We start from the raw sequence: 54,403 nt of genomic DNA, 5'->3' as shown, positions 1-54,403 counted from the left end.
CAGTGATCCGTTCGACATCGTCGGGCGCCTCGACCGGATGGACCCCGCGATTGAGGACCGCGACCTGATAGCCCCGCGCGCGCAGCCCCTCGACGATGAACGGGCCGGTCGGCCCGGCTCCGCCGACGACGAGTGCCTTCACAGGCCCAATGCCCAATGCGCGATCCGATCGAACAGGTGTGTGCGGCTGGGATAGACGAAATGGTTGTGCCGGGTTTCGGGTAGTTCGATCAGCGTGATGTCGCGCGCCTTTGGAAAATGCCGGATCGCCTCGCGCGGCTCGCCGTGCAGATCCTTGTCGCCTAGGCCGATCAGCAGCGGCACGCCGATCGTGTCGGCTTCGGGCTTGAAGGTGTAGGGCAGGACGGTCGCATAGGCCGACGTCGCGAGCAGCCGATCATTAGCCTGCGTCAGCATCGCCCCGCGCGGCCCGCCCATATGCTCGATCGTGAGGTAGGGCGTCTTGAAGCGGCCCGCCGCGAACTCGGCGAAGCGGGCGCGGGCCTCCTCGATCGGCAGGTCGGCCTCGGCGGGCATCGTGAGCCGCGCGAGCGGCGCGACCCCGAAACCGAGGAGCGCCAGCCCCGCATGCGGCGACGCATGCGCCTGGATCGCCACGTTGAGTCCCGCGCCGAAGCTGTGGCCGACGCCCACGGTGCGCAGCCCGGTCTGCGCCTGCAGCGCGCGGGTCGCATGCGCCAGCGCCTGCGCGTGGAGATCGGGGGTCAGCAGGAAGGGATCGGCAGGCTCGTCGCTGTCGCCGATGCCAAGGAAGTCGAGCGTCGCGACCGCGAAGCCCTTTGCCAGCATCGCCCGGACGAAACTCGCCTCATCCTCGCCCGGCGGGGTCGGCAGGTCGAAATAGTGCCGGTTCATCCCGCCGCCGGCGATGCAGACCATCAGTAGGGTTGGCGTGCCTTCGGGCAGGAAGAGTTCGCCCCGGATCGTCGCGGGCTCGCCCAATGTCGCCGCCACATCCGGCCCCGTATCGAACGCAAGCGCCTGGCGTTGAGCCATGATCGCCGAACCTCCCCGTTATAACGCATTTTACCCGTTTGTTGCGGGCGCGCGGGCGGCTGTCAATCGGTGCGGAACGCTATCCGACAGCGCGGAGGTGGGTGGTGCGGTCGGCGGGGGGAATGACGCATTCTTCGGCGCCGGCGACGACCGCGCAGCCGCGCCCGGCGGCCTTGGCGCGATAGAGGGCGGCATCGGCGCGGGCCATCAGCGCGCTGCGGTTCTCGCCCGCAATCAGGCGAGCCGCGCCGATCGTGGCGCCGGTGTGGATCGATCCGCCCGCGTCGCGCATGCGGTGGTGCAGATTGCCCAGCAGCCGGGCGAGCAGATGATCGAGATTGTCCAGCGCCTCGGGCGCGGTCAGCACCATCACGAACTCGTCACCGCCCAGCCGCGCCGCGAAGCTGCCGGCCAGATAGGGCGCCTGCAACCGCGATGCCATCAGCCGCAGCAGATCATCGCCCGCCGCATGGCCGCAGCGATCGTTGACCGTCTTGAAATTGTCGAGGTCGATCAGGAGCAGCGCCAGCGGCCCGTCATGGCCGATCTGATCGTCGATATAGGTGTTGAAGGCCGATCGGCTGGCGAGCCGGGTCAGCTCGTCCGTGTTCGCCAATTGGCGAAGCTGCTGCTCCATCATCCAGCGTTCGGTCACGTCCTGGATCACGCCGACCAGCGCCACCGGCTCGTCGTCGCGCATCTCAAGCTCGCCAAGGCACCGGACCCGCTTCGCCTTGCCGGTGGCATCGGTGAAGTCGAGTTCCAGATCGTAGGGCGTGCCGTCTTCGATCGCGCGTTCGAGCGCGCCGGCGATCTTGTGGCGCTCATAGGGCGCGTAGAATTCGATCGCGCGCTCGACGGACTCGCTGTCCGCCGGCGTGAGCGCGTGGATCGCATAGGTCTCGGCCGACCATTGCACCCGGCGGGTGGAGAGCGGCAGGCGCCACGATCCCAGCTTCGCCATACGTTCGGCCTGCCGGAACAGGCGCTGCATGACGTCGAGCGAGTCGAGCGCGCGGCGCTGCGCCTCGCCCAGTTTGCGCGCCGCCTGTTCGGCCAGCCGCACGTCGAGCAATGCCTCGATCACGCCCGCCAGCTCGGAAAGCTGCGCGAGCTGTTCGCTGCCGAAATCGTGCTGCTTGTCGTCGATGATGCAGAGCGTGCCGACCGGATAGCGCGCGCCATTGTTGTCGGGGCGCACGACGCGCAGCGGGATGCCGGCGTAGAAACGGATCTTCGGCCCGTCGGTGACGAGCGGGTTCATCGCGAAGCGGACGTCCTTCGTCGCATCGGGGACGACCAGCGGGCGATCGAGCGCGATCACATGCTGGCAGAAGGCGACGTCGCGGCCGGTTTCGCTCGTATCGAGCCCACAGCGCGACTTGAACCATTGCCGATCGCGATCGACCAGCGAGACCAAGGCGATCTTGCAACCGAACAGCCGGGCCGCCGCATTGGTGATCGCGTCGAACTCACGATCCGGGGGCGTGTCGAGGATCGCCAGCGCGTCCAAAGTCGCCTGGCGCGCATCTTCCTGCGGGTGCAGGGGGACAGTAGGGATCTCGACCAAATCCATAGGTCCGCAATCGGACTGAACTGGTTAACGAAATCTTAAAATGGCGGAAATGTACGACGAATTGACGTTGTGTTACCTTTGGAAACGTCAGCCTTTAGTCGAACAATATTGTCCTCGCGAGATCCCACATCTCGGGCGTCGACGCGGCGATTGCGCCAGTGCCGGGCACGTCGAGCCGATAGGGCGATCCGTCGTGCCGCGCGATCTTGCCGCCGGCTTCCTCCAGCATCAGCGCGCCGGCCGCATGATCCCAGGGGTGGGTGCGTTCGAACAAGGCGATGTCGTTCGCGCCCAGGAACAGGCGCGGATATTGCTCGCCCGCGCAGCGCGGGATGGCGACGATCTCCATCTTCCCCTCGGCGCGGCGACGGACATCCTCCTGCCGGTCGGGCGGCATGAAATAGGTCGCGATCGCCGCCTTGGGCAGTGCGCCGGACTGGCGGGATCGCACCCGTTCGCCGTCGACGAGGCAGCCTTCGCCGCGCACCGCGTGGCACATCCGGCCCGTGACGGGATCGAGGATCCACCCCGCCTCGCGCGCGCCGTCGATCGTCAGGCCGATCATGATCGCGAACGGGCTCTTGCCCTCGGTGAAGTTGTTGGTGCCGTCGAGCGGATCGATGATCCAGCAGGTGCCCTGGCCGATCCGGTCGACGACGGTGGGATCGATCGAGGCCGCTTCTTCACCGACCACCCGCGATCCGGGCAGCAGCTTCGCCAGCGCCTCGGTCAGCAAAGCCTCGGATTCCTTGTCGACGATCGTGACGAAATCGCCGGGGGTCTTCTCGCTCACCTGATCGGTCGCCAGTTTCCGGTAGCGCGGCATCATGATGTCGCGGGCGACCGTGCGCATGAGGGCGCCGACGGGTTCGTAAAGGCTGTGCATGGCGCGCTCCCTCAGGTCAGCGGGATCATGACATTGGCGGCGTAGCCGGGGCGCGTCTTCAGCCGGCCATACCATTCCTCGACACGCGGCAGCGCGGGGCGGGGGATGTCGAGCGTGAAAAAGGTGTGGGCATAGACGCCCATCGGCACGTCGCCGATCCCGAACCGCTCGCCCGACAGCCACGGCGCGTCGCTCAGCGCATCCTCGATGATCGCCATCGCCTTGGCCGAGGCGGCGGCCGATTTCGCGATCGCATCGGCATTGCGATCCTCGGGCTTGCGGCGGACGAGGTGGACGAAGGCGTCTCGTTGCGCGTCGGCGAAGCTGAATTGCCAGTCCATCCACTTGTCGGCCCGCGCGCGGACGCGCGCATCATCAGGCCAGAAGATTTCTGGCGCATGTTCGGCGGCCATGTAGCGCAGGATCGCGTTCGATTCCCACAGCACCAGGCCCCGATCCTCGATCGTGGGGATCAGCTTGTTGGGGTTCATCGCGACATAAGCGTCGGTAAAGCCGAACTGCCCGCCAATATCGCGGCGCTCATAGTCCAGCCCGATCTCCTCGGCGAGCCAGGCGACCTTCTTGACGTTGTGCGAGTTGAGCCGTCCCCAGATGATCAAAGCGGGTCTCCATCCGATCGAAGTTTGGCGTAGCGCGGCAGATCGTCGGCCGCACCCGCCCAGGCGATGTGGCTCGCATAGAAGATATGATAGCCGGGCGTAACCGTTTCGGGTGCGTCGAGCGTGGCGATCGAGAAAGCGATGCTCTCTTCCTCCTCCGCCTTGAAATAGAGCGGGGTGCCGCACGCGGTGCAAAAGGCGCGGTGGCCGATCTCGCTCGACTGGTAACGGCCGACCAGCGTGTCGCCCGCGATGAAGGCGAAATCCGCGACCGGCACATTGGCGAAGGCCATTGCCGGGCTGCCCGAATTAAGCTGACAGTTGCGGCAATGGCACCAGCCGGCGTCGGTCGGCTCCGCGCTGATGCGATAGCGGACCTTGCCGCACAAATAGCCGCCTTCGCTCATCGTCATCGCACGATCCCTTCTGGCTTTCCGTATGGCTGTAAAGCGCGGGGCCGGTCGTGCAATCGTCATGTTGCTCGATCAGGTTGAGCGGAAAGAAATCGTCAGGAGAGTGACAATGTCCGCCGATCCGATCGCCGTCGCCAAGACCTTCCTCGATCACTGGAACGCCCAGCGCGTCGACGCCGCGATCGACATGTTGTCGGCCGATGTCCTCTACGACAACGTGCCCTTTCCCGACATTACGGGCCGTGAGAATGTGCGCCAGTTCCACAAGGATTTCGGCGCGGGAACGGCCTTCACGGTCGATTGGGTAACGGTCCACATCGCGGCGGCCGGTAACGTCGTTCTGAACGAGCGGGTCGATGCGTTCACGCACACCAGCGGCGTGCGGATCTCGGTGCCGGTGATGGGCACCTTGACGGTCGAAAATGGCGAGATCACCGTGTGGCGCGACTATTTCGATTCGGCCGATTTCGCCAAGCAGATGGAACAGCTTCAGGGCTGATCGGATGACGCATATTCTCGTCACCGGCGCGACCGGCGGGCAGGGAAGCGCCACGGCGCGCGCCTGCCTGAAACGCGGCATGCGCGTCCGCGCGCTGGTGCGCGATGCGGGGAAGCCGGTCGCACGCGATCTGGCCGCGCTGGGCGCCGAACTGGTCGTCGGCGACTATGCCGATCCCACCTCGATCGCTCGCGCGGTGGAGGGCGTGGATGCTGTGTTCTCGCTCCAGCTCGACAATGCGCCGGTCGAGCATGTCGAGACGTTGCTGAACGCCGCGCTCGCCGCCGGGGTCGAGCATGTCGTCCAGTCGACCGTCTCCGCGACCGGCCTCCACGAAAGCTTTCCGGGCTGGACCGATCCGTCGATCTGGCCCGATTATTGGGAAGGCCGCCACGCATATTGGGAGCTGAAGGCGGCCGAGGAGCGGCTGGTCCGCGCGGCGGGCTTCAAGCGATGGACGATCGTGCGGCCGCCGATGATCGTCGATAACGCCATCGCCTTCGCGCGGGTGTTGTTCCCGCGCCTCGCGACGCATGGCGAGTTGCTGACGGCGGTGCCCGAGGGGGTGAAGGTCCCCTACATCTCCTACGAGAGCATCGGCGAGGCGGCGGCGAGCGCGATCGCCGATCCCGATCGCTTCGCGGGCGTTATCCTCGAAATCGCCGATGACGAACTGACCGACGAGGCGATGGCCGATGCGCTGGCGGCGGCCTCGGGCAAGCCGGTGAAGGTGGTCCGCGCCTCGCCCGAACGCGCGGCAGAGCTGGGGCTGCACCCGCGGATTGTCACCCAGCATGTCTGGCTGGGCGACATCGGCTATCCGGCGAGAGCCGCAGCCGCACGCCGATATGGCCTTACGCCATTGCCGATCACCGAGTGGGCGAAGCGCAATGCGGCGCGGATCGAGGTCGGGCCTGCTCAAAGCTGATCCCCGGCGAAGGCCGGGGCCCAGTTGGGTGGCCTTGAGGTCAGATCACCACCTAAGCGTCGTCGATACTGGGCCCCGGCCTTCGCCGGGGATCAGTCATGTGATCAGCTTCTGTAGTCGGCGTTGATCGCGATATAGCCGTGGGTGAGGTCGCAGGTCCAAACCGTCGCCCGGCCTTCGCCCAGCCCGAGTTCGACCCCGATGTCGATCTCCTGCCCCTTCAGGTGCGCGGCGACCGGCGCCTCGTCATAGCCTTCGACCGCCAGCCCCTCTCGCGCCACCTGGGTCGCGCCGAAGCGGATCGAGAGCTTGTCGCGCTCGGCGGGTTCGCCCGCCTTGCCAACCGCCATCACGACGCGGCCCCAATTGGCGTCCTCGCCCGCAATCGCGGTTTTGACGAGCGGCGAATTGGCGATCGACAGCGCGATTGTATGTGCGCTCTCGTTGCTGACCGCGCCTTCGACCGTGATCGCGATGAACTTCGACGCGCCCTCGCCGTCGCGGACGACGAGGTGCGCGAGCTCCGTGCAAAGCTCGGTCAGCGCCGACTGGAAGGCGTCCGCGCCCGCGTCATCGAAGCTGCGCAGGACGTCATTCCCCGCCTTGCCCGTCGCGAAGGCGAGCACGGTGTCGCTGGTCGAGGTATCGCCATCGACCGTGATCGAGGAGAAGCTGGCGACATTCGCGGTATCGAGCATCGTCTGCAGGAAGGCCGGTTCGACCGCCGCGTCGGTGAAGACGTAGCCGAGCATCGTCGCCATGTCGGGCGCGATCATCCCCGAACCCTTGATGATGCCGACCAGGCTCACCGTCTTGCCGCCGATCGCCGCGCGGGTGACAGCGCCCTTGGCGAAGGTGTCGGTCGTCATAATCGTGGCGGCGGCTTCTTCCCACGTCGCCTCGGGAGCTCCGAGCACGGCGTCCAGCCCCGCCTCCGCCTTGTCGATCGGCAGCGGCACGCCGATCACGCCGGTCGAGGAGACGAACACGTCCGACGGCTGGCAGCCGACCGAGCCGGCCACCTTCGCCGCAATCGCCTCGACCGCCGCGCGGCCGCGATGGCCGGTGAAGGCGTTCGAGTTTCCGGCATTGACCACCAGCGCGCGGGCGCGGCCCAGCGGCAGCGCGGCGCGGCACCACTCGACCTCGGGCGACGGGCATTTGCTCTTGGTCGTCACCCCCGCGACCGCGGTGCCCTCATCGAAGGCCACATAGGTCAGGTCGCACCGATCCCAATTCTTGTAGCGCGCGCGGGCGACTGCGGCGCGGACGCCGGGGATCGCGGGCAGTGCGGGGAAGGGACGGGCGAGGGGGGATGTCTGGTCGCTCATGGCATCGCCCATAGGCCGGACATGCGACGGTTTGAAGCGCCGAAGCACAAGGCGATATCGCTGCCTCAGTTAGTTGGACCAATTGTCGGGGGGTTAGAGAAGCCAGGCTATGCGGCGCGCGAGAGGCGCGTACGGCGCGCAGCCAGTGTCCCACAGCTTATCAAACAGCGTTCGGTTCACAGAAAGCGAAGCGTTGCCGACAAGATCACCAACCCACAACTCATGATACTCGACCTGGCCATAACCGGCCGTGAAATCGTAATAAAATCGCAAAGAAGGACGCTTGCCGTTAAGCGCCGCAGGTGGTTCTATCTCACCACACCCGACGCTCGAGGCGTTCGCATTAGCATGCCAGAGCGCCAGAATTTTGGGAGATAGCGGTGTCTGGTCCTCCCGAATGAACTTCTCCGCAATCGCTAGTTCTTGATCCGAAGCGGGAAGATGTTTCGCACACCCTGAAAGCGCGGCAACGAAAGCGAGAGTGAAGCCGCGGAGAAGCATATCGCACGATGTCGTTTCGGCGAAAGGAGGTCAACGCCTCTGCTGACGGCTTACGGAACACGCTGATATTGGCAAATTAATTCAGATGAATTAAAACGAGTCGCATAAGAGGAGAGGACCGCTATGACCATCAGCTATGACAACCAGCCCGATCCATCGTCGCCGCTCGACATCGCCCCCGTCACCGGCCGGATCGGCGGCGAGGTGCGCGGGATCAAGCTTGGGCCGGATATCAGCGACGCCGATATCGCCGCGATCGAAGCGGCGCTGGCGCGGCACAAGGTATTGTTCTTCCGCGATCAGGATCATCTGACCGACGAGAGCCAGGAAGCGTTCGCTAACCGGCTGGGCAAGCCGGTCGCGCATCCCACGCTCAAGGTCGCGCCGGGATCGTCCTACATCCTCGAACTCGCGACCGCCGAGAACCGGGTTGCATCGGTCTGGCACACTGATGTCACCTTCACCGCCGATTATCCGCGCGCGTCGATCCTGCGCGGGGTCGATATGCCGCCGGCGGGGGGCGACACGATGTGGATCAACACCGTCACCGCCTACAAATATCTGCCGGACACGCTCAAGACGCTCGCCGAGAGCCTGCGCGTCATCCACACCAATATGTTCGATTATCTCGCGCCCTCGCCGGTGCAGAATGCCAAGAGCAGCGATTTCAGCGCCTTCACCGCGACCCGCTTCGAAACCGAGCATCCGATGGTGCGCGTCCACCCGGTGACGGGCGAGAAACTGCTCCTGCTTGGCGGCTTCGCGCGCGAGATCGTCGGGCTGCCCAAGGCGGATTCGGACGCCCTGCTCGCGATGTTCACCCGCCATGTCGAGGCGACCGAGAATATCGTGCGCTGGCACTGGCGCACCGGCGACCTCGTGATCTGGGACAATCGCGCGACCCAGCACAAGGTGGTCGCCGATCTGGGCAACCAGACCCGCGTCGTGCGCCGCGTGACGCTGGCGGGCGAAGTCCCGGTCGGCCCCGATGGTCGCGAAAGCATCGTGATCCATCCGCAGCCGATGGCGGTCGCGGCCGAGTGACCAAGACCAAACGCCGCAGCGCGACCGCGCCGGGACTGATCGAGGCGGGCGAGCGTCTGTTCGCCCGCCACGGCATTCACGGCGTCGCGCTGCGCCAGATCGCGGCGGAGGCGGGATCGGCCAACAGTTCGGCGGTCCACTATCATTTCGGCGACGCCCACGGCTTCGTCCGCGCCATCTTCGCGCACCGCCTGCCCGCGCTGGAAGCGGCGCGCGTCGATCTGATGCGCGCCGCTGAGGCGCGGGGCGAGCCGGATGTGGGCGCGTTGCTCGATATGCTGTTCCGTCCGTTCGTGGCGGGATCAGACAACGAAGGTTACGCCTCCTACGCGGCCTTCCTCCTCGAAGTTCGCAAGGCCGGCTGGCTCTCCGACTGGGACGAAATGGCCGGCCCCGTCACCAAATCCCTCCCGCGCCGCATCCTCGCGCAGATGGGCGCGCAAGGCGTGCCCGACGCGCAATGGCGCCTGGAGACGATCACGATGATGATCATCGCCGCCATCGCCGCCGGTCAGGCCGACCGCTATGACGCGCTGGTTCAGATCGGAACGGCCGCGCTGCTGGCTTGACCAAGTGGGGTTGGCCAAGCATATTCAGGGCATGACGATCCACGTGAACATCGGTGAAGCCAAGACCCGGCTGTCGGAGCTGGTGGCCGCTGCCGTGCGTGGTGAGGAGGTCATTCTGGCTAAGGCTGGCGAGCCGCAGGTTCGTCTCGTCGCTATTCCCGATGCGCGGGATGAGGAGCGCGAGAAGGTCAAGGCAAAGCGCCGCGCGGCTTTCGGCATGTTTCGCGAAGAACTGGCCGGTTACGATCTCAGTCTCGAAAATCTGAAAGCCGATCGCGATCCGGAACGGCGGGAGCGCAAGCTGCTTGGCCCTGATCTTTGATACGCATGTCCTGATCTGGATCGCTTATGACGGTTCGCAGATCGGGCCGGCCGTGCGCGAAGCCATACTATCGACCGATGCACCATTGTTCGTCAGCGCGGTGACGGCCTGGGAACTGACCGATCTTGCCGGTCGGGGCCGCATCAATCCCGCCATAAATTTCGCAGCGATCCGCGACATGCTCTCGCTGGTTGTGATCGATCTGCCCGCGGAATTGTGGCGCCTGGCGGCCGATTTGCCCAATATCCACGGCGATCCTGTCGATCGGATGCTGATCGCTCACGCGATCCATGCCGACTTGACCCTCGTCACGGCGGACAGGGCCATGCAGCGTTATCCAGTGCGGACACTCTGGTAATCCTCACGCGCCCGAATTGACGTAGCCCCACCCGCCACCTATCTGCCGACGATCCCGGCGCGGCGGCCCGAAAGGCGGCCCGTTGGCCCATGTTTTCAAGGAATGCCCATGCTCGGCGGCCTCGCCAAAGCCATTTTCGGTTCGTCGAACGACCGCTACGTCAAGTCGCTCCGTCCGATCGTCAATCAGATCAACGGATTCGAGCCGACCATTTCGGCGATGAGCGACGATGAACTGGCGGGCCAGACCGCCAAGTTCCGCGCCCGGCTCGATGCGGGCGAAACGCTCGATTCCCTGCTGCCCGAAGCCTTCGCCACGGTGCGCGAAGCGGCGAAGCGCGTGCTGGGGCAGCGCCATTACGACGTTCAGATGATCGGCGGCATCGTCCTCCATCGCGGCGAAATCGCCGAGATGCGGACGGGCGAGGGCAAGACGCTGGTCGCAACGCTCGGCGTCTATCTGAATGCGCTGCCGGGGCTCGGTGTCCACGTCGTCACCGTCAACGATTATCTGGCGACCCGCGATTCCGACTGGATGGGCCGCGTCTATCGCTTCCTGGGTCTGACCGTGGGCGTGATCGTGCCCAACCTGACCGATCAGGAGCGGCGCGACGCTTATGCCGCCGACATCACCTACGGCACGAACAACGAATTCGGCTTCGATTATCTGCGCGATAATATGAAGTATGAGCGCCACCTGATGGTGCAGCGCCCCTTCGCCTTCGCCGTCGTCGACGAAGTCGATTCGGTCCTGATCGACGAAGCGCGCACCCCGCTGATCATCTCCGGCCCCACCGACGACAAGTCTGAACTGTACAAGCAGATCGACGCGATCGTGCGGAATGTGCAGCCCGAGGATTATGAGCTGGACGAGAAGCAGCGTTCGGTCGTCCTGACCGAGGACGGCACCGAGCGGCTGGAGCGCCTGCTTGAGACCGCCGGTCTGCTCGAAGGCTCGAACCTCTACGATTTCGAGAACACTCAGGTCGTCCACCACGTCAATCAGGCGATGCGCGCGAACATCGTGTTCAAGCGCGACGTCGATTATCTGGTGAAGGACGGCAAGGTCATCATCATCGACGAATTCACCGGTCGCATGATGGACGGGCGCCGTTGGTCGGACGGCCTGCACCAGGCGGTCGAGGCCAAGGAAGGCGTCAAGATCGAGCCGGAGAACCAGACGCTCGCTTCGATCACCTTCCAGAATTATTTCCGCATGTACCCCAAGCTGGGCGGCATGACGGGCACGGCGGCGACCGAGGCCCAGGAATTTTTCCAGATCTACAAGATGAACGTCGTCACCATCCCGACGAACCTCGCGATCCAGCGCGTCGACGAGGATGATGAGTTCTACAAGAATCTGAACGACAAGTTCGCCGCGATCACCCAGGCGATCCGCGACAAGGCGCAGACCGGGCAGCCCGTGCTGGTCGGCACCGTCTCGATCGAAAAGTCGGAGCTGCTGAGCGAATTCCTCCAGAAGGAGGGCGTCGCGCACAAGGTTCTGAACGCGCGCTATCACGAGCAGGAAGCGCATATCGTGGCGCAGGCCGGCCGTCTGGGTGCGGTCACGATCGCGACCAACATGGCGGGCCGCGGCACCGACATTCAGCTGGGTGGCAACCTTGAGTTCCGCATGCTCGACGAGCATCCCGATCTCGTCGAGGGCACGCCCGAATATGAGGAAAAGGCGGTCGCCATCCGCGCCGAGATTTCGGCCGAGAAGGAAAAGGTGCTCGCTGCCGGCGGCCTGTTCGTTCTCGGTACCGAGCGCCACGAAAGCCGCCGCATCGACAATCAGCTGCGCGGCCGTTCGGGCCGTCAGGGCGATCCGGGCCTAAGCCGTTTCTATCTGTCGCTCGACGACGATCTGCTGCGCATCTTCGGCCCGCAGACGATGTTCGCCAAGATGATGAACAAGAATCTGGCGGATGGTGAGGCGATCATCAGCCCCTGGATCTCCAAGGCGATCGAGACCGCGCAGAAGAAGGTCGAGGCGCGCAACTACGACATCCGCAAGCAGGTCGTCGAATATGACGACGTGATGAACGATCAGCGCAAGGTGATCTACGAGCAGCGCGCGGACATCATGGATGCCGATACGGTCGACGACGTCGTCACCGATATGCGTGCGGAGACCGCGAACAGCATCGTCGGCGAATGCTGCCCGCCCAATTCCTATCCCGAACAGTGGGATGTCGAAGGGCTGAAGGCGCGCACCTTCGATACGCTGGGCTTCGAACTGCCGATCGACGAATGGCTTGCGCAGGACGGCATCGACGCCGAAATGGTGGCCGAGCGCGTGCTGGAAATGGCCGACGCGCTGATCGCCGAGAAGAAGACCCAGATCGACGAAGTCAGCTGGCACGGTGTCGAAAAGAGCATCCTGCTCCAGTCGCTCGACCATCACTGGAAGGAGCATCTGGCGACTCTCGACGCGCTGCGTCAGGTCATCCACCTGCGCGCTTATGCGCAGAAGACCCCGATCAACGAATATAAGCAGGAAGCCTTCGCTCTGTTCGAGCGGATGCTGATCGCGATCCGCGAAGAAGTGACCCGCATCCTCGCCCATGCGCAGTTCGGGGCGATGCCGCCGGAAATGACCGAGCTGCCGCCAATGCCCGATTTCATCACCAGCCATATCGATCCGCTGACCGGTGAGGACGATACGCGCGATCTCGATGCCGGTGCGCGGGGCCTGATCACCGCGCGCCCGCCGCAGGCACCGGGATCGGATTTCGTGCTGACGCAGGAGATGGTCGCAGGCCTCAGCCGCAATTCGCCCTGTCCGTGCGGATCGGGGCAGAAGTTCAAGCACTGCCACGGGCAGCTCTGATCCGGCGCACGGCGCAGGGCCGGGCCGGCGCATGACGCGCTGGGCCTGGTTCGCGCTCGGCTGGATCATGGTCGGGCTTGGGATCATCGGCGCGCTGCTGCCGGTGATGCCGACCACCATCTTCCTGATATTGGCGGCAGGTTGCTTCGGCCGATCGAGCCCGCGCTTCGAAGCGTGGCTGCTCAACCATCGCTGGATGGGGCCGCCGATTCTTCGGTGGCGCGAGAACGGGGCGATTCCCCTCAAGGCGAAGATCATCGCGATCACCAGCATGGCCGGCGGCTTCATCATGCTGCTGCTGGCGCATCCGCCCTTATGGGTTTCGGTGGTTTGCGGGCTGTTTTTGTCGGCTTGTGCAACTTTCGTCGGAACCCGTCCGTCGTAACGATATTTTACAGTCGTTTGCGTGCATTCGAGCGCGTATTATATTAACGTCTTGGGGCTTCGTGGCGGCCAATGCTTCTTGAGGAGGAAGCATAGGCTCTGATCGCCCTGTGATGGGTGATGTCATGGGTGAGTATATGTCCTTTGCTTATCGGAACGCGCGGGGAGGGAAGCGTCATTCCAAACGATAGGCTTAGCGAGGCCAATCGCCTGCTTCTGATGGCCGAGACCCTGGCGGGTTTCGGGCACTGGCGCGCGAATCTCGCCGAAGGCACGATCATCGTCTCGCCGCAGATGAGCGAAATCTGCGGGTTGGAACGCGGTGCGCGCCTGACCACCGGCTATTTTACCGAACGCGTCCATCCGGATGATCGTGAGCGCCTGTCGGCCGTGATGGCCGAGGCGCGCGAAACCGGCGAACTCAACGATTTCCGCCTGCGCTGGATGCGCCCCGACGGCCCGACCATCTATATGACGGTCAGCTGCCGGATGGACGGCGCCGATGCGATGTTCGGCATCATCCACGATTCGACCGAAGAGGTTGAACGTGAGCGTGCCTTGATCGTCGCGCGCGATCAGGCCCGCGCCGCCGAACGTGCGCGCGGCGATTTCCTGACCGTGATGAGCGAGGAGATCCGCACCCCGATGCAGGGCGTGATCGGTACGATCGACCTGCTGCGCGAGGATCCGCCCGAACAGCAGCGGCTGCGCCTGTTCGAAAGCCTCGCCCAATCGGCCTGCACGCTGATGACAGTGGTCGACGATCTGGTCGATCAGTCGCGGATCGACGTGGGCCGCATCGTCCTCGAATCGCGCGAGTTCGATCTCAAGGTTCTCGTCCGCAACACCGCCGATCTCTATCAGGGCAGCGCCAGCGCCAAGGGGCTGACGCTGGAAGCCAACGGTATCGAGGGCGATGCGGCGATCGTGCGCGGCGATCCGGCGCGCGTGCAGCAGATCCTGTCCAACCTGCTGTCGAACGCGATCAAGTTCACCGATCAAGGCAAGATTTCGATCACCGCATCGATTTCGCGCCGCACGCCCGAATCCGATTATTGGATGGTGACGGTGCAGGATAGCGGCATCGGCATCGGCGAAGAGGCGCTGGGCCGTATCTTCTCTCGCTTCGAACAGGTCGATGCCGCGCGCAACCGGCTGCAGGGCGGGGCGGGCCTGGGCCTGTCGATCAGCCAGCAACTGGCCGAGGCGATGGGCGGATCGATCGCGGTGTCGAGCGAGGCGGGGCAGGGGAGCATCTTCTCGGTCGAACTGCCCTTCGCCACGCAGGTCGGCGCGCCCAAGGTGGCCGATGAGGGCGATGACGAGGCCCGGCCGCTGCGCGTTCTGCTGGCCGAGGATAATCCGATCAACCGCCGCCTGATGAAGGCGCTGCTCGTCCGCCACGGCCATGATGTCGTCGCGGTCGAGGATGGGCGCAAAGCTTTGTCGGCGATGACGACGCAGCGTTTCGATCTGGTCCTGATGGACATGCAGATGCCCGAACTCGACGGCATCGGCGCGACCCGCGCGATCCGCGCGCTCGATCCGCCCGCGGCCGAAACCACGATCGTCGCGATTTCGGCCGATGCGATGCCCGAACGCCGCCGGCTCTATTTCGAAGCGGGCGTGGACAGCTTCCTGCCCAAGCCGATCGTGTCGCGCCAGTTGATCGAGATGATCGACAAGATGCGCCGCAGCGCCGAGCCGGTAAAGGCAGCGCCCGCTGATCATTTCCACCGCGAACGGCTCAGCTGGCTGGTCGAGGAAGCAGGCGAGCAGGACGCCGCGACCCTGATCCGCATGCTGATGTTCGACGTCAGCGATCGGCCCAAGCGCATCGCCGCCGCCGTGCGCGCCCGCGCGTGGGAGGTTGCGGCGACCGAAGCGGAATCGCTGCGCGCTTTGCTCGACAATTTCGGTCAGTTCGGGCTGTCGCAGCTGCTCGGTTCGATCGCGCGGCAATGTGCGCGCCACGCGCTGCCGCCGGCCTTGATCGAGGAACTGGAAACCCAGGCGGCGACGCTCGCCTTGTTCTTCCGCAGCGAACTGGGCGGCCTGCCGACCCCGCTCGAACGCGCGGTCGACAATGTGGTCGAGCCGCAATTCCCGGTCATCCCGCAGCCCAATCTGCGGCAGGGCTGATTTCGCGAGGCGTGGGGGCTATCGCCGCCACGCCAGCAGCGACACGCCGAACCCCACGAACAGCGCGCCGGTCACGCGGTTGAAGCGGCGTTGCCAGCGCATCTCGCGCAGCAGCCCGCTCAGCGATCGGCCGCCCAGCGCATAGGTGAAATACCATCCGGTCTCGATCACCGCGAAGGTCGCCAGCAGGATCGCGAATTGGGGTGCCTTGGGCAGGCTTGCGTCGATGAACTGCGGGAAGAAGGCCGCGCAGAAGATCAGCGCCTTGGGGTTGGCGATGCTGATCAGGTAGCCGCCGCGGAATAGCTGGCCGGCGCTCGCGTGCGGATCGATCGTGCCGCTACCTACATCCACCGGCGCGCCCTTATCGCGCCACGCCTTGATCCCGACCCAGATCAGATAGGCCGCGCCGCCCACCTTGATGATCCCCAGCAACTCGGGCAGCGCGGAGAGCAGCGCGCTCATCCCCGCCGCCGACAGGCCGAACAATGTCAGCAGCGCCAGCATGCACCCCGCCATCGCAAAGGTCGCGCGGGCGACGCCATGGCGCATCGCGCGCGTCATGATGTGGAGCATGTTCGGCCCCGGCATCGCCGAGACGAGGAAGGTCGCGCAGACGAAGACCCACCAATGGCCAAAACTCATATCAACGCATCCAGCAGGCCGATCAGCGGCTTGTCCGCCGGCGGCATCGGCAGGTTGTGAAGGTCCACCGGGCGCACCCATTTGAGCGCCTGCGCTTCGACGGCCTGCGGAATCCCGCGCCACTTGCGGCAGATGTAGAGCAGCAACAGCAGATGCCGCTCGCCCAGCGCTTCGCTGGCGAAGGCGGCGGGGGCGAGGCACGATGTCTGCGTCTCGATCCCAAGTTCCTCGCGCAATTCGCGGATCAATGCGGCCTCGGGCGTTTCGCCCGGCTCGATCTTGCCGCCGGGGAACTCCCAGAGGCCCGCCATCGGCTTTCCTTCGGGGCGCTGCTGCACCAGCACGCGCCCGTCGGCGTCGATCAACGCCACCGCCGTGACCATAAGCATTGGATTTTGGTTCAAAACCGCCACGCCCCTTATCTCTTCCTTAAACAGAACATCGTAAGGAAAATGCAATCTTATCCCTTAGTCGAAAGATCGCTCTTGTCTCGTTCGCCTCTTATCCGCCGTCTGCTTCGATCGGAAGATGGCGCGACGGCCGTCGAATATGGCCTGATCCTCGCGCTGGTGGTTCTGGCGCTCGTCGTGGGCGTCACCACGCTGGGCAGCCAGGTCGGCGCGACGTGGAACGGCCTTGCGACCAAAGTCGCATCGGTGATCTGATAAACGGCGATACTGTCCCTGCTGTTAACGCTTTCAAAGGGAATCTCCCGCTAGATCGCAATCGTTGGCCGTAGGCGGGCCATCCGGGCCGGACCCGTAAGTGTCCAAGCGGGAGTTAGAGTTATGAAGTTCGTTGCGAAGCTGCTTAAGAACAACAAGGGTGCGACTGCGATCGAATATGGTCTGATCGCCGCCCTCATCGCGGTTGCCGCGATCACTGCGATGACCAGCCTGGGCAACCAGCTGCAGAAGACGTTCAACAACGTCGCCAACAACATGAAGGCTTCGTAATCGGTTCTTGAAACCGGATACGGCTAACGGATCGGGCGGCGAACCTTCGGGTTCGCCGCCCTTTTCGTTTTGGAGCGCTTTTATCCTCCCCCGCCAGGGGGAGGTGGCGCCGGAGGCGACGGAGGGGGAGGGCGACGACCAACTCTGGATCATCGCATCCTCCCCCTCCGTCAGCTGCGCTGACACAGTGCGAGGTCGGATCATCCCCCGGATGATCCTTGAACATGCTGGGAGCATGTTCAACCTCGCGCTCCCTGGCGGGGGAGGACAAGTTTTTCGGAAAAATCCGCACCCATGTCACACGGCCGCACGCCGTCCCGTCTTGTCTTCGAGCGCGCATGGTGCACGCTGGTGAAGGAGACGACCATGAAGCCCCGTATCGCAAATCCGATCGCTCTCGCCCCCGAACAGGTCAAGGCGATGATGGCGCTGGAAAACAGCTTTGCCGCCACCGGCCTCGATCCGGTGCTGCTCGAACTCGTGCGGCTGCGCGTGTCGCAGATCAATCACTGCGCCTTCTGCATCCACATGCACACCGGCCTGCTGCGCAAGGACGGGCAGAGCGAGATGCGCCTCTACATGCTCGATGCCTGGCGCGAATCCTCGCTCTACACCCCGCGTGAACGCGCGGCGCTGGGCTGGGCAGAGGCGCTGACCCGCCTGTCGGAAACCCACGCGCCCGACGCGGATTACGAGGATTTCGCGTTCGAGTTCAGCGAGGCCGAACAGGTCCAGCTGACCTTCGCGATCGGCGCGATCAACACATGGAACCGGGTTCAGGTCGGCTTCCGCGCCGCGCATCCCGTGTCGGCCGAAGATCGCGCGCGTGTCGCGGCCTGACGGTCATCTCGCGGCGTTCGAGGCGCAGCGGCCCCGGCTGCTGCGCCTCGGCTACCGCATGACCGGATCGCTCGCCGAGGCCGAGGATGTGGTGCAGGATGCCTGGATCCGCTGGGCGCGGGTCGAGGAGGCGGTGGAGAGCCCCGCCGCCTATCTGACCCGCATCGTCACCCGCCTGTGCCTCGATCGCGCGGATAGCGCACGGGCGCGGCGGGAGACCTATTATGGCGCCTGGCTGCCCGATCCCCTCGTCGAGACGACGGATATGGAGGCCGAGATCATGGCCGATGATATCACCCTGACATTGATGCTCGCGCTCGAGCGTCTCTCCCCGCTCGAACGCGCGGCCTTCCTGCTCCACGACGTGTTCGACATGGAATTGGGCGAGGTGGCGACGACGCTCGATCGCGATCCTGCCGCCGTACGCCAGTTGGCCGTCCGCGCGCGCCGCCATGTCGAGGAAGCGCGGCCCCGCTACAAGGTCGAGCGCGCCGATGCCGATCGCATCGCCCGCGCCTTCTTCATCGCCTCGCGCGATGGCGACACCGCCGCGCTCGCTTCGCTGCTGGCGAATGATGTGACGCTGACGTCGGATGGCGGCGGTAAGGTCATCGCCTTCCGCAACGTCATCTTCGGCATCGCGAAGGTGCTGCGCCTGTTCGTCGCACTGCGCCGCAAGTCGGACGAACGGCCCGAAATCCTCGAATGGGTCACAATCGACGGGCTGCCCGGCTACGTCACCCGCGATCGCGGCGGCATATTCCAGACGACCGCACTCGACATTCGCGACGGGCGGGTCGCCGCGATCTACATCATGCGCAATCCCGACAAGCTGGGCCATGTCGCGCAGGCGGTCGGCTATTCGCCTGATATCTGATCTTTAGGGGCAGGCCGAAATGGTCGCTGGCGAGGGGCGACGGCCTGCGCCAATCGAACGGACATGACATCCTGGTTCCGCCCCCTGATCGCCGGCGCCACGTTGGGCGATCGCGCCATCGCCAGCGTGGGCGCGTTGCTGGGTATCACGCTGACGATGCTGGTCTGCGCTTATTATCCCTTCGCGATGGCCGATCTGCCGCTGATCGTCGCCCCCATCGGTGCGTCTGCGGTGCTCGCCTTCGCGGTGCCCGCCAGTCCGCTGGCGCAGCCCTGGTCGGTGGTGGGCGGCAATATCGTGTCGACCTTGATCGGGATCGCCGCGTTCAAGCTGGTGCCCGAACCGGCGGTCGCCGCGGGTGTCGCGGTGGGCGCGGCGATCCTCGTGATGTCGCTGCTGCGCTGCCTGCATCCGCCGGGCGGCGCGGCCGCGCTGACGGCGGTGATCGGCGGGCCGGCGATCCATGCGGCGGGATGGGGCTTCGCCTTCGTGCCGGTCGGGATCAACTCGATCGCGCTGGCGGCGCTGGCCATCGCCTTCCACCGCTGGTCGGGCCACAGCTATCCGCACCGCCCGCTGCCGCCGGTCCCTGAACCACTGGGTCTCCACCTCACCGACATCGATCGCGCGCTGGCCGATATGCCCGACAGCTTCGACATCGCCCGCGCCGATCTCGACGCGCTCCTCACGCGCGCCGAGCATCACGCGAACGAACGCCGCCGTCCTTAACGAACGATCAGCTTCACCTTGTCGCCCGCGCGCAGCGGTGCGTCCGCGCCGATGCCGTTGATCGTCAGGAAGCGATCGAGCTGATAGTCGCCTTGGGCCATCTGCTTCGATAGGCTTTGGGCGGTGTCGCCTGCCTTTACGGTGACCACCTTGACGCGCATCGGCTTGGTGGTGCGCGCTTCCTCCTCGCTCATCCGCTTCATGCTGTTGATCAGCGGTTCGAACGGGCCGATCCCCGCGCCGGATCGGGTGAGAGTGATGAAATGGAACGCCTTGCCGCCGCCGAAGTCATAGGCGAACACGCCGACGTCGAGGACGCCCGCATTGCTGTTCGCCTGGCCGAAGCTGTAGGCCATCGGCAGATCGCCGATCTTGCTGCTGTTCACCTGCCCGTGCTGGACGCCGTTCTGTGACAATCCCCGGAATACGCGATCGACATGGGCCGCCAGCGTCCCTTCGATCTTGCCGCCCGCGAAGATGGCCTGTCCGTTCGATCCCGCCATCGTCACCGCCGTATCGCCATTGTTAACGGTGAAGTTGAACGGCACCGCGAAGCTCAGCCGCTCGGTCGGCAGCTTGAAGACGCGGCCCTCCATATAGCCTTTGGCCGGATCCTCGCCGTAAACGAGGCCGTCGATCGCGGCGAGGAAGGCGGCGCGGTTGCGTTCGCCGCCCTGCTTGCCCGTCTCGCGCGCCTTGCCCTCGGCGCGGGTGACGCGGTCGCCCGAATTGGGGTGGGTGCTCGCCCAGGTTGGGATGCTGCTGTCCTTGCCGGTCGTCTTGGCGGTCAGCGTCTTGGTCGCGTCGAGCTGCGCCAGCATGTCGGCGGCGGCGGTGGGATCATATCCGCCGCTGGCGAGGTAACGGACGCCCAGATCGTCCGCCTGATATTCCTGGCTGCGCGAAAACCCCTTGTTGACCAGATCGGCGCCGACGCCCGCGCCGCGCCCGATCAGGCTGCCCAGCCCCGAATTGCCCGCCATCGCACCGGCCAGCCCGGCGAGGACGGAGGTGATCGTCGACGTGCGCTGGCGGCTCGCGGCGTGGCGGGCGGCGACATGGCCCACCTCATGCCCCATAACCGATGCCAGTTCGGCCTCGTCGTTCATCAGCGCCAGCAGGCCGCGCGTCACGTACACATAGCCGCCGGGGATCGCGAAGGCATTCTCCACCGGCGAATCGAGCAGGGTGACGGTAAAGTCGCGTTCGGAGTTCGACAGGCCCGATTGCACCGCGATCCGCTTGCCGACGCGCGCGACATAATCGGCCGCCGGCCCCTTCATCGCGCCGCCAAATTGGGCGACGAGTTCGGGATTGGCCTGCGCCCCGATCTTCTTGTCGCTCGCCGAAATCGACTGGGCGACCAACGGGGTTGCGACGAGCGCCGTCGTGGCGATGGACAGGGCGAGGATCAGTTTCTTCATGGCGGCGAAATGATCCGAGAAGCGTTGAGTTCCTCCCCGGTACGGGGAGGGGGACCATGCGTAGCATGGTGGAGGGGGTTCGCCACAAGCGATCCGTCCAGCCTCGCGCCCCCTCCGTCGCCTTCGGCGCCACCTCCCCGTGTCGGGGAGGATTTTAGAAGGTCAGCCGATCTTGAGGAACTTGTCCTGCCGGCTGGCGCGGATCGATTTGGCCGACTGGTTCTTGAAACTGGCCAGTTCCTCGTCGATCGCCTTGCCCAGCGCCTCGATCGCCGCCGCCGGATCGCGATGCGCGCCGCCCACCGGCTCGGGCACGACACGATCGACCACGCCCAGGCCCTTCAGGTCCGCCGCCGTCACCTTCATCGCCTCGGCCGCGTCGGGGGCCTTGTCGCCGGTGCGCCACAGGATCGACGCGCAGCCTTCGGGGGAGATCACCGAATAGACGGCATGTTCGAACATCAGCACGCGGTTCGCGGCCGCAATCGCGATCGCGCCGCCCGATCCGCCTTCGCCGACCACCGCCGCGATCATCGGCACGCCCAGCGCCAGGCATTGTTCGGTCGAACGCGCGATGGCCTCCGCCTGTCCGCGCTCCTCGGCCTGGATGCCGGGGAAGGCGCCGGAGGTGTCGACCAGGCTGACGACCGGCAGGCCGAAGCGATCGGCCAGCTGCATCAGGCGGATCGCCTTGCGATAGCCCTCGGGCTTCGCCATGCCGAAATTGTGGCGGATGCGCGATGCGGTGTCGTCGCCTTTTTCATGGCCGATCACCATCACGCGACGTCCGCCGATCCGGCCGAAACCGCCCAGGATCGCCTGATCGTCGGCAAAGGCACGGTCGCCGGCCAGCGGCATGAAATCGGTAACGAAGCCTGCGACATAATGTTTGAAGTGCGGGCGTTCGGGATGCCGCGCCACCTGCGTCTTCTGCCACGGGCTCAGCTTCGCGTAGGTATCGCGCAACAGCTTGTCGGATTTCGCCTCAAGCTTCGCGATTTCCGCGTCGATATCGATGTCGCCGGCATCGGCGGTGTCGCGCAGCTCGGCGATCTTCGCCTGCAGCTCCGCGATCGGCTTCTCGAATTCCAGATAGACTGCCATCGCGCCCGGTTAGGACGCCGGGCGCGCGGCGTCAACGAAACGCGGGGCGTTTTTGGTTCGGCATGCGCCGAACGTCGCTGCGCCAGCCCGCTCCCCCACCCGACCTCCCAGCGGTAGTATCTTGTGGGAGGTCGGGTGGGGGAGCGGGCCGGCGCAGCTATCCAGCGTGCGCTGGATCAAAAACACTTAATCCCCATCCTTCTTGACGATTCCATAATGTGTGGGGTCGAGTTGCAGGTCATAGGTCTTGCCCTCGATCGTACGGGCATCGTCGACCTTCCAGATGGGGCCGTCCTCGTCGAACTCGACCTTGTTCCAGCTTTTGAACCCCGCCTCGGTCAGCTTCGCCGCGATCGCCGCGGCTTCCTCCCTGCTCGGTCCGCGATCGGCGAGGGCAGGGCTGGCGACGGCCGCCGCGATCAGGGCGGCGGGAATAAGCATACGCACCATCGAACGACACTCCTTCTCGGTTCGATGGGCATCAGAATGTTCGGATAAGCAGGGCGGTTCCGCGCAACGGCGCGGAGGTTAAAGGTCGTCTTTGAGACGTGCGGATTGATGCATGCTCTGGTGAAGGATGGCCAGAATGTACGCCGATCCGTCCGTTCGACGCCGCCAATATATGTGATGATTGCGATAGCGGGCGTAGAAGCCCGCGACGGCATATTCGGCGGGAATGGAGCGTGAAATATGATCGCCGCGCCCGATGGCTGTAAAACAGTCAAACAGCCCGCTTAGGTAATTGAGCGCCTGCGTGGCTCCCCATTGCTCACGCGAATAAGCGTAAATCTCATCGACCTGTTGGTCGGCAACCGCCGACAGTCGATATCCTGTCACTCAGCTTCAAACCGCGCCCGATTGCGGGTGATCACGTCTTCAAGTGTGACAATCCGCCCATCATCGTCGGATTGCGCAAAGGCGGCCTGCAGTTCAGCCTTCAACCGTTCAAATCCTTCGCGCTCAACCCGCTCTTTGTCGCGGCGGATAACATCCTCGATATAGTCCGAGATGCTCTCATAGGCGCGGTCCTCACCGACATTCGCAGCGACGAATTCGCTGAGCGCGCCGCTGATGCGGACGTTGAGGGTCATCGGCTTATTCATGTCCACAAGATAAGGGATTTTGTGGACGGCTTCAATCAGCCCCAAAATCAATCGCGATCCATCAACGGATGGCGCGCATTGACCAGTTCGACCAGTCGGCTGCTGTCGACATGGGTGTAGATCTCGGTCGTTGCGATGTCGGCATGGCCCAGCATCGTCTGGAGCGCGCGCAGGTCCGCCCCGCCTTCGAGCAGGTGGGTCGCGAAGGCGTGGCGCAGGACGTGGGGGCTGATGCGTTGGGGCGGGATGCCGGCGTCGGCGGCGAGCTCGCGGACAAGCTGGAACAGGCGGACGCGGCTCAGATGGCTGTGGCCGGACGGGAACAGGAAAGGCTGGTCGGTCGGCACATGCACCCGCCATTCCGCGACGGCGGCGCGCGCGCGATCGGATATCGGGACGAGCCGCTCGCGCCCGCCCTTGCCGCGCAGGATCAGGAAGGGCTGATCCCCGCGCAGCGCCTGACGCGGCAGCGACACCAGTTCGGTCGCGCGCAGGCCGGATCCGTAGAGTAGTTCGAGCAGAGCGATCAGCCGCAGGGTCAGCGGATCGGCGTGCCGCTCCTCGCGCCGTTCCTCCAGCGCCGCGAACAGCTTGGCGATATCGTCATGCCCCAGCGTCTTCGGCAATGGCCGGCGGGTCGCGGGGCGGGGCAGGGCGTCGGATGGATCGTCGGGCCGATCGCCCTCATTCTGCAGAAAGGCGAAGAAACGCCGCAGCACCGATGCCTTGCGCGCGACCGAGGAGTTGGTGAGCGGCATCCACTCGCTCGCAAGCCGCCGGATCGCCGCCTCATCCGCGCGGCTCAGCCCGCCGTCCAGAAATTCGGATGCTCCGCGCAGGTCGGTGCCGTAAGCCAGCACCGTATTCTTCGCAGCGCCGGCTTCCACCGCCAGCATTTCGAGGAACCGACGAATGGCGTCGGTATCGCTCATAGCCGCGTCATCGCCTCCGCGGCGATCATGCGCGCCTCGCCGTCGAGGCCGACTTCGCGCAGCGAGCGGAGCATCGTGTAGAACAGAGCGGGCGAGACCGACCGCCATTCCATCCGCTGCATCCCCATCGCGACGAGCAGGGCGACCGTGCCCGGCTGGCGATCGAAGGCCGCGCGGCGGATCAACTGCGCCCAGTTGGACGTGAGGTCGAACGTCACGCCGTGATCCGAATAGAGCTTGGGCGCGTCCTCGCCGCCCAGCCGACCGAGACCCGCCAGCGCCGCGATCAGCATCTTGGCCTTATGCGGATCGGTCGCCTCGACGCGGCCCGCAAAGGCATCGACGCGGGGGACGCGGGTATCGACCACAGGCTCGGGCGCGCCCACCGCCAGGATCGCCCAGGCGGCATCGGCCTTTTCGTCGGACATGCCCGCGATCACCGGCGCCCAGCGCGCGGCGCGACGATCGAGCCCTGCGGTCATCATCGATCCGACCAGATCGGTGACGTCGCCCGCAAAATCGCTGTTCGGCGTGACGCCGGCGGCAGCCCGCGCGGTGAGGATCAGCTGCGGGAAGCGATCGTGCGCTGCGCCTTCTTCCTTGCCCTCGCCCTTCCAGAACCAGCGCATCGCGGCGACGCGCGCGCCGTCATCGTCGCCGACATAGCAAGCGCGCAGGCGCCCGCCCTTGCTGTCGGCGGTCAGTTCCTCGCCATCGTCCGCCAGCTGGCCGTAGAGATCGACCAGGGCCGCGTTCGAAAAGACGCCCAGACGTGCGGCGATCAGCGCCGCGTCGATACGGTCGGCGGCGGGCAGCATCGGGCTGCGCGCCTGCCACGCGGCGACCTGCGGGCCGACCGTCGCCATCAGATCGGCAGGCACGGTCACGCCCAGCGCGCTCGCCATGCCGAAGCGCCAGCTGGTCAGCTGGTTCACGCCGGTCCATTCGATGTTGACCGAACGCGCGCCCGATCCGTTTACGCCCAGCACCTTTTCGGCCAGCTGGACGTCGATCCCGCGCGGATCGCTGGTCTTACGACGCGCCTGATCCATCAGCACGTCGGCGATCGCGCCGTCGCCCGAAAGCCCTGCGCAGATCGCGCGCGCCATCGGCCAGATCGTCTCCTTCGAACGCAGCGCGCCGCCATCGGCCAGCGGGCACAGGCCGGCGGGATCGGAGGTCGCGAGCGCCGTCTGCGCCGCCACCGCATACATCTTGGCATTGTAACGATCGACGTCGACCGCCTGGACGAGCATGCGCGCGCCATCGGCCTCGCCCATGCGCAGCAGCAGCCAGGCGCGCTCGGCGATCCAGTCGGCCGGCGCGATCCCGGCGGGGGTTTCGACCCGCGAGATCAGCGCGCGTCGCACCGTGATCGATGCCCAGCGCGAGGCCAGCGGCATATCGAGCCGGCGCATGATGCCCGCCAGGTATTTGCCGCTCGCGGTGCCGAAGGTCGTCGGCCCGAACCCGGCGACCAGCCCGACGCGATCGACCGGGCGACGCGCGCTGGGCGGCAGTTCCAGCGCCTCGGCAACCGGCATCGGCGCGGGCGCGAACAGCGCCGGATCGAGCGCGAGCGTGGGCGTCGGCCCGGCGGGTGCCGGGGCGGCAGGAGCGGGTTGACCGGGGGCAGGGGCGGGCGTCGCCGGCGCCGGGCGCGGGGCGGGCGCCTCGCCGAAACCGGGCGGCAGCAGCGATTCGGGTGCGCCTTGGGCAAAGACGGGCGCAAGGCTGGCGATCCCGGCCGCGAGGGCGAGCGCCCCGCCGCCCGCCAACCAATATTTGCGCATCGCCTTATTGCGCTCCGGTCTCGTTCAGCATCGGCTTTTCGACAGTCGTCAGCGGGCGATCCTCATGCTTGAAGCCGAGCGCGAGCAGACCCGCGACGATCAGCAGGACGACGACCAGGGCGATGACGGCGGCACGGGACATTGGAATACCTCGGAAACGGGGCGATGCTTGCAACGATCGCGCTTTTGCCCGAGGGGACCCCCATGTGTATAGCCCTCGACGACATGCCGCATAACAGCACCCCGTCTTTGACCTTCGATCGGCCGCTGGTGCTGATCGGGCTCATGGGCACGGGCAAGTCGACGGTGGGCAAAAGGCTGGCAGCGCGGCTGCACCTTCCCTTCGTCGATGCCGATCATGAGATCGAGCGCGCGGCGGGCCTCTCCATCCCCGAAATCTTCGAGCGGTTCGGCGAGAAGGAGTTCCGCGATGGCGAGCGGCGCGTGATCGCGCGGCTGATCGATGGGCGGCCCAAGGTGATCGCGACCGGCGGCGGCGCCTTCATGCAGGAAGAGACGCGCACCCTGATCCTCGAACGCGCGACCGCGATCTGGCTCGACGCCGATCTCGATGTGCTGGTCGATCGGGTGAAGCGCCGCGACGGCAGCCGCCCGCTCCTGAAAAATCGCGATCCGCGCGAGGCGCTGGCCGAGTTGGCGGCGATCCGTAATCCCTTCTACTCGATGGCGCCGATCCACGTCCGCAGCCAGCCTTTGCCGCACGAAGCGACCGTCGAAAGCATCCTGAAGGCGCTCGCGGCATGACCGACGTTCGGGTGGCGCTCGGTGAGCGCAGCTACGACGTGCATGTCGAGGCGGGCGCGCTCGATCGCGCGGGCGAATTGCTGAAGCCGTTTGCGAAGCGCGGGCGCTTCGTGGTCGTGACCGATGAAAATGTGGCGCGCGATCAATGGCCCCGCCTGTCGGCATCGCTCGACGCCACCGGGATCGCGCACGCGATCGAAATCCTGCCCGCGGGCGAATCGACCAAGAGCTGGGCTAACCTTGCCCGCGTCACCGATCGCCTGCTCGAAGAGGGTGTCGAACGATCGGACACCGTGATCGCACTGGGCGGCGGCGTGATCGGCGATCTGGTCGGCTTCGCCGCCTCGATGCTCAAGCGCGGCTGCAACTTCGTGCAGGTGCCCACGACCCTGCTCGCGCAGGTCGACAGTTCGGTCGGCGGCAAGACCGCGATCAACACCAAGGCGGGCAAGAACCTGATCGGCGCCTTCTATCAGCCGGTCCACGTCCTGATCGATCCGACCACGCTCGACACGCTCGGTCGCCGCGAAGTGGGCGCGGGCTATGCCGAGGTCGTCAAATATGGCCTGATCGACGATCCCGCCTTCTTCGACTGGTGCGAGGTGAACGGCCCCGCTCTGCTTGATGGCGAGGCGCAGGCGCGCGAACATGCGATCGCCACCAGCGTCGCCGCCAAGGCGCGCATCGTGGGTGAGGATGAGCGCGAGACCAGCGGCACCCGTGCGCTCCTCAACCTCGGCCACACCTTCGGCCACGCGCTGGAGGCCGAAACCGGATTTTCGGATGTGCTGTTGCATGGCGAAGCGGTTGCGGCGGGCATGGCGCTCGCCTTCCGCTTTTCGGCCAGCCTCGGCCTGTGCCCCGCCGCCGACGCCGATCGCGTCACCGCCCATCTGCGCGCCGCGCAACTTCCCGCAACCTTGCGCGAGGCGCATGTCGACACGACCGGCGCCGCCCTCGTCGCGCATATGCTCCATGACAAGAAGATGGAGGGCGGGCGCCTTCCCTTCCTCCTCGCACGCGGCATCGGCCAGACCTTCCTCGACAAGCAGGTCGATCTCGGCGCCGTCGAACGCTTCCTCGATTCGGAACGCGCGCTCTAGCGGCTGTTGATAATAGTTGATAAACTGCGCCCATGATCAGCGCAGACCTCGGCAAGACCCTCGAAGCCTTCGTCGCCGACCTCGTCGCGACGGGCCGCTACAATAGCAAGAGCGAGGTGTTGCGGGAGGGCGTCCGCCTGATCCAGGATCGCGAGGCGCGGCTGGCATCGCTTGATGCTGCGCTGGCGCGTGGCATCGCCGATGCTGACGCCGGCCGCGTCGTCGATGCGGAGGAAGCCTTCGCCGACCTCCGGAAAAGATATCAAACGATGGCCCGCGAACGGCGGTGATCGTCCAGCTAACCGCTGCGGCGCTGGATGATCTTCGCGATATCGGCGATTTCATCGGGCGTGATGATCTCGACCGCGCCGACAGGTTCATCACCGACATCTACGCCACGTGTAATGCCCTGATCGATTTCCCGTCGGCCTATCCGCTAATCGCGCGCTATGAATCGTCTGGTATCCGTCGGCGTGTGCACGGAAATTATCTGATCTTCTATCGGGTCGCTGCAGACGCTGTAACGATCCTTCGCGTTTTGCATGGCGCGCGGGATTACGAAGCGATCCTGTTCCCCGACTGATCATGTGACTGCCATCACTTTGTGCGAATCGCTTGTCGGGTAAGTCGCGTTGGCGCAGGTTCAGGCAGAACAGGGGATGGGATCATGGCAACGCTGACCAACATCGAAACGGGCGATACGAAGGAAGCGCCTGCGGGCTATTCGTGGACGACTTTGCTGTTCGGGCCGATCCCGGCCTTCATGCGCGGCGATATCTTCTGGGGCGGGATCATGCTGGCGACGGATATCGTCACCGGCGGGCTTACCTGGCTGCTGGTGTGGCCGTTCCTGTACAATGGCCTCTACTACAAGCGGCTCACCGACGCCGGCTACAAGCCCGGCCGCGCGACGCAGAAGCTGGTCAATCCGGACGTGGTGAAGGCCGCCGAAGCGCCGCCGCCCCCGCCGACCCCGGCGGCCGAGCGGACCCGCTTCATGCCGGCCGGCTCCTTCACCCCGCCGACACCGACCCAGAAGGATTGAGGCGCGGGCATCGATAGGGCGAAGGCCCGCCGAAAATCCCTTTGAGGCCCAGGCGGTTTCATGACAGTGCGATCGTCATGAACCGTGCGGGTTTCTATGCGATCGAAGGGGTCGACGGCTGCGGCAAGAGCGGCATGGTCGGCTATCTGGTCGATCTGCTGCGCGGCCGCGGGCAGGAAGTGATCGCGACGCGTGAGCCGGGCGGTACGCCGCAGGGCGAGGCGATCCGCGCGCTGATCCTGTCGGGGCAGGACGATGCCTGGGATCCGCATTCCGAACTGCTGTTGATGACGGCGGCGCGCGTTGAACATGTCCGGCGCGTCATCACGCCCGCGCTCGCGCGCGGGGCGGCAGTCGTCTCCGATCGCTATGTCGGATCAACCATCGCCTATCAGGGCGCGGGGCGCGGCATGGCGGAGGATCTGATCCGTGGGCTGCATCGCGACGTTGTCGGCGATGTCTGGCCCGACCTGACGATCATCCTCGATCTCGATCCCGAAATCGGGCTGGCGCGCAGCCGCAATCGGCTGTCCGCATCGGCGATCGACGAGGGGCGCTTCGAAACGCTCGACCTCGCTTTCCACCGCCGTATCCGTCAGTCCTTCCTCGATCAGGCGACACGCGATCCCGCGCGGCACATCGTCGTCGATGCTTCGGGCACGCCGGATGATGTGCGCGCACGCGTCGCCTCGGCTTTGGCGGGAACGACCGGCGCGATCGCCTAGCCGCCTCGCATCGAAATTTCGGCAAGTTATTGCAAATTTATGGGAAAGGGTCCGCTGCCATCATCGGCGGCGACATACTTTGTAACGCATCCTCCGCCTTGATCCCGCGTTGCGCAAATACTCACGGATTTTCTGAGGGGAGTTTCATGCGTTTCGTGATGATCTCGATATGTGGTGCTGCGGCGCTGATGACGTCAGCTTGTGCAACCGATCGTGGTGCAAGCAGAGCGGCCACGCGCGGCGCCTTATTCGGCGCCGCCGGCGGCGCGGCCGTATCGGCAATCGCCGGGGGCAACGTCGTGGAAGGCGCGGCCATCGGCGCGGCTGGCGGTGCCGTGATCGGCGCGATCACCCATGATGGCAGGCGTCGTGACGTGTACCGTGATGGCCGCGGCCGGAATTACTGGCAGGACGACCGCGGGCGTCGTCACTACGTTCGCAGATAGCGAGCAGGCTGCCCGCGTGGCGCATCGTCGTGGATGCTCCTGCACCCTCGACGATGCGCCGCGCGCGTAGCTACCTCAACCCGCCGCCCAGCGCGCGATACAGTTCGACGCTGTTGCTCTGCCGGGCGAGGCGGGTGGCGACCAGGCTCTGTTGCGCCGAATACCAGCTGCGCTGGCTGTCGAGCGTGGTGAGGAACGGGTCGACCCCTTCCTGATACCGGCCATGTGCGATCCGGTAGGCCGCCCCCGCCGAATCCTCGAGCGATCGTTGCGCGTCCAACTGCTCGTCGATCGTCCCGCGCCGTGCGAGAGCATCGGCCACCTCGCGGAAGCCCGACTGCACCGCCTTTTCATAGGTCGCGATCATCGCGTCCTTGGTCGCCTTGGCATAGCGCAGATTGCCCGCATTCCGCCCGAAGTCGAAGATGGGCAGCGTCGCGCTGGGCGCCACCGACCACATCGTGCTCCCGTCACCGAACAGGTTGGACAGGCCCAGGCTGAGCGATCCGAACGCCGCCGTCAGCGAGATTTTCGGGAAGAAGGCCGCGCGCGCCGCGCCGATATTGGCATTGGCCGCGCGCAGCTGATGCTCGGCCGCCGCGATGTCGGGGCGGCGCAGCAGCACTTCGGACGAAAGATCGGCCGGCAGGTTCGCGATCGTCGTGTCGACCGTGTCAAGCCCGTTGGGCAGCAGATCGGCGCCCACCGTCGTGCCCGCGAGCAGGTTCAGCATGTTGCGATCCTGCGCGACGACCGTGGTGATCGATGCGATGTCCGATCGCGCCTGATCATAGCTGGTCTGCGCCTGTCGCACCTCCAGATCGGACGCGATCCCCTCGCGGGCGCGGCCGCGGGTGATCTCCAGCGTCTCGCCGAACGCCTTCAGCGTATCGCGCGCGATGCGCAGCCGTTCCTGATCGGCCGCCATCGTCAGCCATGCGGTCGCCGTCTGCGCGACGAGGGCAGTCTGCGCCGCGTCGCGGTTGGCGCGGCTGGCGAAATATTGCTCCTGCGCGGCCTTGGTCAGGTTGCGGGTGCGGCCGAACAGGTCGATCTCCCACGCCGAAATTCCGACATTGGCCTGATAGATGTCGAAGCGCGTGCTGCCGCCGGCTGCCGCCCCGGCGCCCGCACCGATCCCGCCGCCGATGCCACCAGCGCCGCCGCCCAGACCGGCGAGGCCCGCCGGGCTTTTCTGATAGGTCGCGGTGCCGGTCGTCCCGATCGTCGGGAAGATATCGGCCTGTTGGACGCGAAACTGCGCGCGCGCCTGTTCGACATTGGCCAGCGCGATCCGAAGGTCGCGATTATTGTCGAGCGCGAGGGCGATCAGCTGCCGCAGCCGATCGTCGACGAAGAAGTCGCGCCAGGCGAGGTCGGCGGGCTGCACCGCATCGGTGCCCGCCTCGTTCGCCTCGCGCGGCAGCTCGGCGGGGACGGGAAGGGCGGGCCGCACATATTTCGGCGCCATGTTGCACCCCGCGAGCATCGTCGCGGTGAGAAGGATGATGGTCTTGCGCATATCAGGCCTCCTGCGGGCGCATGTCGCCGGACGGCGTGGCGTCGCGGGGGGCTGGCGTGTGCGCCTTGTCCTGTCGGAACATGCGCTTCACCAGCCGGAAGAAGGTGGGCACGAAGAAGATGGCGAGCACGGTCGCAGACAGCATACCGCCCACCACCGACCAGCCGATCGCATTCTGCCCGCCCGAACCCGCACCCTTCGACAGCGCCAGCGGCAGCACGCCGAAGATGAAGGCGAAGCTGGTCATCAGGATCGGGCGCAGGCGCAGCTTGGCGGCCTCCAGCGCGGCTTCACCGGCATTCAGCCCCTCGCGCATCTTTTCCTCGGCGAACTCGACGATCAGGATCGCATTCTTCGCCGACACGCCCACCGTGGTAATCAGGCCGACCTGCAGATAGATGTCGTTGTTCAGCCCGACGATCCACGCGGCCAGCACCGCGCCGACCACGCCCAGCGGTACCACGAGCAGCACGGCGATCGGGATCGACCAGCTTTCGTAGAGTGCGGCAAGGCACAGGAACACGATCAGCAGCGACAGCGCGTAGAGCGCGGGCGCCTGCCCCGACGAAAGCTGCTGTTCGTAGCTCAGGCCCGTCCATTCGAAGCCCGCGCCTGCGGGCAGCTTGGCGGCGATTTCCTCCATCGCCTTCATCGCGGCACCACTGCTCTGGCCGGGGGCAGGCGATCCCTGGATCTGCATCGACGGCACGCCATTATAGCGTTCCAGCTTCTGCGGTCCGAAGGTCCAGTGCGTCGACGCGAAGGAGGAGAAGGGGGCCATCGTCCCGTTCGTCGCGCGGACATAGAGGTCGCCGATCGAATCCGGGGTGGTGCGGAACTGATCGTCCGCCTGGACGAACACCTTCTTCACGCGCCCGCGATCGATGAAGTCGTTGACATAAGCGCCGCCGAACGCGGTGCTGAGCGTGGTGTTGATGTCGCCAAGCGCCAGGCCGAGCGCACCGGCGCGCGGCTGATCGACGTCCAGCTTGATCTGGGGCGAATCCTCGATCCCGTTCGGGCGGACCATCATCAGTCGCGGGTCGGCGGCCGCCGCCTGCAGCAACTGATTGCGCGCCGCGAGCAGCTTGGCATGGCCGATATTGCCATTGTCCTTCAGCTGGAAGTCGAAGCCGTCGGCATTGCCCAGTTCGAGCATCGCGGGCGGGCCGAAGGCGATCACCTGGCCCGAACGGATCTTCTGGAACGCGGCATTGGCGCGGTTCGCGATCGCGGGAACCTTGGCATCGTCGCCCTTGCGATCGTCCCAGCCCTTGGCGCGGACGAAGGCGATGCCGACATTCTGGCCCTGACCCACGAAGCCGAAGCCTGCGATCGTGAAGATCGAGTCGATATTGGCCTTCTCGTCCTTCAGATAATGGTCGGTGACGCGATCGAGCGTGCGCTGCGTCTCCTCGATCGTGCTGCCGATCGGCATCGTGACCTGCGTGAACAGCAGCCCCTGATCCTCGGCGGGCAGGAAGCCGCCCGGCAGGCGCATGAAGATCGCGCCCAGACCGACCATGATCAGCGCATAGACGCCAACCGTCCGTTTCCAGTTGCGCTCGACCTTCTCGACGCTGCGGCCATAACGGTCGCGGGTGCGATCGAACGCGTCGTTGAACCAGGCGAAGAAACGGCCCATCGGCCCGCCCAGATGCGATGCGCCGCCATGTCCGTGGCCGTGCGGCTTCAGGATCGTCGCGCACAAGGCGGGCGTCAGCACCAGCGCGACCAGCACCGACAGCACCATCGACGACACGATCGTGATCGAAAACTGGCGATAGATCACGCCGGTCGATCCGCCGAAGAACGCCATCGGCAGGAACACCGCCGACAGGACCAGGCCGATGCCGACCAGCGCGCCCGAAATCTCGTCCATCGACTTGATCGCGGCGTCCTTGGGACTCAGCTTCTCCTCCTGGATCAGGCGCTCGACATTCTCCACGACGACGATCGCGTCGTCGACGAGCAGGCCGATCGCCAGCACCATGCCGAACAGGGTCAGCGTGTTGATCGTGAACCCAGCCGCGTAGAGGATCGCGAACGAACCGAGCAGAACCACCGGCACCGCGATCGTCGGGATGATCGTCGCGCGCCAGTTCTGCAGGAACAGGAACATGACCAGGAAGACCAGGACGACCGCCTCGATCAGCGTGTGGATCACCTGCTCGATCGACAGCTGGACGAAGGTGGAGTTGTCGAGCGGGTAATCGATCTTGATGTCGGCCGGGAAATCCTTGGACAGTTCGGCGATCTTGGCCTTCACGTCCTCCACGGTCTGCAGCGCGTTCGCGCCGGGGGCCAGCTTGATGCCCAGGCCCGACGAAGGCTTGCCGTTGAACTTGGCGTCGAAGCTGTAATTTTCCGAACCCAGTTCGACGCGCGCGACGTCCGACATCTTGACCAGCGACCCGTCCGCATTGCTGCGCAGGATGATGTTGCGGAACTCTTCGGGCGTGGTCAGCCGCGTCTGCGCGGTGATGATCGCGTTGAGCGCCTGCCCCTTGGGCGCGGGCAGCGATCCGACCTGACCCGCCGAAACCTGCGCGTTCTGCGCCTGGATCGCGGTGGTCACGTCGTTGATCGTCAGCGAAAGGTTGCTCAGCTTCAGCGGATCGACCCAGATGCGCATCGCATATTGCGCGCCCAGGATCTGGGTGTCGCCGACCCCGGTGATGCGGCTCAGCGGATCCTGCAGCTTGGCGGCGATGAAGTCGCCCAGATCGATCTGATCGTGGCTGCCATCTTCCGAATAGATGGCGGTGACGAGCAGGAAGGTCGCGCTCGACTTTGCGACGCGCAGCCCCTGCTGCTGCACTTCACGCGGCAGCAGCGGGGTCGCCTGTTGCAGCTTGTTCTGCACCTGCACCTGCGCGATGTCGGGATCGGTGCCCTGTTCGAAGGTCAACGTGACCGTCAGATTGCCCGCGCTGTCGCTCGACGACGCGAAGTAGCGCAGGTTGTCGAGGCCCTTCATCTGCTGCTCGATCACCTGCGTCGTGGTGTTTTCGAGCGTCTGGGCGTCGGCGCCCGGATAGATGGTCGAGATCACGACGCCGGGCGGCGCGATTTCGGGATATTGGGCGATCGACAGCGATCGGATGGCGAGCACGCCCGCCAGCATCATCACGATCGCGATGACCCAGGCGAAGATCGGCCGGTTGATGAAATAGCGTGACATAGCGCGATCAGTTCCCGCCCTTGGCGCCGCTCGGGGCGCTGGCGACGGCGACCTGCTCGGGCGCCTTGGCCACGACCTGCTGGCCCGGCCGCACGTTCAAAAGCCCTTCGACGATCAGGCGATCGCCCGGCTTCAGACCGTCGGTGACGACCCACTTGTCGCCGATCGCGCGATCGGTGGTCAGCTGGCGCTGCTCGACCTTGTCGCCCTTGCCGACGACCAGAGCGACCGAATTGCCGCGTTCGTCGCGCGTCACGCCCTGCTGCGGCGCGAGCACCGCCGCGCGGCGCACGCCTTCGACCAGCTTGGCGCGCACATACATGCCGGGCAGCAAAGTCCCGTCGGGATTGGGGAAGGTCGCCCGCACCGTCACCGATCCGGACGACGGATCGACCGTGACTTCGGAAAACTCCAGATGCCCTTCGACCGGATAGGTCTTGCCGTTGGGCAGGATCAAGGCGACGCGCGCGGCATCGGCGCCGTCGCGGCTCACCTTGCCCGCGCGCACCGCTTCCTTGAGGTCGAGCAGTTCGGCCGCCGGCTGGGTTACGTCGACATAGACGCGGCCCATGCCCTGAATCGTCGCCAGCGCGTCCGCCTGTCCGGTCTGGACCAGCGCACCCGCCGTCACGATCGATCGACCGATCCGGCCGCTGATCGGCGCGCGAACGCGGGTGAAATCCAGGTTGATGCGCGCGGCCTGCACCTCTGCCTTGCGCGCCTGCACGGTCGCGCGCGCCTGGTCCGCCGACGCGTCGGCATTGTCGACCTCCTGCTGGCTCACGCCCTTGATCGCGAGCAGGCGGTGATAGCGTTCGGCCTGCAGCTGGCTCGCGCGGATCGCGGCCTGCGCCATCGCCAGATTGCCCTGCGCGGTCGCCAGCGCCGCGCGATAGGGCGCGTCCTGGATCTGGTAGAGGATCTGGCCTTTACGGACGAGCGAGCCCTGTTCGAAGAATCGCCGCTCGACGATGCCGCTCACCTGCGGGCGCACCTCCGACGTTTCCAGTGCGGAGACGCGGCCCGGCAATTCGGTCGCCAGCGTCACCGGCTCGGCCTTCAGCGTCACCACGCCCACTTCGGGCGGCGGCGGCGCGGGGGGCTGCTGTGCGCCGCAACCGGCGAGCAGGAGCAGGGCCGCCGAAATCGGCAGGATATGGGCGCGAGACTTTTGTGGCATGAAGGGGCCTGACATGATAAAAGGAATGAACGTTCATTCCATTGCTGCGGCGCAATAAGCCGGACGATGGAAAGGATCAAGGGGGGATTTGGAGAGGACATGACGAAAAGAATGGCCGACGGAGGACGCGCGCAGGTGGTCGCAACCGCGCGTAAACTCTTCCAGGAGCGGGGTTTTCATCAGACGGCGATGGCCGAACTGTCCGAACGGGCGGGGATCAGCGTGGGGCAGATCTACCGGCTTTTCGCGAACAAGAGCGAGATGATCGCCGCGATTATCGAGGATGATACCGAGGCACAGATCGCGAGTATGGCCGAGATTCGCAGCGCCGTCGCCGAAGGGCGGATGAGCGCGCAGGAGGGCTTTCGCACCATCGCGTTCGATACGCTGACCGCCGGCGAAGAGGCGCTGACCTTCGAGATTCTGGCCGAAGGATTCCGCAATCCGGCGATCGGCGAGGGGATTGGCGTTTTCTGTGATCGCTACCGCGCGAAGCTGCGCGATCTCATTGTCAGCACCAATGCCAATATCACGGGCGACCGGCTGGCTGCGGCGGAGGAGATGCTGCTCGCGATCCTGTTCGGGCTGGGCAATCGTTCGCTGTCCAAGCCGCAACTGAGCGCCGAGGATACGGCTAATTATGCTGCGGCGATGATCGTCGGAATGCTCACGGCATCATGCGCGAAGGCTGACTAGGTCGAAAGACCCAGCCGCTCGGCGACCGTCTCGATCGGGGTTCCCGGCTCGATCAGCAGCCAGTCGCGCGGGCGGCTCGCGTCGATCGCGACCACCGCCTTCTTCGGGCAGAGCTTCAGGCACCCCGTCTCGATCACGCCGAAATCGGCCCTGCGCCCCTTCTTCCCGTTGCCCAGTTCGCGCAGCGCCTTGGCAAGCCGCGTCTTGCCCTTGGGGCCGAAGCCGCCGCCGACCTTCTTCGAACATTTCGAACAGACGAGGATCGCGCCCCGCCAATGGGAAGGAACCTGATCGCGCATCGTATCGATATGGCAACGACCTTGATTTTTTCTAGGCTTTCGGTGGATCATTCCGGCGTTTGGCGCGTCGTGCTTGGCACGCCTGCAAATCCTCTGGGCAGAGAGGACTACTCAAATGAATGACGATCGGCCCTTGGCCATGACCCGACGGGGCGTGCTTGCGAGCGGCGTCGCCGGCGCCGCGACCAGCGCGGGCGCACCCCTGTTTGCGGCGCCCGCGCCCGCCAAGACCAAATCCACGGAGGTCGCGCTGATGCAGACGACGCTGAAGGTGAACGGCAAGACCGAGCGGCTCGACGTCGATCCGCGCACCACATTGCTCGATGCCCTGCGCGAGCATCTGCACCTGACCGGCACCAAGAAGGGCTGCGATCATGGGCAGTGCGGCGCGTGCACGGTGATCGTCGAGGGGCGGCGGATCAACAGCTGCCTCACGCTCGCGGTGATGCACGATGGCGATGCGGTGCAGACGATCGAGGGGCTGGGCACGCCCGGCGATCTCCACCCGATGCAGAAGGCGTTCGTCACGCATGACGGCTATCAGTGCGGCTATTGCACGCCGGGCCAGATCTGTTCGGCGGTCGCGGTGCTCGACGAGTTGAAGGCGGGCATCCCCAGCCACGTCTCCACCGACCTGAACAAAGTCAGCTTCTCGCGCGACGAAATCGTCGAGCGGATGAGCGGAAACATCTGCCGCTGCGGCGCCTATTCGAACATTTTCGAAGCGATTGCGGACGTCGCGGGAGAAAAGGCATGAAGCCCTTCACCTACGAACGCGCCGCGACCCCGGCCGAGGCGGCGGCAATGGCGGCGGCAAAGCCCGGCGCGCGCTTCATCGCGGGCGGCACCAACCTGCTCGATCTCATGAAGCTGCAGATCGAAACGCCCCAGCACCTGATCGACGTCAACCGGCTCGATCTCGATCGGGTCGATCCGACGAAGGACGGCGGCCTGCGCATCGGCGCGCTCGTCCGCAACACCGATCTGGCGGCGAACAAGATCGTGCGCCGCGATTATGCGGTGCTGAGCCGCGCCCTGCTCGCCGGCGCCTCGGGCCAGTTGCGCAACAAGGCGACGACCGCGGGCAACCTGCTCCAGCGCACCCGCTGCCCCTATTTTTACGACACGACCAAGCCGTGCAACAAGCGCAAGCCCGGCAGCGGCTGCGCGGCCTTGGGTGGCGTGAACCGGGGTCTGGCGATCATGGGCACCAGCGAGGCGTGCATCGCGACTCACCCGTCCGACATGGCGGTGGCGATGCGGCTGCTCGATGCCAGCGTTGAGACGGTGAGCGCCGACGGCGCGACCCGCGCGATCCCGATCGCCGATTTCCACCGGCTTCCCGGCGATACCCCGCATGTCGAAACCGCTTTAAAGCCCGGCGAACTCATCACCGCCGTTACCCTGCCGCCGCCGATCGAGGGGCGGCACGTCTATCGCAAGGTGCGCGATCGCGCGTCTTATGCCTTCGCCCTGATCTCGGTCGCGGGGGTGGTCGGGCCGAAGGGACAGCGTTTCGCCTTCGGCGGCCTCGCGCATAAGCCTTGGCGGGTCGAGGCGGCGGAGAAATTGTCCGGCCCCGACGCGATCACCGCATCGGTGACGCTCGGCGCCAAGACCACCCCGCAAAACGCATTCAAGATCCCACTCCTGCGCCGTACCCTCGGCGCGGTTCTGGCGGAGGCGTGACATGCCCTTGAAGTTCGACACACCCGCCGGCGCCAATCCGATCGATCGCCAGAAGGTGATCGGCCGCCCGCAGGACCGGCTCGATGGTCCGCTCAAGGTCAGCGGCCTCGCGCCCTACGCCTATGAACGCCACGATGTCGCGCCCGACGCTGCCTATGGCGTGATGGTCGGATCGTCGATCGCGACCGGCCGGATCGTCCATATCGACAGCAAGGATGCCGAGGCCGCGCCCGGCGTCCTCGCGGTCGTCACCGCCGCCAATGCCGGCCCGCTCAAGAAAGCGGATTCGCACACCGCGAAGCTGCTTGCCGGCCCCGAAGTCGAGCATTTTGACCAGGCGGTGGCGCTGGTCGTCGCTGAAACCTTCGAACAGGCGCGCGACGCCGCCAGGCTTGTCCGCGTCGATTATGCGAGCGCCAAGGGCCGCTTCGATCTGAAGAAGGAGAAAGCCGGCGCCCCGCCCGCACCCGACGGCTTTGCCAAGGCGGCGTCGAAGGCGGGCGATTTCGAGGCGGGGTTCAAAAAGGCCGCGGTCCAGATCGACCAGATCTATTCCACCCCCGATCAGGCGCATGCGATGATGGAGCCGCACGCGACGACCGCGCGCTGGGACGGCGATCAGCTGACCTTGTGGACCTCGAACCAGATGATCGCGTGGAGCGTGCGCGACACCGCGATCACGCTGGGCATCGACAAGTCCAAGGTGCGGCTCGTCTCGCCTTATGTCGGTGGCGGCTTCGGATCGAAATTGTGGATCCGCGCCGATGCGCTGCTCGCGGCGCTCGGCGCGAAGGCGACCGGCCGCGCGGTGAAGGTCGCGCTGGCCCGGCCCCAGATCTACAACAACACCACACATCGCCCCGCGACGATCCAGCGCATCCGCATCGGCGCCGACAAGAATGGCGTGATCGACGCGATCGGGCATGAAAGCTGGTCGGGCGATCTACCCGGCGGCGGTGCGGAGATCGCCGCGATCCAGACGCGCCAGCTTTATGGCGGCGCGAACCGGATGACCGCGCATTATCTGGCCACGCTTGACCTGCCCGAAGGCAATGCGATGCGCGCGCCGGGCGAGGCGGTCGGCCTGCTCGCGCTCGAAATCGCGATGGACGAACTGGCCGAGAAGGTCGGGGTCGATCCGGTCGAGCTGCGCATCCGCAACGACGTCCAATATGATCCGGAAAAGGGACCGAACGTCCCCTTCTCCAGCCGCAAATTCGTCGAGTGTCTGACGACGGGTGCGGAGCGTTTCGGCTGGAACAAGCGCAATCCGAAACCGGGGCAGGTGCGCGACGGGCGCTGGCTGGTCGGCATGGGGATGGCGGCGGCCTTTCGCGGCGCGCCGGCGACCAAATCGGCCGCGCGGGTGATCGTCGACGGCAAGGGCCGCGTCACGGTCGAAACCGACATGACCGATATCGGCACCGGCAGCTACACGATCCTCGGCCAGACGGCGGCGGAAATGCTGGGCGTCCCGCTCGATCACGTCACCGTCAATCTGGGCGACAGCAATTTCCCTGCCTCATCGGGTTCGGGCGGGCAGTGGGGCGCGGCCAGCTCGACTGCCGGCGTCTATGCCGCCTGCGTCGCGGCGCGCGCGGCGATCGCGCAAAAAGCCGGGTTCAACGCCGATGATGCCGATTTCGTCGACGGGCATGTCGTCGCGGGCAATCGCCGCGTGAAGCTGGGCGATGCGGCGGGGCCGGACGGCGTGACGGTGGTCGATCAGATCGAGTTTGGCGATCTGGCGAAGAAATATGTCCAGGCGACCTTCGGCGCGCATTTCGTCGAGGTTGGGGTCGACGTCGAAACCTGTGAGGTGCGTATCCGCCGGATGGGCGGCGCCTTTGCGGCGGGGCGCATCCTCAACCCCAAATCGGCGCGCAGCCAGGTGATCGGCGCGATGACGATGGGCGTCGGCGCGGCGCTGATGGAGGAACTGATCGTCGACACGCGCTTCGGCTATTTCGTCAATCATGACATGGCCGAATATCATGTGCCCGTGCATGCCGACGTTCCGCACCAGGACGTCGTCTTCGTCGACGAACTCGACGACAAGGCGACCCCGCTCAAGGCCAAGGGCGTCGGCGAACTCGGCATCTGCGGCGCGGGCGCGGCCGTGGCCAACGCGATCTACAATGCGACGGGCGTGCGGCTGAGGGACTATCCGCTGACGCTGGACAAGATTCTGGAGGGGCTGGAACGCACATAACTCGTCGCTCCAGCGAAGGCTGGAGCCTATCTCTCTCCTCCCGAACGCACCGCTTGTGGGGAGAGCAATAGGCCCCAGCCTCCGCTGGGGCGACGCGGTGACTAAGCATCCTCCAGCATCATCGCGGCGGCTTTCTCCGCGATCATCATCACCGGCACGGCGGTATTCCCCCGCACGATATCGGGCATCACCGAGGCGTCGACCACGCGCAGCCCGTCGATCCCGTGGACCCGCAGCCGCGCGTCGACCACCGATAGCGCGTCCTTGCCCATCCGGCAGGTGCCGACGCCGTGATAGACGGTCTCGGCAGTCTTGCGGACCTGCGCTTCGATCTCGGCGTCGGTCTCGGCCTCCGGCCCCGGCATCACCTCCTCGCCACGGAAGCGATCGAAGGCGGGCTGCTGCACGATCTCGCGCGCCAGCCTGATCCCCGCGACGATCGTGCGCCGGTCATAGGCTTCGGCGAAGAAGTTCGGATCGAGCACCGGCGCGTCGAGCGGATTGGCCGAGGCGAGGCGCACCGTGCCCCGGCTTTCCGGGCGGCAGACGTTCACGATCGCCATCGATCCATGCGTGGTCGGCACCGAACGGCCATGATTGGCGTAGATCATCGACACGAAATGGAATTGCACATCGGGTTCGGGCAGGCTGGGGTCGGTCTTCAGGAAGCCCGCGACCATCGGCGCCGCCTCCGCCGCCACGCCGCTCTTGAACAGGAGATATTGGAGGCCGGCGAGCGCCATGCGATGCGGCTTCATATAGATCAGGTGGCTCACCGGCTCGGGCGAAGTGTAGCTGACGAACGCGCTCATATGATCGATGAAGTTGCGCCCGACGCCCTTGAGTTCGTGGCGCACCAGGATGCCATGTTCGGACAGGTGATCCGCCTCGCCGATCCCCGACAGCATCAGCACCTGCGGCGAATTGACCGCGCCGGCGGAGACCACGACCTCCTTGGCCGCATGGGCGGTCTTGGTCTGCCCGTTCTGGACATAAGCGATGCCGGTCGCCCGCGATTTTTCGATCGTGATCGCAGTGATCTGCGCGCCCGTCTCGATCGTCAGGTTCTTGCGGTGCCGGATCGGATCGAGGAAGGCGACCGCCGCGCTCTGCCGCACGCCCTTGTGGATCGACCGATCGTAGAGGCCGACCCCCTCCAGCGTAGGGCCGGAAAAGTTGGCATTATAGGGATGGCCCAGCTGCTGCGCCGCCTCCATCCACGCGGGCGTCATCGGCCCGCGCGGGGCGATCGGCGCGACCCGGAACTCGCCCCCCGATCCGCGCGCCTCGCCGCCGGTGGCCGATGTTTCGAGCTTCTCGAAATAGGGGCGGACATCGTCATAGGCCCAGCCTTCGAGGCCGAGTTGCCGCCAGTGATCATAATCGCTCGCCGCCCCGCGCACCGCGACCATTCCGTTGATCGCGCTGCACCCGCCCAGCACCTTGCCGCGCGGATAATAAAGCGAGCGCCCGTCGAGATGCGCCTGCGGGGCGGTGTGATATCGCCAGTCGACCTTGCCGCTGCGCATCAGCCGCTGGATGCCGGCCGGCATGTGGATCAACGGATCGCGATCGGCCGGACCTGCTTCCAGCAGCAGCACCTTCACCGCCGGATCGGCCGACAGCCGGTTCGCCAGCACGCACCCCGCCGATCCCGCGCCGACGATGATATAATCGTATCCGCTCATCCTCACCCTCATCTGTTCTTTGGATGCGGTGATGCCGCAAAGGCACGGCTTGTCCAAGGAAACATCCGGCGCTGTCGCCGTTCAGCCCCCAGAAATCGGCAACATGTTTCCGCAATGAAATATTGCGACGGATTCGCGCTGTAGAGCGGCAGGCGTAGCAAGGGCGGAAGCAGCCGCCATTGGGGACTAAAGGGGATTTCATGCGGGATGTCGCGCGCCTCATGCTGGCGAGCTTTCTGACGGGTGGCGTTGGCGCCGCTGCGCTGGCGCAGGGGCTGCCCCCGGTCAATGCGGGCGCGGCTGCCGCCGCGAGCGACGCCGCCGATTTCGAGGATGCGCAGGCGATCGTCGTGCGCGGGCAGAAGCTGCCCGGCGCGACGTTGGGCGATATCCAGCCGGAAACGATGTTGTCGCCCGCCGACATCCGCTCCTACGGCGTCAGCACCGTTTCCGAACTGCTGAGCGAATTGTCCGCGCAGACATCGACCGGGCAGGGGCGTGACGGCGGTGCGCCGGTCGTCCTGCTCAACGGCAAGCGCATCTCGGGCATGGCCGAAATCCGCGATATCCCGACCGAGGCGATCCGCCGCGTCGATATCATGCCCGAAGAAGTCGCGCTCAAATATGGCTATCGGCCCGACCAGAAGGTCGTGAACATCGTCCTTCGCCCGCGCTTCCGCGCCACCACGACCGAGCTGGAGGGATCGACCACCACCGAAGGCGGGCGCGAGACCGGGCAGGCCAATGCCTATATGCTCCGCATCCAGGGCGACAATCGCCTGAACCTGGGCCTGCGTTACCAGCGGGCCGAGCCGCTGCTCGAGTCCGACCGCGACGTCACCTCGCGCGCGCTGACACAGCCCTATGATCCCGTCGGCAACATCACCGCGCCGCGCGGCGCTGCGTCGAGCGAGATCGATCCGACGCTCTCGGCGCTGGCGGGAACGCCGGTCACGGTCGCCGGCGTGCCGGTAGTGGCGGGGAACGGCCGGCCCACGGTCGCGGCCTTCGTGCCCGGTGCGAACCGCGCGAACGTCACCGACACGGCGGGTTTCCGCACGTTGCAATCCTCGACCGACCAGCTCGTCGCCAATGTCGTCCTCGCCCGGCCTTTGTGGGATGGCGTGTCGGGCACCTTCACCGGCACCTTCACCGCCAACGGCAGCACATCGGATCAGGGGCTTGCGACTGCCAGCCTCAACGTGCCGGCGGGCAGCGCCTTCTCGCCCTTTACCCGCCCGGTCCAGCTCTATCGCTTCCTGGGCGACGATGCGCTGCAACAGCGGGTGCGCAGCACCGACACTGTGGTGGGCGCCAACCTCAACGGATCGTTCAGCGGCACGTGGCGCTGGAACTTCACCGGCAGCTTCGATCATGCCGATACGCGCACGCGCACCGATCGTGGCTATGATCTGACCGGGCTGCAATCGGCAATCAACCTGGGCACGGTGAACCCGTTCGGTGCCTATTCGGATGCGCTGCTGCCCACCCGGCCGGACGATCGCGCGCGCGCCAAGAACGATATCGGCAAGGCCGCCTTCGTCACCAGCGGCACGATCGCCAGCATCAAGGCGGGCGCGATCAGCGGCAGTTTCACGGTCAGCGGCGAGTTCAACGAACTCGATTCCACATCGACCCGGCTCGGCGTCGTCACGCGCAGCAATTCGTCGCGCAAGATCGGCAGCGGGCAGGCGAGCGTTGACGTGCCGATCGCCAGCGCGCGCAACGACGTGCTGCCGTTCCTGGGCGAACTCTCGGTCAACCTGAATGCCGGGATCGATCAGGTTTCGAACTTCGGCGCGCTCAAGACCTATGGCGTCGGCACCAACTGGCGCCCGGTGAAGGGCGTGTCGCTCGTCGCCTCCTTCACCAGCGACGAAGGCGCGCCGACCGTGCAGCAACTGTCGAACCCCGTGATCGCGACGCCGGAGGTCCGCGTCTATGACTTCGTCACCGGGCGCAGCGTTGACGTGATCCGCACATCGGGCGGCAATCCGTTCCTGACCAACGACAACCGCCACGTCTGGAAACTGGGCGTGACGCTGAAGCCCTTCACCGAGGATCTGACGCTGCAGGCCAACTATGTCCGCACGCGCACCCGCAATTCGGTGGCGAGCTTCCCGCTCGCGATCGGCGGGGTCGAGGCCGCGTTCCCCGGCCGCTTCACCCGCGATGTCGACGGGAATCTGGCCGCGATCGACGCGCGCCCGATCCAGTACGAGCGCGAGGACAGCCAGCAGCTGCGCTGGGGCATAAACTTCTCGAAGGGGTTCAAGACCGCGGCGGGCGAGCGCCAGCAGGCGGAAAATCGCGCCCGGTTCGATGCGATGCGCGCGGCACGCGAGGCGCAGCGCGAACAGGCGCCGACGCCGCAGCAGCAGGAATCGCGCAATGCCGGCGACAGCGGGCAGGGCGAGCGCGGTGGTGGCGATCGTGGACCTGCCGGCGGGCCGGGCGGCCCCGGTGGTCCTCCGGGCGGCTTCGGCGGCCCGCGCGCACCCGGCGGCTTTGGCGGGGGCGGGCGCATCCGCCTGTCGGTCTATCACACCTGGTATTTTCAGGACGAAATCCTGATCCGGCAGGGCATTCCGAAGCTCGACCTGCTCGATGGCGCGGCGACCGGCAACAATGGCGGGCAGCCCCGCCACCTGATCGACGCGCAGCTGAACGTCACGCGCGACGGCCTCGGCTTCCGGCTGGGCGCCAAATATCAGAGCGCCACCAAGGTGACGGGCGGCAGCGTCAATGCGGTCGGATCGACCGGCGATCTGCGCTTCGGCGATCTCGCGACCGCCAGCCTGCGCCTGTTCGCTGATGTCGGCGGCATTCCGGGCATGGCGGTGAAGCATCCGTGGACGCGTGGGTTGCGCGTGTCGCTGGGTGTCGACAACGTCTTCAACCAGCGCATTCGGGTGAGAGATGCGACCGGCGCGACCCCGCTCAGCTACCAGCCCGAATATCTCGACCCGCTGGGCCGCGTGGTGAAGATCAGCATCCGGAAATTGTTCTTCCCGACCTTCCCGCAGGGGCCGGGTCAGGGCGGGCCGGGGCGCGGCGGGAGCGACTAACTAAATCCTCCCCGGCACGGGGAGGGGAACCGCGTAGCGGTGGAGGGGGCGAGAGGCCGGGCGATGCGCTTGTGGCCTGCCCCCTCCGTCGCCTTCGGCGCCACCTCCCCGTATCGGGGAGGAGTTTAAGAGAGCGGCCAGCGCCCCTCGCCGAAGAAATCCACATACGTCCCGACGTTGCGCCGCGAATGCGGCCGCACGTCGAACTGGAGCGTGTGGCAGCTTGCGATGCTGCCGCTCGTCCCCGCGCGTTCGACTTTGTCGGTGTCGAAGTTGCGCGCCTGGCCGATATGGCAGGCGCGGCGCAGCAGCATCGCGGCCTCGCGCATATCCGCATCCGCGTCGGCCAGTGCCTTGGCGAGCCGCTGGACGCTCTGCCCGGTCCAAGGCCCGTCGACGATCGTGTCGCCCTGCACCCGCCAGCCGAATAACTCCACGCCGTCGCGCTCGATCGTGGCGTGGAGCAGGCCGTCAATCTCCTCCACCTCGATCCGGTAGAGCCGCCGCAGCCCAGGCTCCATCGCGTGCGCCGCCGCAAGGTTCACGATGTCGAGCGTGTGGGTGCAGCTTCGAAACCGATCATCGGGGTCGTCGAACGCGGCGGGGGAGGCGAGCGGCGTGCCCGCCAGCCGCGCGGTCGCGATCGCGGCGGTCGGGCAGGTGTTGAACGGCGTGCGGATATTGTCGGTCTCGACGCTATCCACGGTCGCGCCGTCATGCCGGATCGTGATCGCGAAGCTGTGCAGATCGTCCTCCATCGCGGCGCGCGCGATCCCCGCGTCGATCTGCAGGCTGATCGCGCGACGATAGGGGCCGGGGCGATGGAGGTAGAAGTCCATAGCAATGCCATGCCATTGAGTTAATGGAATTGCGAGAGAGGAGAGCGGGATGGCGGACGAGCGGGCGATCGAGGAGCTGCTGGCGCGTGAGGCGATACGGCGGCAGCTGAGCAATTACGGGCGCGGCATGGATCGGATGGACAAGGATCTGGTCCGCGGCGTCTGGCATGCGGACGGCACGCTCGATTATGCCCTGCCCGGCATCGAAACGCCCGAGGCGCTGATCGATCACGCCTGGGCCTTCCACCACAAATGCCATGTGCTGCTGCACCGGCTGATCCAGATCACGATCGACGTTGACGTGGAAAAGGGCCGTGCGGTCAGCGAAGCCTATTGCATCGCCAGCCTGTTCCGCGAGCTGGAGCCGGGCGCGAAGATGCGCGAGCATTTCTTCAACGCGCGCTACCTGGATAAGTGGTCGTATCGCGACGGGCGTTGGGCGGTCGATCATCGGCAGGCGATCGCCGATCTGGGCGGCAGCCGCGATATCGAGGCGCGCTTCCTGCCGCGTCAGGGGCGGCTCGATACCAGCGACCCCTCCTATGCTCTGTTTGCGAGTCTCGACGCATGACGATCGAAGAGGTCATCGCCCGCGAGTGCATCCGCGACACGATCGCGCGCTACAATATGAACGGCGACAGGATGCGCACCGACGCCTTCCTCGCCTGCTTCACCGAGGATGCGGTCTATCAGTCGGACGTGTTCGATTTGCACGGGCGCGATGCGATCCGCGACTGGATGGCGGGCAATGCGGGGCCGAGTGACGGACCGCGCGTCAAGTTCGTGCGGCACCACATCACCACCTGCCTGATCGACATGGACGGGCCGGATGCGGCCGACGTGCGGACCTATTACCACGTCTATACCGACACGGGGCCGGACCACACCGGCTACTATGTCGATCGCTTCGCGCGCGTCGGTGACCGCTGGCTGATCGCGCACCGCAAGGTCCGGACCGACTGGGCGCGACCGGACAGCGTGTTCATCGCGAGCCATGCCAACAAGTGATCGTCACCCCCGCGAAGGCGGGGGCCCATCCGCTCTATCCTCTAGCGCTGTCGCTTGCGGCGAGACTGTATAGGCCCCCGCCTCCGCCGGGATGACGATTAGGGGAGCAGGCTATCGCACTCCTCGACCGCAAACACCCGCATCGTCGCGCGGTCGAGGAAGTGGGCTTCGTCGGCGGCGATGCGGGCGGCGACGTCGGGGTTGGAAAGATCGGCCAGTGCGGCTTCGTGGCTCGCCTTGTCGTCGAACCACATCTCCATCATAACATCGAAATCGACTTGGCCGGCCAGCGGATCGGGAAAGCGGCGGACGTAGCGGCGCACGCGGCTGCGCAATGCGGGCATGATCGACAGAGCGAGCGGGGCGTGGACGCCCTCATAATGCGCGCGGAAGGCTTCGGGGGTGACGCCGGGCAGGCGGCGGATCAGGCAGACGATCTTGTACATCACAATATCTCGCTTTCCGCCGCTGCGCGCCGCGAGGCGGGCAAGCCGAGGACCAGCAGCAGCATCGATGCGGGGATGAACAGGATCGCCGTTGCGGCGATCGAGTGGCCGACCCGGTCGGGCGCGCCGAAGACGTAATCGGTGAAGGCCGCGACCGTCATCGGGCCGATCGTCGTCGCCGTCACGGTCATGATCAGCATCACCAGCGCGATCGTGCGCCCGCGATAGCGCGCGGGGACGCTCATCTGCAGGTGGCCGACATAGGATGCGGTGAAGGGCATGACGAGGTGGAGGATGCCGATCATCAGATAGGCCATCGCCGCGCTGCTCGCGAACAGGATGCCGAGCGACCCCGCCGCGACGACGATGAAGCCGCCATAGATCAGGTAACGATAATGCGGATCGCGGACGCCCGCCTCCATCATCCGATCGATCAGCCAGCCGCCGAACACATAGCCGACGACCCCGGTGACAAGCTGGATGATGCCCAGCGTGATCCCGATCTCCCCGGTCGGCAGGCCGAAGACACGCGACAGCAAGGCCGGCTCCCACGCTGCCAGACCATAGGCGAAGGCACCCCAGAGCGCGACGGCCGAGGAGAGCGTGCCAAGATAGGCGGCATGATCGCGCAGCCAGCGGCCATAGCCGGCATCGACTTCGGTCGCCTGCGCGACGGCGGGCGCATGGCGATGCGTCGCAGGCGCAAGGAAGATCAGGAACGCGAGGAGAATACCGACCGCGCCGGCGATCAGGAAGACGAGCCGCCACGCGCTCAACGTGCCCACCACCGGCAGCACGATCGCCCCCGCCTGTTGCGACCAGATCACGATCATCCCGCCGACCGCGAGCGCGACGCCGGTGCCGATCGCCGCCCCCGTCGCCAGCACGCCCGTCGCCATGTTGAGCCGGCGCGGCGGGAACAGATCGGGCAGCATCGAATAAGCGGCGGGCGACAGCGCCGCCTCACCGATCCCCACGCCCATCCGTGCGACGAACATCTGGGTGAAGTTGCGCGCGAGGCCGCAGCCCAATGTCGCGATCGACCAGCCGGTGACGCCGATATAGATGATCCAGCGCCGCGACCAGCGATCGACCGCCCAGCCGAGCGGGATGCTGCACAGCCCGTAGAAGATCGCGAAGGCCAGCCCCTGGAGCAGGCTCAGCTGGAAATCGGTGATCCCCAGCTCGGCCTTGATCGGATCGACCAGCAGCGAGATCACCTGCCGATCGAGGAAGGACACGATGTTCAGGAGGACGAGGATCGCGAGCGTGACATAGGCACGCGGCGATACGCGGTCGGGTGCTGCGGTCATTCTCTTATTCCTCCCCGGTACGGGGAGGAGCTTTGTCGTCGTTTTACATCGGGAAGTCGAAATAGGCGCCCAGCTTGTTGCCGTCGGGGTCGCGCAGATAGGCGCCCATCTTGCCGCCGGTCTGCGGCTTGGGTTCGGGTTGGCCTTCGCAGGTGCCGCCATTGGCGAGGCCGGCGGCGTGCCATGCGGCGACGGATTCGGCGGTCGGCGCTTCGAACAGGATCGTGCCGCCGTTCGCGAAGGTCGTCGGCTCGCCATTGGCGGCCTTGCCGAGGATCAGGACCGGGCTGTCCTCGCCGCGATACATGAGGATCGGATAGCCGGCGGGCGCGGTGTTCGCGGGGCCGCCGATCGCGGCGAAGGTGGCGTCGTAAAAGGCGCGGCTCTTGTCGATGTCCGCACAGCCCAGACGGATGCTCTTGATCATTCGCATATTCGAATCTCTCTCCCGCATATCGATGTGGTGTGTGCGTTGTGGCGGGAGGCGACCGAGAAGGGAAGTCATTGCCTTTTATCCTCCCCCGCCAGGGGGAGGTGGCGCCGAAGGCGACGGAGGGGGAGGATGCGACCAACTGGCGTTCCGTGTCCTCCCCCTCCGTCAGCTGCGCTGACACAGTGCGAGGTCGGATCGTCCCCCGGACGATCCTTGGACATGCCGGGGCATGTCCAACCTCGCGCTCCCTGGCGGGGGAGGATTGTGAGATGTCGAGCTGCGTGACATCGTGCCCACATGATTATCTCCCGTCGCTCCCTCCTCCGGTCCGCAGCTTTTGGCGCGTCGATGGTCGCGCTGTCGTCGATCGTGCGCGCGGCCGAACCCGATCTGTCGGCGCTGCAAAGCCTTACCACTGGTGCGAGGCCGATCGGCAAGGCGGAGCGGCTCGCGCGGGTCGCCAAAGCGCAGGGGCTGATGCGCAAGGCGGGGATCGGCGCGGTGCTGATCGAGGCGGGATCGAGCCTCGATTATTTCACCGGGGTTCGCTGGGGCCGCAGCGAGCGGCTGACCGCTGTCGTCCTGCCGGTCGAGGGCGAGGCGATGATCGTCACGCCTTTCTTCGAACGCCCCTCGGTCGAACAGACGCTGGCGATCCCGGCCGACGTGCGCGTGTGGCAGGAGGATGAGGATCCGCTGAAGCTGGTCGCGGGCTTCCTGACCGAACGCAAGCTGAGCGCGCAGCCGATCGGGATCGAGGAGACGGTGCGCTTCTTCGCCTTTGACGGGCTGAAGCGCGTGCTGCCGGATGCGCGGATCGTGTCGGCCAATCCGATCGTGCGCGGATGCCGGATGATCAAGACCCCGGCCGAAATCGCGCTGATGGAGGCTGCGTCGAACGTCACGGTCGCGGCCTATCGCTGGCTTCATCCCCGGATCGAAAAGGGGATGACCCAGCCGCAGATTTCGGCGCTGATGAACGCCGCCACGCGCAAGCTGGGCGGAACGCCCGAATTCGCGATGGCGCTGGTCGGTGAAGGTGCCGCCTATCCGCACGGCAGCATCAAGCCGCAGGTCGTGGCCGACGGGCAGATCGTGCTGATGGACTGCGGCTGCACCGTCGAAGGCTATCAGTCCGATATCTCGCGCACCTGGGTTTTCGGCCAGGCGAGCAAGGAACAGCGGACATTGTGGGATCATGTCGCCGAGGGGCAGCGCATCGCCTTCGCCACCGCGAAGCTGGGCGTGCCGGCCGGTTCGGTCGACGATGCGGTGCGCGCGGCGTACGAGAAATGGGGCTATGGCCCGCGCTATCAATTGCCGGGCCTGTCGCACCGCACCGGGCACGGCATCGGGATGGACGGGCACGAGCCGGTCAATCTGGTCCACGGCGAGGCGACGCCGCTGGGCGTCGGCATGTGCTTTTCGAACGAGCCGGGCCTCTACATTCCGGGCGCGTTCGGCGTGCGACTGGAGGATTGTTTCCACATGACCGAGAGCGGGCCGTGCTATTTTTCGCAGCCGCCGAAGTCGATCGACGAACCGGTTTGATCCGGATCGATTAATTGCGCGACTAAACTCCCGCTAGGCGGATACCAAGTCACTCTCTTTTGACAAAGCCGCCGACGGGCGTAAGGGGCGCGCATGACTACGAAGCCCCGCACCCTCTACGAGAAGATCTGGGACGCGCATGTCGTCGAACGTCGCGACGACGGCACCTGCCTGATCTACATCGATCGCCATCTGGTCCATGAAGTCACGAGCCCGCAGGCGTTCGAGGGGCTTCGCGCCGCAGGGCGCAAGGTGCGGCGGCCCGATCTGACCCTTGCGGTGCCCGATCATAATGTGCCGACGACGCCGCGGCTCGACGCGCAGGGCAATCGCGTCCCGATCGCCGATCCGGAATCGGCGCAGCAGCTTGCCGCGCTGGAGGTGAACGCACCCGAATTCGGCATCCGCTATATCGCCGATACCGCGCCCGAACAGGGCATCGTCCACGTCGTCGGCCCCGAACAGGGTTTCTCGCTGCCCGGCACGACGATCGTGTGCGGCGACAGCCACACCGCCGCGCATGGCGGGCTGGGCGCGCTGGCCTTCGGCATCGGCACGTCGGAGGTCGAGCATGTGCTGGCCACCCAGACGCTGCAGCTGAAGGAATCGAAGACGATGGAGGTCCGCGTCGAAGGGACGCTGGGCCTCGGCGTCAGCCCCAAGGACGTGATCCTGCACGTGATCGGCAAGATCGGTGCGTCGGGCGGCACCGGCTATGTCATCGAATATACCGGCAACGTCTTCCGCGAGATGACGATCGAAGGGCGCCTGACCGTGTCCAACATGTCGATCGAGGGTGGCGCGCGCGCCGGCCTGATCGCGCCCGACGACACGACCTTCGAATATCTGAAGGGTCGCCCGATGTCGCCCAAGGGCGCGGAGTGGGACGCGGCGGTCGCGTGGTGGCGCAGCCTCGTCACCGATGCGGGCGCCAGCTATGACAAGGTCGTCACGATCGACGCGGCCGATATCGCGCCGTGCCTGACCTGGGGCACCAGCCCCGAGGACGTGGTGCCGATCACGGGCGTCGTCCCCGATCCTGCGAGCTTCGCCGATCCTTCCAAGCAGGTCGCGGCGCAGAAGTCGCTCGATTATATGGGCCTGACCCCCGGCACCCCGATGACCGAGGTTCCGGTGGAGAATGTCTTCATCGGCAGCTGCACCAACAGCCGGATCGAGGATCTGCGGCAGGCGGCGGAAATCGCCAAGGGCCGCCACATCGCGCCCAACGTCAAGCAGGCGTTGATCGTGCCGGGTTCGGGCCTGGTGAAGCTGCAGGCGGAGAAGGAAGGGCTGGACCGCATCTTCCTCGACGCCGGTTTCGAATGGCGCGAGCCGGGTTGCTCGGCGTGTCTGGCGATGAACCCCGACAAGGTGCCGTCGGGCGAACGCTGCGCATCGACCAGCAACCGCAACTTCGTCGGCCGGCAGGGGCCGGGCGCGCGCACCCACCTGGTCAGCCCCGCAATGGCGGCGGCGGCGGCGGTGACGGGCAAGCTGACCGACGTTCGCGATCTGATGGAGGCCAAGTGATGGAACCGGTTCGCCAGGTCGAAGGCCGCGCCTATCCGCTGGGCCTCAAGAATGTCGACACCGACGTCATCATCCCTGCGCCTTATCTGAAGACGATCAGCCGCAAGGGGCTGGGCAAGGGCGCGTTCGAATCGCTGCGTGCGCAGCCGGGCAACGTGTTCGACGATCCCGAATATGCGGGCGCGCCGATCATCGTTGCGGGCGACAATTTCGGTTGCGGATCGAGCCGCGAGCATGCGGCGTGGGCGCTGGTCGATATGGGCGTGAAGGCGGTGATCGCGCCGTCCTTTTCCGACATCTTCTCGGGCAACGCCTTCAAGAACGGGATCGTGACCGTGGTTCTGCCGCAGGAGGCGGTCGATCGGCTGGTCGAAGTCGCCAAGACCGACGCGATCACCGTCGATCTGGAAAGCCAGACCGTGACGACGCCGTTTCAGGACCGCTTCACCTTCGAAATCGATCCGTTTCGCAAGACCTGCCTGATCGAAGGGCTGGACGAAGTGGGGCTGACGATCGCCCGCGAAGCTGCGATTGCGGCCTTCGAAGGCAAGATGGCGGCGGAGCGGCCTTGGCTTTGAGGCCCGTCCGCCCTATCTGCCGATTCAAATTGCAGGATCAGGGGTAAGCATGACCACCTTCGACGATCGCGAAAAGGCCTTCGAGAACAAGTTCGCGCACGATCAGGAGATGGCGTTCCGCATCACCGCGCGGCGCAACCGTCTGGTCGGCCAGTGGGCCGCGCAGCTGATGGGGCTGACCCCGGCTGAGACCGATGCCTATGCCAAGTCGGTCGTCCAGGCCGATTTCGAGGAAGCCGGCGACGAGGACGTGATCCGCAAGCTGCTGGGCGACATCACGTCGGCCGGCGTCGAGGTGGACGATGCCAAGATTCGCGCGGCGCTCGACGCCAAGACGATCGAGGCGCGCCGCCAGCTGATGGAAGGCAAGTAAACGTCATGCCGATGGCGGCCGAAGAGATCGAGGCGCTGATCAAGGCGGGGATTCCCGACGCGACCGTCGAGATCACCGACCTGGCCGGCGATGGCGATCATTATGCGGCGCGGGTGGTGAGCGAAAGCTTTCGCGGCCAGACGCGCGTGAAGCAACAGCAGCGCGTGTATGAAGCGCTGGGCGGCCGGATGGGCGGGGTGCTGCACGCGCTCCAGCTCAAGACGGCTTTGCCCGAGTAGGAGCGAACGAGATGAGCGACGATACCCAGGCCCGGATCGCATCGGCCGTGAACGCGGCGGACGTGCTGCTGTTCATGAAGGGCACGCCCTTGTTCCCACAATGCGGCTTTTCCAGCCGCGCGATCGCGATCCTCGATCGGCTCGGCGTCGAATATGCGACGATCGACGTGCTGCAGGACGCCGCGATCCGCGCCGGCATCAAGGAATTTTCGGACTGGCCCACCATTCCCCAGCTTTATGTGAAGGGGGAATTCGTCGGCGGATCGGACATCATGATGGAGATGTACGAGACCGGCGAACTGGGCGAGCTGATGACCGAAAAGGGCGTCGCGCAGGGCTGATCCCTCGCGCGGACGGACGAGACAGGAGGCCGGGCGGAAACGTCCGGCCTTTTTGGTTTGGTGGGTGTGCTGACCCCACACGCGACGTCACCCCGGACTTGATCCGGGGTCCAGCTGCCTTTTGGGGCGGTGGAGAAGGAAGAAGAAGCTGGATCCCGGATCAAGTCCAGGATGACGATGTGAGGAGTGATGCGCTTCCCTCTCCTCGTCGCCCCAGCGAAGGCTGGGGCCTATGTCTCTCATCTCCACGGTGCCGTTTGCCACGGCAGAGATAGGCCCCAGCCTTCGCTGGGGCGACG

General features: G+C 65.9%; 61 protein-coding genes (1 of these 61 cut by a window edge). 34 read left to right on the top strand and 27 right to left on the bottom strand.

The genetic code is table 11. The features are described from left to right. The 6 genes from EOD43_RS22775 to EOD43_RS22750 all read right to left on the bottom strand — a co-directional run. Window positions 1-142 carry the start of an NAD-dependent epimerase/dehydratase family protein gene (locus EOD43_RS22775; protein ID WP_164857411.1) on the bottom strand. Its footprint begins 950 nt before the window's first position, so the window shows 142 of its 1,092 coding nt (coding positions 1-142); it begins with the start codon at window positions 140-142; the stop codon falls past the left edge of the window. After that, window positions 139-1,017 carry an alpha/beta hydrolase gene (locus tag EOD43_RS22770; protein ID WP_127746727.1) on the bottom strand — a complete coding sequence of 293 codons (879 nt, stop codon included), beginning with the start codon at window positions 1,015-1,017 and terminating at the stop codon, window positions 139-141. The genes EOD43_RS22775 and EOD43_RS22770 overlap by 4 nt, the downstream gene beginning before the upstream one ends. 79 nt (window positions 1,018-1,096) lie before the next feature. After that, complete coding sequence (locus EOD43_RS22765) at window positions 1,097-2,593, bottom strand: sensor domain-containing protein (protein ID WP_127746726.1); 1,497 nt, start codon at window positions 2,591-2,593, stop codon at window positions 1,097-1,099. A gap of 94 nt (window positions 2,594-2,687) precedes the next feature. After that, entirely contained in the window at window positions 2,688-3,479 is a 792-nt protein-coding gene (locus EOD43_RS22760) for an inositol monophosphatase family protein (RefSeq protein ID WP_127746725.1), read from the bottom strand. Window positions 3,480-3,490: 11 nt separating this feature from the next. After that, complete coding sequence (locus EOD43_RS22755) at window positions 3,491-4,099, bottom strand: glutathione S-transferase family protein (protein WP_127746724.1); 609 nt, start codon at window positions 4,097-4,099, stop codon at window positions 3,491-3,493. Further along, window positions 4,096-4,512: a GFA family protein gene (locus EOD43_RS22750; RefSeq protein ID WP_164857410.1), complete on the bottom strand. Its 417-nt coding sequence runs from the start codon at window positions 4,510-4,512 to the stop codon at window positions 4,096-4,098. Before EOD43_RS22750 ends, EOD43_RS22755 begins: the two co-directional genes overlap by 4 nt. Window positions 4,513-4,621: 109 nt before the next feature. Between EOD43_RS22750 and EOD43_RS22745 the strand changes: the two genes are divergently transcribed. Then, on the top strand, window positions 4,622-5,011 hold the full coding sequence (locus EOD43_RS22745) for a limonene-1,2-epoxide hydrolase family protein (protein WP_127746722.1): 390 nt from the start codon (window positions 4,622-4,624) through the stop codon (window positions 5,009-5,011). A gap of 4 nt (window positions 5,012-5,015) precedes the next feature. Next, window positions 5,016-5,939 carry an SDR family NAD(P)-dependent oxidoreductase gene (locus tag EOD43_RS22740; protein WP_164857409.1) on the top strand — a complete coding sequence of 308 codons (924 nt, stop codon included), beginning with the start codon at window positions 5,016-5,018 and terminating at the stop codon, window positions 5,937-5,939. 104 nt (window positions 5,940-6,043) lie between these two features. On the opposite strand, the gene argJ is transcribed toward EOD43_RS22740, so the two are convergent. After that, window positions 6,044-7,270, bottom strand: a complete 1,227-nt coding sequence (gene argJ / locus EOD43_RS22735; RefSeq protein WP_127746720.1) for a bifunctional glutamate N-acetyltransferase/amino-acid acetyltransferase ArgJ — start codon at window positions 7,268-7,270, stop codon at window positions 6,044-6,046. A gap of 93 nt (window positions 7,271-7,363) precedes the next feature. Beyond that, window positions 7,364-7,771, bottom strand: coding sequence for a hypothetical protein (locus EOD43_RS22730; protein WP_127746719.1), 408 nt, complete (start codon window positions 7,769-7,771; stop codon window positions 7,364-7,366). A gap of 123 nt (window positions 7,772-7,894) precedes the next feature. Between EOD43_RS22730 and EOD43_RS22725 the strand changes: the two genes are divergently transcribed. From EOD43_RS22725 to EOD43_RS22695, 7 genes are all read left to right on the top strand, one after another. After that, window positions 7,895-8,815, top strand: a complete 921-nt coding sequence (locus EOD43_RS22725; RefSeq protein ID WP_127746718.1) for a TauD/TfdA dioxygenase family protein — start codon at window positions 7,895-7,897, stop codon at window positions 8,813-8,815. Beyond that, on the top strand, window positions 8,812-9,384 hold the full coding sequence (locus EOD43_RS22720; RefSeq protein WP_127746717.1) for a TetR family transcriptional regulator: 573 nt from the start codon (window positions 8,812-8,814) through the stop codon (window positions 9,382-9,384). The genes EOD43_RS22725 and EOD43_RS22720 overlap by 4 nt, the downstream gene beginning before the upstream one ends. Then, the gene (locus tag EOD43_RS22715; RefSeq protein WP_240653477.1) at window positions 9,341-9,706 is read left to right on the top strand and encodes a type II toxin-antitoxin system Phd/YefM family antitoxin; all 366 of its coding nucleotides are present in this window, start codon (window positions 9,341-9,343) and stop codon (window positions 9,704-9,706) included. The genes EOD43_RS22720 and EOD43_RS22715 overlap by 44 nt, the downstream gene beginning before the upstream one ends. Continuing rightward, window positions 9,690-10,064: a type II toxin-antitoxin system VapC family toxin gene (locus tag EOD43_RS22710; RefSeq protein WP_164857408.1), complete on the top strand. Its 375-nt coding sequence runs from the start codon at window positions 9,690-9,692 to the stop codon at window positions 10,062-10,064. Before EOD43_RS22715 ends, EOD43_RS22710 begins: the two co-directional genes overlap by 17 nt. A gap of 108 nt (window positions 10,065-10,172) precedes the next feature. Further along, window positions 10,173-12,899, top strand: a complete 2,727-nt coding sequence (secA, locus tag EOD43_RS22705) for a preprotein translocase subunit SecA (protein WP_127746714.1) — start codon at window positions 10,173-10,175, stop codon at window positions 12,897-12,899. A gap of 31 nt (window positions 12,900-12,930) precedes the next feature. After that, window positions 12,931-13,284: a YbaN family protein gene (locus tag EOD43_RS22700; RefSeq protein WP_127746713.1), complete on the top strand. Its 354-nt coding sequence runs from the start codon at window positions 12,931-12,933 to the stop codon at window positions 13,282-13,284. Window positions 13,285-13,502: 218 nt separating this feature from the next. After that, the gene (locus tag EOD43_RS22695; RefSeq protein WP_127746712.1) at window positions 13,503-15,425 is read left to right on the top strand and encodes a PAS domain-containing hybrid sensor histidine kinase/response regulator; all 1,923 of its coding nucleotides are present in this window, start codon (window positions 13,503-13,505) and stop codon (window positions 15,423-15,425) included. Window positions 15,426-15,443: 18 nt separating this feature from the next. Here the strand turns inward: EOD43_RS22695 and EOD43_RS22690 are convergent, their stop codons facing one another. Next, on the bottom strand, window positions 15,444-16,070 hold the full coding sequence (locus EOD43_RS22690; protein ID WP_127746711.1) for a LysE family translocator: 627 nt from the start codon (window positions 16,068-16,070) through the stop codon (window positions 15,444-15,446). Further along, window positions 16,067-16,459, bottom strand: a complete 393-nt coding sequence (locus tag EOD43_RS22685; RefSeq protein ID WP_127746710.1) for a (deoxy)nucleoside triphosphate pyrophosphohydrolase — start codon at window positions 16,457-16,459, stop codon at window positions 16,067-16,069. Before EOD43_RS22685 ends, EOD43_RS22690 begins: the two co-directional genes overlap by 4 nt. 96 nt (window positions 16,460-16,555) lie before the next feature. On the opposite strand from EOD43_RS22685, the gene EOD43_RS22680 reads away from it, so the two are divergent. The 5 genes from EOD43_RS22680 (at window position 16,556) to EOD43_RS22660 (ending at window position 19,472) form a co-directional block, all read left to right on the top strand. Continuing rightward, window positions 16,556-16,735, top strand: a complete 180-nt coding sequence (locus tag EOD43_RS22680) for a Flp family type IVb pilin (protein WP_240653476.1) — start codon at window positions 16,556-16,558, stop codon at window positions 16,733-16,735. A gap of 123 nt (window positions 16,736-16,858) precedes the next feature. Next, a complete protein-coding gene (locus tag EOD43_RS22675) occupies window positions 16,859-17,026 on the top strand; it encodes a Flp family type IVb pilin (protein ID WP_127746708.1) in 168 nt (55 codons plus the stop codon). Between the two features lie 366 nt (window positions 17,027-17,392). Further along, on the top strand, window positions 17,393-17,866 hold the full coding sequence (locus tag EOD43_RS22670) for a carboxymuconolactone decarboxylase family protein (protein ID WP_127746707.1): 474 nt from the start codon (window positions 17,393-17,395) through the stop codon (window positions 17,864-17,866). Further along, window positions 17,844-18,743: a sigma-70 family RNA polymerase sigma factor gene (locus EOD43_RS22665; protein ID WP_420822474.1), complete on the top strand. Its 900-nt coding sequence runs from the start codon at window positions 17,844-17,846 to the stop codon at window positions 18,741-18,743. Before EOD43_RS22670 ends, EOD43_RS22665 begins: the two co-directional genes overlap by 23 nt. Before the next feature lie 63 nt (window positions 18,744-18,806). Further along, window positions 18,807-19,472, top strand: coding sequence for an HPP family protein (locus EOD43_RS22660; RefSeq protein WP_127746705.1), 666 nt, complete (start codon window positions 18,807-18,809; stop codon window positions 19,470-19,472). On the opposite strand, the gene EOD43_RS22655 is transcribed toward EOD43_RS22660, so the two are convergent. The 8 genes from EOD43_RS22655 to EOD43_RS23860 form a co-directional block, all read right to left on the bottom strand. Next, on the bottom strand, window positions 19,469-20,896 hold the full coding sequence (locus tag EOD43_RS22655; protein ID WP_127746704.1) for a M48 family metalloprotease: 1,428 nt from the start codon (window positions 20,894-20,896) through the stop codon (window positions 19,469-19,471). The genes EOD43_RS22660 and EOD43_RS22655 overlap by 4 nt on opposite strands. Window positions 20,897-21,058: 162 nt before the next feature. Next, complete coding sequence (locus tag EOD43_RS22650; protein ID WP_127746703.1) at window positions 21,059-22,000, bottom strand: acetyl-CoA carboxylase carboxyltransferase subunit alpha; 942 nt, start codon at window positions 21,998-22,000, stop codon at window positions 21,059-21,061. Window positions 22,001-22,186: 186 nt separating this feature from the next. Then, a complete protein-coding gene (locus EOD43_RS22645; protein ID WP_206363628.1) occupies window positions 22,187-22,450 on the bottom strand; it encodes a PepSY domain-containing protein in 264 nt (87 codons plus the stop codon). Window positions 22,451-22,528: 78 nt separating this feature from the next. Then, complete coding sequence (locus EOD43_RS22640) at window positions 22,529-22,837, bottom strand: type II toxin-antitoxin system RelE/ParE family toxin (RefSeq protein ID WP_127746702.1); 309 nt, start codon at window positions 22,835-22,837, stop codon at window positions 22,529-22,531. Further along, window positions 22,834-23,154 (bottom strand): ribbon-helix-helix domain-containing protein, encoded by a 321-nt coding sequence (locus EOD43_RS22635; RefSeq protein WP_420822471.1) that lies wholly within the window; start codon window positions 23,152-23,154, stop codon window positions 22,834-22,836. The genes EOD43_RS22640 and EOD43_RS22635 overlap by 4 nt, the downstream gene beginning before the upstream one ends. Beyond that, window positions 23,151-24,035: a tyrosine-type recombinase/integrase gene (locus EOD43_RS22630; protein WP_127746700.1), complete on the bottom strand. Its 885-nt coding sequence runs from the start codon at window positions 24,033-24,035 to the stop codon at window positions 23,151-23,153. Before EOD43_RS22630 ends, EOD43_RS22635 begins: the two co-directional genes overlap by 4 nt. Beyond that, window positions 24,032-25,828, bottom strand: a complete 1,797-nt coding sequence (locus EOD43_RS22625; protein WP_127746699.1) for a hypothetical protein — start codon at window positions 25,826-25,828, stop codon at window positions 24,032-24,034. Before EOD43_RS22625 ends, EOD43_RS22630 begins: the two co-directional genes overlap by 4 nt. Window positions 25,829-25,832: 4 nt before the next feature. Further along, window positions 25,833-25,970 carry a hypothetical protein gene (locus tag EOD43_RS23860; RefSeq protein WP_164857407.1) on the bottom strand — a complete coding sequence of 46 codons (138 nt, stop codon included), beginning with the start codon at window positions 25,968-25,970 and terminating at the stop codon, window positions 25,833-25,835. Between the two features lie 62 nt (window positions 25,971-26,032). Between EOD43_RS23860 and EOD43_RS22620 the strand changes: the two genes are divergently transcribed. From EOD43_RS22620 to EOD43_RS22590, 7 genes are all read left to right on the top strand, one after another. After that, window positions 26,033-26,593: a shikimate kinase gene (locus EOD43_RS22620; RefSeq protein WP_127746698.1), complete on the top strand. Its 561-nt coding sequence runs from the start codon at window positions 26,033-26,035 to the stop codon at window positions 26,591-26,593. Then, complete coding sequence (aroB, locus tag EOD43_RS22615) at window positions 26,590-27,696, top strand: 3-dehydroquinate synthase (RefSeq protein ID WP_127746697.1); 1,107 nt, start codon at window positions 26,590-26,592, stop codon at window positions 27,694-27,696. The genes EOD43_RS22620 and aroB overlap by 4 nt, the downstream gene beginning before the upstream one ends. Window positions 27,697-27,728: 32 nt before the next feature. Beyond that, window positions 27,729-27,986 (top strand): type II toxin-antitoxin system ParD family antitoxin, encoded by a 258-nt coding sequence (locus EOD43_RS22610; protein ID WP_127746696.1) that lies wholly within the window; start codon window positions 27,729-27,731, stop codon window positions 27,984-27,986. Beyond that, on the top strand, window positions 27,983-28,279 hold the full coding sequence (locus tag EOD43_RS22605; protein WP_127746695.1) for a type II toxin-antitoxin system RelE/ParE family toxin: 297 nt from the start codon (window positions 27,983-27,985) through the stop codon (window positions 28,277-28,279). Before EOD43_RS22610 ends, EOD43_RS22605 begins: the two co-directional genes overlap by 4 nt. An 84-nt stretch (window positions 28,280-28,363) precedes the next feature. After that, window positions 28,364-28,741 carry a hypothetical protein gene (locus EOD43_RS22600; protein ID WP_127746694.1) on the top strand — a complete coding sequence of 126 codons (378 nt, stop codon included), beginning with the start codon at window positions 28,364-28,366 and terminating at the stop codon, window positions 28,739-28,741. Window positions 28,742-28,818: 77 nt separating this feature from the next. After that, entirely contained in the window at window positions 28,819-29,466 is a 648-nt protein-coding gene (tmk, locus tag EOD43_RS22595) for a dTMP kinase (protein WP_127746693.1), read from the top strand. A 146-nt stretch (window positions 29,467-29,612) separates the two neighbouring features. Beyond that, on the top strand, window positions 29,613-29,912 hold the full coding sequence (locus tag EOD43_RS22590; protein ID WP_127746692.1) for a hypothetical protein: 300 nt from the start codon (window positions 29,613-29,615) through the stop codon (window positions 29,910-29,912). A 70-nt stretch (window positions 29,913-29,982) separates the two neighbouring features. On the opposite strand, the gene EOD43_RS22585 is transcribed toward EOD43_RS22590, so the two are convergent. From EOD43_RS22585 to EOD43_RS22575, 3 genes are read right to left on the bottom strand one after another with little or no spacing between them, the layout of a single operon-like run. Beyond that, window positions 29,983-31,434, bottom strand: coding sequence for an efflux transporter outer membrane subunit (locus EOD43_RS22585; protein WP_127746691.1), 1,452 nt, complete (start codon window positions 31,432-31,434; stop codon window positions 29,983-29,985). A 1-nt stretch (window position 31,435) separates the two neighbouring features. After that, window positions 31,436-34,618: an efflux RND transporter permease subunit gene (locus EOD43_RS22580; RefSeq protein ID WP_127746690.1), complete on the bottom strand. Its 3,183-nt coding sequence runs from the start codon at window positions 34,616-34,618 to the stop codon at window positions 31,436-31,438. Window positions 34,619-34,625: 7 nt separating this feature from the next. Beyond that, entirely contained in the window at window positions 34,626-35,798 is a 1,173-nt protein-coding gene (locus EOD43_RS22575) for an efflux RND transporter periplasmic adaptor subunit (protein ID WP_127746689.1), read from the bottom strand. Window positions 35,799-35,897: 99 nt separating this feature from the next. Here EOD43_RS22575 and EOD43_RS22570 point away from each other — a divergent pair, with 99 nt between their 5' ends. Then, the gene (locus EOD43_RS22570) at window positions 35,898-36,494 is read left to right on the top strand and encodes a TetR/AcrR family transcriptional regulator (RefSeq protein WP_164857406.1); all 597 of its coding nucleotides are present in this window, start codon (window positions 35,898-35,900) and stop codon (window positions 36,492-36,494) included. Here the strand turns inward: EOD43_RS22570 and EOD43_RS22565 are convergent. Next, the gene (locus EOD43_RS22565) at window positions 36,491-36,793 is read right to left on the bottom strand and encodes a thioredoxin domain-containing protein (RefSeq protein WP_127746687.1); all 303 of its coding nucleotides are present in this window, start codon (window positions 36,791-36,793) and stop codon (window positions 36,491-36,493) included. The two genes, EOD43_RS22570 and EOD43_RS22565, sit on opposite strands and share 4 nt — an antisense overlap. 115 nt (window positions 36,794-36,908) lie before the next feature. Between EOD43_RS22565 and paoA the strand changes: the two genes are divergently transcribed. Genes paoA through paoC form a run of 3 tightly spaced genes read left to right on the top strand, consistent with a single transcriptional unit; the run spans window position 36,909 to window position 40,694 of the window. Then, on the top strand, window positions 36,909-37,550 hold the full coding sequence (gene paoA, locus EOD43_RS22560) for an aldehyde dehydrogenase iron-sulfur subunit PaoA (RefSeq protein WP_127746686.1): 642 nt from the start codon (window positions 36,909-36,911) through the stop codon (window positions 37,548-37,550). Then, complete coding sequence (locus EOD43_RS22555; RefSeq protein ID WP_127746685.1) at window positions 37,547-38,482, top strand: FAD binding domain-containing protein; 936 nt, start codon at window positions 37,547-37,549, stop codon at window positions 38,480-38,482. Before paoA ends, EOD43_RS22555 begins: the two co-directional genes overlap by 4 nt. Window positions 38,483-38,489: 7 nt before the next feature. Beyond that, window positions 38,490-40,694: an aldehyde oxidoreductase molybdenum-binding subunit PaoC gene (paoC, locus tag EOD43_RS22550; RefSeq protein ID WP_127746831.1), complete on the top strand. Its 2,205-nt coding sequence runs from the start codon at window positions 38,490-38,492 to the stop codon at window positions 40,692-40,694. Window positions 40,695-40,795: 101 nt separating this feature from the next. On the opposite strand, the gene EOD43_RS22545 is transcribed toward paoC, so the two are convergent. Beyond that, on the bottom strand, window positions 40,796-42,382 hold the full coding sequence (locus EOD43_RS22545; RefSeq protein WP_127746684.1) for a GMC family oxidoreductase: 1,587 nt from the start codon (window positions 42,380-42,382) through the stop codon (window positions 40,796-40,798). A gap of 200 nt (window positions 42,383-42,582) precedes the next feature. Between EOD43_RS22545 and EOD43_RS22540 the strand changes: the two genes are divergently transcribed. Further along, on the top strand, window positions 42,583-45,450 hold the full coding sequence (locus EOD43_RS22540) for a TonB-dependent receptor (RefSeq protein ID WP_127746683.1): 2,868 nt from the start codon (window positions 42,583-42,585) through the stop codon (window positions 45,448-45,450). 125 nt (window positions 45,451-45,575) lie between these two features. Here EOD43_RS22540 and EOD43_RS22535 read toward each other — a convergent pair whose 3' ends face one another. After that, window positions 45,576-46,289 carry a DUF2889 domain-containing protein gene (locus tag EOD43_RS22535; protein ID WP_127746682.1) on the bottom strand — a complete coding sequence of 238 codons (714 nt, stop codon included), beginning with the start codon at window positions 46,287-46,289 and terminating at the stop codon, window positions 45,576-45,578. 49 nt (window positions 46,290-46,338) lie between these two features. On the opposite strand from EOD43_RS22535, the gene EOD43_RS22530 reads away from it, so the two are divergent. Both EOD43_RS22530 and EOD43_RS22525 read left to right on the top strand, forming a co-directional pair. Then, window positions 46,339-46,860 carry a nuclear transport factor 2 family protein gene (locus EOD43_RS22530; RefSeq protein ID WP_127746681.1) on the top strand — a complete coding sequence of 174 codons (522 nt, stop codon included), beginning with the start codon at window positions 46,339-46,341 and terminating at the stop codon, window positions 46,858-46,860. Then, window positions 46,857-47,297, top strand: coding sequence for a nuclear transport factor 2 family protein (locus EOD43_RS22525; RefSeq protein WP_127746680.1), 441 nt, complete (start codon window positions 46,857-46,859; stop codon window positions 47,295-47,297). The genes EOD43_RS22530 and EOD43_RS22525 overlap by 4 nt, the downstream gene beginning before the upstream one ends. Window positions 47,298-47,395: 98 nt before the next feature. On the opposite strand, the gene EOD43_RS22520 is transcribed toward EOD43_RS22525, so the two are convergent. Genes EOD43_RS22520 through EOD43_RS22510 form a run of 3 tightly spaced genes read right to left on the bottom strand, consistent with a single transcriptional unit; the run spans window position 47,396 to window position 49,489 of the window. Next, the gene (locus EOD43_RS22520) at window positions 47,396-47,743 is read right to left on the bottom strand and encodes an EthD domain-containing protein (RefSeq protein ID WP_127746679.1); all 348 of its coding nucleotides are present in this window, start codon (window positions 47,741-47,743) and stop codon (window positions 47,396-47,398) included. Then, window positions 47,743-49,056, bottom strand: coding sequence for an MFS transporter (locus EOD43_RS22515; RefSeq protein WP_164857405.1), 1,314 nt, complete (start codon window positions 49,054-49,056; stop codon window positions 47,743-47,745). Before EOD43_RS22515 ends, EOD43_RS22520 begins: the two co-directional genes overlap by 1 nt. Before the next feature lie 43 nt (window positions 49,057-49,099). After that, a complete protein-coding gene (locus tag EOD43_RS22510; RefSeq protein WP_240653475.1) occupies window positions 49,100-49,489 on the bottom strand; it encodes a VOC family protein in 390 nt (129 codons plus the stop codon). Between the two features lie 348 nt (window positions 49,490-49,837). On the opposite strand from EOD43_RS22510, the gene EOD43_RS22505 reads away from it, so the two are divergent. From EOD43_RS22505 to grxD, 6 genes are all read left to right on the top strand, one after another. Beyond that, on the top strand, window positions 49,838-51,040 hold the full coding sequence (locus EOD43_RS22505; RefSeq protein WP_338069024.1) for a M24 family metallopeptidase: 1,203 nt from the start codon (window positions 49,838-49,840) through the stop codon (window positions 51,038-51,040). A gap of 93 nt (window positions 51,041-51,133) precedes the next feature. Next, window positions 51,134-52,573, top strand: a complete 1,440-nt coding sequence (leuC, locus tag EOD43_RS22500; RefSeq protein WP_127746676.1) for a 3-isopropylmalate dehydratase large subunit — start codon at window positions 51,134-51,136, stop codon at window positions 52,571-52,573. Continuing rightward, on the top strand, window positions 52,573-53,151 hold the full coding sequence (gene leuD / locus EOD43_RS22495) for a 3-isopropylmalate dehydratase small subunit (RefSeq protein ID WP_127746675.1): 579 nt from the start codon (window positions 52,573-52,575) through the stop codon (window positions 53,149-53,151). The genes leuC and leuD overlap by 1 nt, the downstream gene beginning before the upstream one ends. Window positions 53,152-53,200: 49 nt before the next feature. Beyond that, a complete protein-coding gene (locus EOD43_RS22490; protein ID WP_127746674.1) occupies window positions 53,201-53,524 on the top strand; it encodes a DUF1476 domain-containing protein in 324 nt (107 codons plus the stop codon). Between the two features lie 5 nt (window positions 53,525-53,529). Further along, window positions 53,530-53,763 (top strand): BolA family protein, encoded by a 234-nt coding sequence (locus EOD43_RS22485; RefSeq protein ID WP_127746673.1) that lies wholly within the window; start codon window positions 53,530-53,532, stop codon window positions 53,761-53,763. Window positions 53,764-53,774: 11 nt separating this feature from the next. After that, a complete protein-coding gene (grxD, locus tag EOD43_RS22480) occupies window positions 53,775-54,104 on the top strand; it encodes a Grx4 family monothiol glutaredoxin (RefSeq protein WP_127746672.1) in 330 nt (109 codons plus the stop codon). Window positions 54,105-54,403 lie beyond the last annotated feature (299 nt).

This window comes from Sphingomonas crocodyli, from assembly GCF_004005865.1.
GTDB classification, from domain to species: Bacteria; Pseudomonadota; Alphaproteobacteria; order Sphingomonadales; family Sphingomonadaceae; genus Rhizorhabdus; species Rhizorhabdus crocodyli.
Note: the sequence above shows the minus strand (reverse complement) of the source record. Positions and strands in the feature narration are given on the sequence as shown.

What these genes read in the sequence shown, in the direction of transcription:
- EOD43_RS22525 (WP_127746680.1), top strand. Translation starts at nt 46,857, where the DNA reads ATGACGATCGAAGAGGTCATCGCCCGCGAGTGCATCCGCGACACGATC.
- EOD43_RS22610 (WP_127746696.1), top strand. Translation starts at nt 27,729, where the DNA reads ATGATCAGCGCAGACCTCGGCAAGACCCTCGAAGCCTTCGTCGCCGAC.
- EOD43_RS22520 (WP_127746679.1), bottom strand. Translation starts at nt 47,743, where the DNA reads ATGTACAAGATCGTCTGCCTGATCCGCCGCCTGCCCGGCGTCACCCCC.
- grxD (WP_127746672.1), top strand. Translation starts at nt 53,775, where the DNA reads ATGAGCGACGATACCCAGGCCCGGATCGCATCGGCCGTGAACGCGGCG.
- EOD43_RS22625 (WP_127746699.1), bottom strand. Translation starts at nt 25,828, where the DNA reads ATGCGCAAATATTGGTTGGCGGGCGGCGGGGCGCTCGCCCTCGCGGCC.
- EOD43_RS22505 (WP_338069024.1), top strand. Translation starts at nt 49,838, where the DNA reads ATGGTCGCGCTGTCGTCGATCGTGCGCGCGGCCGAACCCGATCTGTCG.
- aroB (WP_127746697.1), top strand. Translation starts at nt 26,590, where the DNA reads ATGACCGACGTTCGGGTGGCGCTCGGTGAGCGCAGCTACGACGTGCAT.
- EOD43_RS22730 (WP_127746719.1), bottom strand. Translation starts at nt 7,771, where the DNA reads ATGCTTCTCCGCGGCTTCACTCTCGCTTTCGTTGCCGCGCTTTCAGGG.
- EOD43_RS22630 (WP_127746700.1), bottom strand. Translation starts at nt 24,035, where the DNA reads ATGAGCGATACCGACGCCATTCGTCGGTTCCTCGAAATGCTGGCGGTG.
- EOD43_RS22670 (WP_127746707.1), top strand. Translation starts at nt 17,393, where the DNA reads ATGAAGCCCCGTATCGCAAATCCGATCGCTCTCGCCCCCGAACAGGTC.
- EOD43_RS22510 (WP_240653475.1), bottom strand. Translation starts at nt 49,489, where the DNA reads ATGCGAATGATCAAGAGCATCCGTCTGGGCTGTGCGGACATCGACAAG.
- EOD43_RS22580 (WP_127746690.1), bottom strand. Translation starts at nt 34,618, where the DNA reads ATGTCACGCTATTTCATCAACCGGCCGATCTTCGCCTGGGTCATCGCG.
- EOD43_RS22760 (WP_127746725.1), bottom strand. Translation starts at nt 3,479, where the DNA reads ATGCACAGCCTTTACGAACCCGTCGGCGCCCTCATGCGCACGGTCGCC.
- EOD43_RS22490 (WP_127746674.1), top strand. Translation starts at nt 53,201, where the DNA reads ATGACCACCTTCGACGATCGCGAAAAGGCCTTCGAGAACAAGTTCGCG.
- leuD (WP_127746675.1), top strand. Translation starts at nt 52,573, where the DNA reads ATGGAACCGGTTCGCCAGGTCGAAGGCCGCGCCTATCCGCTGGGCCTC.
- EOD43_RS22620 (WP_127746698.1), top strand. Translation starts at nt 26,033, where the DNA reads ATGTGTATAGCCCTCGACGACATGCCGCATAACAGCACCCCGTCTTTG.
- EOD43_RS22530 (WP_127746681.1), top strand. Translation starts at nt 46,339, where the DNA reads ATGGCGGACGAGCGGGCGATCGAGGAGCTGCTGGCGCGTGAGGCGATA.
- EOD43_RS22725 (WP_127746718.1), top strand. Translation starts at nt 7,895, where the DNA reads ATGACCATCAGCTATGACAACCAGCCCGATCCATCGTCGCCGCTCGAC.
- EOD43_RS22690 (WP_127746711.1), bottom strand. Translation starts at nt 16,070, where the DNA reads ATGAGTTTTGGCCATTGGTGGGTCTTCGTCTGCGCGACCTTCCTCGTC.
- EOD43_RS22655 (WP_127746704.1), bottom strand. Translation starts at nt 20,896, where the DNA reads ATGAAGAAACTGATCCTCGCCCTGTCCATCGCCACGACGGCGCTCGTC.
- EOD43_RS22555 (WP_127746685.1), top strand. Translation starts at nt 37,547, where the DNA reads ATGAAGCCCTTCACCTACGAACGCGCCGCGACCCCGGCCGAGGCGGCG.
- EOD43_RS22745 (WP_127746722.1), top strand. Translation starts at nt 4,622, where the DNA reads ATGTCCGCCGATCCGATCGCCGTCGCCAAGACCTTCCTCGATCACTGG.
- EOD43_RS22695 (WP_127746712.1), top strand. Translation starts at nt 13,503, where the DNA reads ATGGCCGAGACCCTGGCGGGTTTCGGGCACTGGCGCGCGAATCTCGCC.
- EOD43_RS22540 (WP_127746683.1), top strand. Translation starts at nt 42,583, where the DNA reads ATGCGGGATGTCGCGCGCCTCATGCTGGCGAGCTTTCTGACGGGTGGC.
- EOD43_RS22645 (WP_206363628.1), bottom strand. Translation starts at nt 22,450, where the DNA reads ATGGTGCGTATGCTTATTCCCGCCGCCCTGATCGCGGCGGCCGTCGCC.
- EOD43_RS22660 (WP_127746705.1), top strand. Translation starts at nt 18,807, where the DNA reads ATGACATCCTGGTTCCGCCCCCTGATCGCCGGCGCCACGTTGGGCGAT.
- EOD43_RS22590 (WP_127746692.1), top strand. Translation starts at nt 29,613, where the DNA reads ATGCGTTTCGTGATGATCTCGATATGTGGTGCTGCGGCGCTGATGACG.
- EOD43_RS22770 (WP_127746727.1), bottom strand. Translation starts at nt 1,017, where the DNA reads ATGGCTCAACGCCAGGCGCTTGCGTTCGATACGGGGCCGGATGTGGCG.
- EOD43_RS22685 (WP_127746710.1), bottom strand. Translation starts at nt 16,459, where the DNA reads ATGCTTATGGTCACGGCGGTGGCGTTGATCGACGCCGACGGGCGCGTG.
- EOD43_RS22485 (WP_127746673.1), top strand. Translation starts at nt 53,530, where the DNA reads ATGCCGATGGCGGCCGAAGAGATCGAGGCGCTGATCAAGGCGGGGATT.
- EOD43_RS22715 (WP_240653477.1), top strand. Translation starts at nt 9,341, where the DNA reads ATGACGCGCTGGTTCAGATCGGAACGGCCGCGCTGCTGGCTTGACCAA.
- argJ (WP_127746720.1), bottom strand. Translation starts at nt 7,270, where the DNA reads ATGAGCGACCAGACATCCCCCCTCGCCCGTCCCTTCCCCGCACTGCCC.
- EOD43_RS22750 (WP_164857410.1), bottom strand. Translation starts at nt 4,512, where the DNA reads ATGACGATGAGCGAAGGCGGCTATTTGTGCGGCAAGGTCCGCTATCGC.
- secA (WP_127746714.1), top strand. Translation starts at nt 10,173, where the DNA reads ATGCTCGGCGGCCTCGCCAAAGCCATTTTCGGTTCGTCGAACGACCGC.
- EOD43_RS22575 (WP_127746689.1), bottom strand. Translation starts at nt 35,798, where the DNA reads ATGCCACAAAAGTCTCGCGCCCATATCCTGCCGATTTCGGCGGCCCTG.
- EOD43_RS22570 (WP_164857406.1), top strand. Translation starts at nt 35,898, where the DNA reads ATGACGAAAAGAATGGCCGACGGAGGACGCGCGCAGGTGGTCGCAACC.
- EOD43_RS22700 (WP_127746713.1), top strand. Translation starts at nt 12,931, where the DNA reads ATGACGCGCTGGGCCTGGTTCGCGCTCGGCTGGATCATGGTCGGGCTT.
- tmk (WP_127746693.1), top strand. Translation starts at nt 28,819, where the DNA reads ATGAACCGTGCGGGTTTCTATGCGATCGAAGGGGTCGACGGCTGCGGC.
- EOD43_RS22515 (WP_164857405.1), bottom strand. Translation starts at nt 49,056, where the DNA reads ATGACCGCAGCACCCGACCGCGTATCGCCGCGTGCCTATGTCACGCTC.
- paoA (WP_127746686.1), top strand. Translation starts at nt 36,909, where the DNA reads ATGAATGACGATCGGCCCTTGGCCATGACCCGACGGGGCGTGCTTGCG.
- leuC (WP_127746676.1), top strand. Translation starts at nt 51,134, where the DNA reads ATGACTACGAAGCCCCGCACCCTCTACGAGAAGATCTGGGACGCGCAT.
- EOD43_RS22740 (WP_164857409.1), top strand. Translation starts at nt 5,016, where the DNA reads ATGACGCATATTCTCGTCACCGGCGCGACCGGCGGGCAGGGAAGCGCC.
- EOD43_RS22535 (WP_127746682.1), bottom strand. Translation starts at nt 46,289, where the DNA reads ATGGACTTCTACCTCCATCGCCCCGGCCCCTATCGTCGCGCGATCAGC.
- EOD43_RS23860 (WP_164857407.1), bottom strand. Translation starts at nt 25,970, where the DNA reads ATGTCCCGTGCCGCCGTCATCGCCCTGGTCGTCGTCCTGCTGATCGTC.
- EOD43_RS22675 (WP_127746708.1), top strand. Translation starts at nt 16,859, where the DNA reads ATGAAGTTCGTTGCGAAGCTGCTTAAGAACAACAAGGGTGCGACTGCG.
- EOD43_RS22650 (WP_127746703.1), bottom strand. Translation starts at nt 22,000, where the DNA reads ATGGCAGTCTATCTGGAATTCGAGAAGCCGATCGCGGAGCTGCAGGCG.
- EOD43_RS22545 (WP_127746684.1), bottom strand. Translation starts at nt 42,382, where the DNA reads ATGAGCGGATACGATTATATCATCGTCGGCGCGGGATCGGCGGGGTGC.
- EOD43_RS22600 (WP_127746694.1), top strand. Translation starts at nt 28,364, where the DNA reads ATGGCAACGCTGACCAACATCGAAACGGGCGATACGAAGGAAGCGCCT.
- EOD43_RS22585 (WP_127746691.1), bottom strand. Translation starts at nt 31,434, where the DNA reads ATGCGCAAGACCATCATCCTTCTCACCGCGACGATGCTCGCGGGGTGC.
- EOD43_RS22565 (WP_127746687.1), bottom strand. Translation starts at nt 36,793, where the DNA reads ATGCGCGATCAGGTTCCTTCCCATTGGCGGGGCGCGATCCTCGTCTGT.
- EOD43_RS22765 (WP_127746726.1), bottom strand. Translation starts at nt 2,593, where the DNA reads ATGGATTTGGTCGAGATCCCTACTGTCCCCCTGCACCCGCAGGAAGAT.